This window comes from Clostridium sp. AF20-7 (assembly GCF_003479275.1).
In the GTDB taxonomy this organism is placed as follows: domain Bacteria; phylum Bacillota; class Clostridia; order Lachnospirales; family Lachnospiraceae; genus Otoolea; species Otoolea fessa.
Map to the genome: position 1 here is coordinate 1 of NZ_QUGF01000016.1, position 43,569 is coordinate 43,569.

Genomic DNA, 43,569 nt, shown 5'->3' on the forward strand with positions numbered 1-43,569 from the left:
GAACGTTTGTTGAATGGGATTAACCCATCAACACGTTTTGTCCTATAACCCAAAAAGGCACTAACGTGCCAATGATGCGCACTCGCGCGAAGCAGAAATATGTCGCAAGCGACCGCGCTCGGCGCGAGGATGTGCCAAGGCACATTCTTTTTTATTTCATAGAAATTGCGTCCTATGAAACAAAAAATGCTTCGCGAGGATGTACCAAGGCACCATAGAAAAGGCGTATAAAAAGTGATAGCCAATGGGGCTCAAAAAGGGGCAGACGCGCAATGCTAACGCTACATAAGGAAGTAATTTAAAAAATGCATCAAAATAAAACTTTATGGGCGGTACATACGAACAGCAAGGCGAAATCCTTGCTGCCGTTACAACTTGGCATATAAAAACCTTTTAAAACCACTTGACAAAGAACAAACCACACACTATAATGTGTAGCGTACTACATATCAGAAAAGAGGGATGTTTGTGCCGCAAAAGGATATTGGCTATTTAATCAAGAATATTAACGATAAGTTAAAGGTAAAAGCGGACGCTGACTTAAAGCATAGTAATTTAACCTTGGCGCAAAGCCGCGTGTTGGCTTTTTTGGATAGCAGGGGCGGTCAGGCAACGCAAAAGGAAATTGAAGTTTACTTAGAGGTTTCCCACCCTACTGTTGTGGGTATTATTTCACGCATGGAGCGAAACGGACATCTTCGGTGCTGGGTAGATGAAACTGACAAGAGAAACAAAATTGTCGCTCTGACGGAACAGGCAAAAGCCTTGGGAGAGGAGATGGAACAACGAATTTTAGCGAATGAAAAAATGCTTCTTGCTTCGCTCTCGGAAGCTGACATCAAAAAATTAAAGCAAATGCTTTTGATAATATATAATAATTTAGAATAGGCAAGCCGATGAATGTCGGCTTTTCCTTAAAGTTAATATGTAGCGCGCTACATTAAGGAGGTTCATTTATGATTAAAACATTATCTCGGAGCTTGCGTGAATACAAAAAAGGCTCTGTACTTACAATTCTGCTTTCTATCTTGGAAGCAGCCTTTGAAATTACCATTCCCCTTTGTATGGCAAAGGTCATTGACGAAGGAATTGACCTTGGAAATATGAACGCCGTTTGGAAATACGGTATGATTTTGCTTGCTTTTGCCCTGTTTCAGCTTATAACAGGTGTTTTGTCGGCACACATTGCCGCTCGCACTTCTGTAGGATTTTGTGCCAACCTGCGACAGGATATGTACGACAATGTGCAGACCTTTGCTTTTTCCAACATCGATAAATTTTCTACCGCTTCCATCGTAACCCGCCTGACAACGGATGTGACGAACATTCAAAACGCTTATCAAATGCTTATTCGTATGGCAATCAGAGGTCCCGTTATGCTCCTGTTTTCCATGATTGTTTCATTCAAAATCAACAGCACCATTGCGTGGATTTTCCTTGCGGTCATTCCCATTATGGCATTTTTGTTATATTTGATTATCCGTAAGGTAAACCCAATTTTCAATCATGTTTTTCAAACCTATGATGAACTTAACAATGTGGTGCAGGAAAATGTCCGTGGCATTCGCGTAGTGAAGTCTTTTAACCGTGAGGATTATGAAATCAGTAAGTTCCGATCCATTTCCGAAAAGATATACCATTATTTCACCAAAGGCGAAAAACTGATTGCTTTTAACTCGCCTATCATGCAGTTTTTTATGTATGCCTGTATGATTTTGATTTCGTGGATTGGTGCAAAAGCGATTGTAGCAAGTGGAAATCATACAGCACTTGGAATGACAACAGGTGATTTAACGGCCCTGCTTTCTTACGCCACACAGATTTTAACGAGTCTTATGATGCTTTCTATGGTATTTGTTATGATAACCATGTCCCTTGCGTCTGCCCATCGTATTGCAGAGATTTTGAATGAAAAAACGGATATTCAAAATTCTGACAATCCTGTAACGGCTGTAAAGAATGGCTCAATATCTTTTGAAAATGTGGATTTTGTGTATGCTTCAAAAGCGGATAAAAAGGTACTCGACCATATCAATTTGACGATTTCGACTGGTGAAACTGTTGGAATTATCGGTGCAACAGGCTCGGCAAAATCCAGTCTTGTGCAGTTAATCCCCCGTCTTTATGATGTGACAGGCGGAACGCTGACATTGGGTGGCATTGATGTCAAAGATTACGACCTTGATACGCTGCGAAGCTCCGTCGCTATGGTTCTTCAGAAAAACGAATTATTTTCTGGTACAATTAAAGAAAATTTGCGTTGGGGCAATGAAAATGCTACTGACGAAGAAATAAAACACGCCTGCCATCTTGCCTGTGCCGATGAATTTATCGAAGCTATGCCAAAACAATACGACACATATATTGAGCAGGGCGGCAATAATGTTTCGGGCGGTCAAAAGCAAAGACTTTGCATAGCTCGTGCGTTACTAAAAAAACCAAAGGTTTTGATTTTGGACGATTCCACCAGTGCTGTGGATACCAAAACAGACGCTGCGATACAAAGAGCTTTTGCCGAGTACATTCCCGATACCACAAAAATCATCATTGCACAGCGTGTAAGCTCGGTACAGAATGCAGATAAAATTGTCGTTTTAAATGACGGAAAAATCGATGCCGTCGGCACTCATAAGGAACTTTTGGAAAATTGCAATATTTATCGGGAAGTATATCAGTCGCAGGTGAAAGGAGATGGAGCAAATGAATAAAAAGCAAAAAGCACTTAAGAATGTAAGGGCACAGTCAGAAACGCCTGCACTGCAGTTTGATAAGACAGCACTTAAAAGGTTGTTCTCCTATATGAAAGAATATAAAAGACAGTTGGTTTTTGTTGTCATCTGTATTTTATTAAGTGCTGTGGCTTCCGTAGCTTCATCGGTATTTTTGCAGACCTTGATTGATGATTATATCGTGCCTCTGCTCGGAACAGATCATCCTGTTTTCGGCGGTTTGATAAAGGCACTTATAACAATCGGTATCATATATATGATAGGTGTAATTTCCAGTCTGCTTTACAGCCGGGCAATGGTTAAGGTTGCTCAGGGAACGCTGAAAAAAATCCGAGATGATATGTTTGAAAAAATGCAGCGACTTCCTATTCGTATCTTTGATACCCGCACCCATGGTGATATTATGAGTCTTTATACCAATGATACTGATACTCTCCGTCAAATGATTGCACAATCTATGGCACAACTCATTTCCTCTGTGTTCACCATTGTGGCGGTGCTTGTCTGCATGCTATACACCAGCATTTGGTTGACTATTGTTGCTGTTTTGGTTATGATTTTCATTCTGCAAATTATAAAAGGAATTGCAGGAAAAACAGGCATATTCTTTATACTTCAACAAAAGACCCTTGCCGATGTAAACGGATATGTGGAAGAAATGGTAAATGGTCAAAAAGTTATCAAGGTATTCTGTCACGAGGAAACAGCAAAAGAGGAACTTAGACAGAAAAACAAGGCTTGGGCAGAAAATGCTGCTAACGCAAATGGTTACGCAAACTCTATGATGCCGATGATTAACGCCCTCGGCTATGTGCAGTATGTTATCCTTGCAGTCCTTGGCGGATATATGGCTATTCAAGATATAACCAATCTCGGACTTACAGGAACAGGAACGCTGACACTTGGTATGATTGCCTCTTTCCTTACGCTCTCACGAAGCCTTATAAATCCTGTATCGCAGATTTCAAATCAGTTTAATTCAATTGTTACAGCACTTGCAGGAGTTTCTCGTATCTTTGCTTTTATGGACGAAGAGCCTGAAACGGATGACGGCTATGTAACACTTGTCAATGCAAAGGAAGAAAACGGTATATTAACTGAAACGGCGGAACGCACAGGGCTTTGGGCTTGGAAGCACCCACACAGCGACGGAACAGTTATCTATACAAAGCTTGAGGGCAGAGTGGTTTTAGACAATGTAGATTTTGGTTATGTTCCAGACAAGCAAGTGCTGTATGATGTTTCGCTTTATGCCGAGCCGGGACAGAAAATCGCTTTTGTTGGTGCTACAGGTGCAGGTAAAACAACGATTACCAATCTGATTAACCGGTTTTACGATATTGCAGACGGCAAAATCCGCTATGACGGTATCAATATCAATAAGATTAAAAAGGCGGATTTGCGTCGTTCGCTCGGTGTTGTGTTGCAGGAAGTTAATCTCTTTACGGGTACGGTTATGGAGAACTTGCGTTACGGCAATCCCGATGCAACCGATGAGGATTGTATTGCCGCCGCAAAGCTTGCTAACGCCGACGGATTTATCCGTATGCTCCCTGGGGGCTACAACACTGTCTTAAAGGGCGACGGAAGTGGACTTTCACAGGGACAAAGGCAGCTTATTTCCATAGCCCGTGCCGCTGTGTCTGACCCGCCTGTAATGATTTTGGATGAAGCGACCTCCTCTATTGATACTCGTACCGAAGCTTTGGTACAGGACGGAATGGATAAGCTGATGAAAGGCAGAACGGTATTTGTGATTGCACACCGCCTTTCCACCGTGAAAAACTCCGATGTAATCATGGTACTTGACCACGGACACATCATTGAACGAGGAAATCACGAAAAACTGATTGAGGAAAAAGGCACTTACTATCAGCTTTACACGGGTGCTTTTGAATTGGAGTAATTGTAGTATGAAAGCGGAAAAATAATGGATACTCTGTCCTGTATGCAACAGAAAGACGCACAACAAAATTTGAGAAGATACAGAGCTTAAAACTTTCCTCTCTACTGCCCGAAATGCAGGCAGGAATATTTTATTGATGTAAAGGATTTACAGACAACCGTATCAAGAAGCCGGTCATATAATTTACAGAGCCGATGAACTTGTGAGTAATCGCAGTTTGCCGGCTCTGTTTTTTGCCTAAGCTGAATAGTATTCCCACCTTCCGAAAAAATATTCAAAAAGCATTGGCAAACATATGTTCTATGATGCGTTTTTCGCGTGACTGTGTACTGAACAGTTACTATAAATCAAAAAATTAGAATTTTTGAAATTCTTCTACATTTATTACAAATACGGTTGCTCCGCCAACTTTCATGTTCATCGGAACGGTCATATTGACGGTCGGGCAGCAGTTTCCGGCCATGGTCGGCGGCGTGTATACAAGCTGCTCGCGGGCACCGGACATTTTTTTGATGATGGAGATGGCGTCCTCGACGCGTTCATCTTCGACACCGAGCATCAGGGTTGTACTTTTCTTTTTCAGAAAGCCGCCCATCGTGGAAAGCTTGGTGACAAAGAAGGAGTGCTGGTTTAATTCATATACTAAATCATCGGCGTCCTCACTGCCAATGATTGCGATAATCATTTTCATAAGCGGTACCTCCTGAAAAATTTTCTATTATTGTACCATTAATTTATGAAAATGGAAATAAAAAAATGAGAAATTTATGTTAAAATATAAATGATTATGATTGCTTGCAGGTGAGAATTTTTTGGACTGAAAATTCCATCTGCCGCAGGAATGGCGGCAGATTTGCGGGATGAGAGAAAGGCAGAAGTATGATTCGAAATATAGTATTTGATATGGGAATGGTTTTACTGGAGTATGATCCGGTCAAGGTGTGCTGGGAGTACACAGATAATCCGGAGGATGTGGAGTGGATGCGCCGCGAATTGTTTGATTCGAAGGAGTGGTCGCTTTTAGACGAGGGAACGCTGACGGATGCACAGGCGCTGGAGCGGGTGCAGAAACGCCTGCCAAATGAACATCTGCGCTGGCTGGCGAAGGAAAGTCTGGAACACTGGCATGAGTACAACATCTGGGCAAAGCCGGGGATGGGAGAGCTGGTGAAGGAACTGAAAGAAAAGGGCTGCGGCATCTACCTCTGCTCGAATTGTTCCGTGCGCCTGCGTGTGTTCGAGTATGAGATTCCGGGCATTGAATATTTTGATGGCACGCTTGTCTCAGCGGAGGAGAAGCTGGCGAAGCCGAATCCGGCGATCTATGAGAGATTGTTTGAAAAATTTCATCTCAAAGCGGAAGAATGCTTTTTCATCGATGACCGTCAGGATAACATCGATAGCGCGAAGGGCTGCGGCATGGATGGTTACTGTTTTGCGGACGGGAATGTGGAGAGGCTGCGGGCGTACATGGAGGAGATGGAAATATTATAGAAAAGCAGTGCAAGGTGGCCGATAAAAAGATTATTTTCCTAAAAAACACCGGGAGAGTCATAAGCTGATGAAAAGAAAGTGAAAAGGTTTTGGAATCAGGCACTTATGGTCTAAAAAAAATACAAAATCAGCAAGAAATTTGATTGATAATAATATCACAATATGAGATAATGAAGAAGAATGGGGAAAGATGCATTTTTAGTAAATTCCCCTGGAAGATGCATGTGAACAGGCAGTTTTTTGACCGGGAATCTCCGGTGAAAGGCTGCGTCTGTTTTATAACGGATAGTGAGGAGGTCATTATATGAGAGTATCGATTTGTATCGGAAGTGCCTGTCATCTGAAAGGATCCCGTGAGGTAATCCAGAAGCTGCAGAAGCTGGTTTCAGAGAATCATCTGGACAGTGAGGTAGATTTAAATGGAGATTTCTGCAGCGGCAACTGCCGTAAAGGTGTCTGTGTGACGATAGACGGAGAACTGTATTCCGTAAAACCGGAGACAACCGAAGAATTTTTCCAGAAGGAGATTCTGGGACGCCTGAACGCGTAATCGTTTACATATAACGGCAAAAAGAGAGGGAGAGTCTATGCCGATTATTGATTTTAAGGCGACGATGTGTAAGCATTGTTATAAATGTGTGCGGGGCTGCGAAGTGAAATCAATCATGATCCGGGATGGTCATGCATATATCATGCCAAATCGCTGTATTCTCTGTGGGCAGTGCCTTTTGAACTGCCCGCAGTCGGCAAAACGTGTTCCGAGCGAACTTTCCAAGGTCAAAAAGCTGATTGAGAGCGGCGCACCGGTCATTGCATCGCTGTCGTCTTCCTATATGGGGGTTCTGCCGTATAAAAAGCGGGGGCAGGTCAAGTCAGCATTAAAAAAGCTGGGATTTACGAATGTTTGTGATGCGGCGGAGGGCGCCGCGCTGGCGACGGAAGAGTATGTCCGTTTATTAGAGCAGGGCGAGATGAAAAATATCATCACAACTGCCTGTCCGAGTATCGTGAACCTGATTGAGATTCATTATCCGGAACTCATCAAATATCTGGCACCGGTGCTGATTCCGTCGGGGATCCATACGCGCATGCTGCACGCGGAGTTCGGCGAGACGGCGAAGGTAGTTGTGATCGGACCGTGTATCGCGGAAAAAGAGAAAAACAGGGTTGTGAAGCCGGATGCAGTCCTCACATTTGAGGATTTAAAACAGTGGCTGTCAGAGGAACAGATCGAGATCGAAGCATGTGAGGAAGAACCGTTCGAGGATCGTGAACCGGGCGCGAACCTGCGTTATCCGGTCAGCGGCGGACTGCTCACGGCGGTGACGGCGACCCAGAAGAAACCGGACAAGTACCGCAAGTTCTACGTCAGCGGCGTGAAGGACTGTCTGGATGTCTGTGAGGCGATGAAAACCGGCGAGGTGGCTGGCTGTTTCATCGAGATGAACGCCTGTCATGGAGGCTGTGTCAATGGACCGTCCACGGCGACCTCGGTGTCGAGTTTTAAAGTTAAGCTGGATCTGGAAGCGATGCTTCCGAAGGAACCGGCAGATTTGTCCCTGATGCATGAGGCGGCGCGTCAGGTAGAGATTCACCGGACGTTTGCGGACCGTTCCCAGAAGGAGCGGATTCCGACCGAGGAAGAGATCCGGGAGATCTTGAAAAAGACGGGCAAGACGACACCAGAGCAGGAATTAAACTGTGGTGCGTGCGGTTATCCGACCTGCCGGGAGAAAGCGATCGCCGTTTTCCAGAAAAAGGCGGAGGTCGATATGTGTATTCCGTACCTGCATGACCGGGCGCAGTCGCTGTCTCATCTGGTGATGGATACGTCCCCGAACCTGATCATGATCATCGACGATGATATGCGGATCCGGGAGTGTTCGGTGGCGGCAGAAATGTATTTCGGCGTCAAACCGGAGGCGATCAAGGGAAAACCGCTGGAGGACTTTATCAACGCCGAGGATGTACGCGAGGTATTCCGGACGCACACAAGCGTCCACAGCCGGAAGGTGATCTATCCGGATCGGAATCTTGTGACGCTTCAAAACATTGCGTATATCGATGACGGCAATTTTGTCATTGCCACGATCATTGATGTGACGCGCGAGGAAAAACAGGCAAAACAGGAATATGCCAAGAAAAAGGCGACCATTGATCTGGCACAGAATGTCATTTACAAACAGATGATGGTTGCACAGAATATTGCCGGACTCCTGGGTGAGACGACGGCGGAGACGAAGACAACCCTGATGAAGCTTTGTTCCCTGATTGACGATGAGAGCGAAAGTGAGGTCCGATAAATGGGAGTAACCGTAGATGTCACGTTTAAAAGTCTGAATAAGTATTCAGAGATCCTGTGCGGCGATACGGTAGAGTGCCTGAAAACGGAAGATTCGGACGTTATCATTCTGGCGGATGGCATGGGAAGCGGCGTCAAGGCGAATATTCTTTCGACGCTGACGGCAAAGATTCTGGGTACGATGTTTTTAAATGGAGCCACGCTGGAGGAATGTGTGGAGACGATTGTGCAGACGCTTCCGATCTGTCAGACGAGACAGGTGGCGTATGCGACGTTCTCGATTCTCCAGATTTTCAACAACGGCGAGGTATATTTAGTTGAATATGATAACCCGCGATGCATTTTTTTGCGCTGTGGTCATGTGGTGGAGCTGCAGAAATACAAGCGTCTCGTCAAGGACAAGGAGATCAGCGAGTGCCGGTTCCAGGTTCAGAAGGGTGATGCGCTGGTACTTGTCAGCGACGGCGTGACGCACGCGGGAGTCGGAAAGAGCGGCAAATATAAATTTGGCTGGCCGTGGGAGTCGGTGGCAGAGTTTGTTTCGGAACAATGCCTGACCTCTCTTTCGTCGGCACGTATGGCGGCGGCACTCTGTGCGGAATGCAGCCAGATTTACGAGGGAAAACCGGGCGATGATACGACGGTTGTGGTAGCTCGGATCATTGACCGGAAACCGGTCAACCTGATGACGGGACCGCCCCTCGACCGCAACGACGATGAGACGATCACGGCGGATTTTATGAAAGATGAGTCGGCAAAGCACATTGTATCGGGCGGAACCAGCGCGACGATCCTGTCGCGGGAGCTGGGACGACCGCTGCGGGTATCAATGGATTACAGCGACCCGGATATTCCGCCGATCGCTTTTATGGAAGGCATCGATCTGGTGACGGAGGGAGTCCTGACGCTGCGGAAAGCGATCGAACTTCTGAAACGCTATCTGATCGAATGCGATTTAAGTTCTGAGTTTTTCAGCGAGTTGGACAAGAAAAATGGTGCGTCCATGATCGCGAAGATTTTGATAGAAGACTGCACGGAATTACATATGTTTGTGGGAACGGCGGCGAACAGCGCCTACCAGAATCCAGGGCTGGCGTTTGATCTGGGAATCCGCCAGAACCTGGTCAAACAGCTAAAAGAAGCAGTCGAAGGTATGGGAAAGAAAGTTACGGTAACGTATTATTAATAAGGAGGATAAAACATGGTAACGAATGACGCGACAATTCTGCGCATCAAACATGAGATACTTTATGAGGTAGCAAAGCTTGCCTGGAATGATCAGTTAGAGGACGGAAGAGACGATATTCCGTACAAAATCAGCCCTGGTCCGCAGGCACAGTACCGCTGCTGTGTATACAAGGAGAGAGAGATTGTCCGCCAGAGAATCCGTCTGGCAGAAGGTAAATGTCCGTCTGACCGCAATACAAACAACGTCGTACAGGTTATCAATGCAGCCTGTGAGGAGTGCCCGATTGCGTCCTACACAGTCACCGATAACTGCCGTAAATGTATGGGTAAAGCCTGCCAGAACTCCTGTCCGTTTGGAGCGATCAGCATGGGAAATACCAAGGCGCACATCGACCCGGATAAATGCCGCGAGTGCGGAAAGTGTTCCCAGGCATGCCCATACAATGCGATTGCCCATCTGGAGCGCCCGTGTAAGAAGGTCTGCCCAGTGGATGCGATTACCTACGATGAGTATGGTGTATGTGTGATCGATGAGAAAAAATGTATCCAGTGTGGCGCCTGCATCCATTCCTGCCCGTTCGGTGCGATCGGTTCCAAGACCTTCATGGTCGATGTGATCCGCCTGATCAACGCAGGCAAAAAGGTCGTAGCGATGCTGGCACCGGCGACCGAAGGCCAGTTTGGACCGGACATCACGTTTGCAAGTTGGAAAACAGCTTTAAAGAAGATTGGATTTGCAGATATGATCGAGGTTGGTCTGGGCGGCGATATGACCGCGGCAGCCGAGGCAGAAGAGTGGGCGGAAGCTTACAAAGAGGGCAAGAAGATGACGACCTCCTGCTGTCCGGCATTTGTCAACATGATCAAACAGCATTTCCCACAGCTGCTTGACAATATGTCCACGACGGTTTCCCCGATGTGTGCGGTCTCCCGTATGCTGAAGGCGCAGGATCCGGAGGTTGTCACTGTCTTTATCGGACCGTGTATCGCGAAGAAGAGCGAGACGCTGGATCTGAATATCCAGGGCAATGCGGACTATGCGATGACTTACGGAGAGATCCGTGCGATGATGCGGGCGAAAGACGTAAATCTGGAGCCGGAAGAGAACAGTATGCAGGAAGCCAGTGTATTTGGAAAACGCTTCGGCAACGGCGGCGGCGTAACAGCGGCGGTATTAGAATGTCTGAAGGAGTCTGGTGAGAATACCGATATCAAGGTAGCGCGCTGCAACGGTGCGGCTGAGTGTAAGAAAGCCCTTCTTCTTCTGAAAGTGGGACGTCTGCCGGAGGACTTCATCGAGGGTATGGCGTGCGTCGGCGGCTGTGTCGGCGGACCGAGCAAGCACAAAGCCGAGCTGGAGGCGAAGAAGTCGAGAGACAAACTCATCGCCGAGGCAGATGCAAGAGAAGTACATGAGAACCTGAAGGCGTATGATATGTCGTCGTTCTCGATGCATCGGCATTGATGTGGGATACCCTTGGGAGAATGTGGCTGAGATAAAATAAATAGGAATTTATATATGAGTTAGTGGGAAAGTGCCTGCTCTGGAAAATGAAATTTGGAATATGAATTTTATTTTCTGGGGCGGGCGTTTTTCGTTGTGAAAATTCCAAAAGAGTTCTTGCATTTAGAGAATAGATGTGTTAGACTCAATATATCTTATCGAAATGAACTGCGGTCGCAGGTGGTTTCGTTCTAATTTATCTTTTTATTCTGGTAATTTGTGAGGTGCGTTTCGCACAGAATTCGATGATTTAGGAAAATTTGGGAGAATCGGATAACTGTATCGTTATAAAAAATGTGCAATATATTATATGATATATGCAATGTAAAATGAAAGCTTTTTATAGACGGAAAGAACCGCTGTCTGACTCAGAGTGAGAGTGTGTTTTGAATCAAATTAGAACTTATATAGTTACTGTTCACAGGTAGGCACTTTTGGAACCGAAAGTGCCGTAAGAAAACGTGGTGGCAGCAGGAATTTGCCGTATTTAAATGCGAAGCCACGGCAAATTCCGTTACTGGGCACGTATGCGTGAACAGTAACCTTATATAACTTGCGAAAGAGGATAAGAAAAGAGATGTGAAAAAGGTTTGAGGGGGGAGGTTTGAGTTGTTAAAAATAAACATGGGGGCTCATAAAGGGTGTCGCTGCCGGAATGGGACCATTTTGGGAATATCACTGATATTGATATTTTCATCCGGTAGAATGGCGTGGGCAGCTGAAAATGCAGTGAAACAGGCAGAAACAGCTGTCGTAGTCGGCTACAGCGTCTCATTTATAGATGCTGAGAATGCAAATCATCTTATATTTCATACGCAGACGGGAAAAGTTTTGGAAGGAACTTCCCTGAACGTATCTTTCCCAGAGCAAATCATAGGGAGCGACGGGCATATCTGGAAATCAGCGGTACAGTCACCGCAAATATTTGAATTGTATGGAACAGGAACTGAAAAAATTTATATCAAATATGAAAGAGGCGGCAAGGTTCCAGAAATGGGGGCAGAGGAGGATGGCGTCATGCTGGCGCTTCGGAAACGTCTGGAACGATGGAAACAGAGGGCATGGGAGGCGGAGTGTGCCATATTCGGACGTGAAGATGCGGCGGTATCGGGCAGCCACGCCGGTCTGACTGTTCAAAATCAGTCGGAAAATGATGCCAGGATCCGGAATCTGGTATCTGCGATCGGGGATGCAGCGTGTCATGAATTTTATCTGATTGGTCAGGATTTTACACCATCGGCAAAAACAATCGGGGTGGAATACGACGCAGTTTATTCTGAGGTGGAAGAGGATTCCTTTTCGGTGGATGGAAAGGAATATATCATCACGCGCATCCGGGTGCGGAGAAACTGGGATGACCGTACTTGTACGCATCAGTGGAGCCAATGGGAGTGGGAGGAAAATGATTGCTTAAAGAATGGGCGGGCAGTGTATGTCTGCGGACGATGTCAGAAAGAAAAGATAGAGCGCCTTCCGGCGCTGGGGCACCTGGATGAAAACGGGGATCAAATCTGTGACCGCTGTGGAAGTGTGGATTGGAGCGAAAGTGAAATGCCCGAAAAAGTGATCTGGAAGGAGGGCGATGTCCAGCTGCGCAAGGTGGGCGGAGAGATTTTGTCATTTACCTGTATCGACGATGATTACCATGACTGGCAGGATGGGCATCGGAAAGCAGCGCTGTTTCTCTGTGACCGCGTGATCCGGGCGGATGTGGACACGGCGCCGGGAAAAAAGATGAAGATTTTCTCGTTTGGCAAAGACAATAATTATAAGACTTCGCAGGTGCGCGCATGGCTGCAGAAAAACAGTCAGAATAGCAGCTTCTGCCTGGAACCGATCCATACGGGAATCCAGACCGCGTACATGGGAAGCACGGCGGCTGGTGCATTTTCGCAGACTTCCGGGCGGGAACTGGCGCGTCATGATATTGGTTTTCAGCTTATGAACGACCAGCTTTTCTGCCTGTCACTGGAAGAGGCACTTGCGTACCGGGAATATCTATGGCGGTTTGATTCCGGGGATGATAATCCACAAAGTCAGGTCAGCGCCTATTCACAGGGATATTATCTGCGGACGCCTTTTTATTTGCAGGATGAAAACGGGAAATTCATTTATAATCAGCAGATTTATGGCGTTGATCTGGTAAATGGCTGTCTGCGTCCGGTGAGGACGGACAGTGAGACATATGGAGTACGTCCGGCATTTGCACTGTCACAGATGTAAAAAAGAATACTTGTTGAGCTTGGAAAGTGGGAGTGAAGCTGTTTGGCAGTTTGATTAGGAGAAGAGATTGGACAAGGGGAAATCAATCTAATGTTTGGGGAAAGAGGGGAACGTGTATGGGGAAAAAGAAGATGAAAAAAGTGATTCCATTTGCGGTGATGACGACGATGCTTTTGTCGGCGACGCTGCCGGCGTTTGCGGCGAGCGGGTTTGTGTTTGAGGATTGGGATTTGGGGATTGTTTCGGAAAGGAAGGAAAAGTTGGATGATACAGACGATGCCATAAAAAGGCGGAAAGAATGGCAGAAACTGGCTGCATCGTCCAGTGAGATTATGAATGCGGATGTGAGGGCAACTTCCTCTGAATTACGTTCTTCCAAAGTCATAGAGGCAACTCCTTCACAATTAATCATGTCGCGCGTTAGCGTCAGCGCCAGCCTCGGAAATCTCTGGGAAAACTGGGATGTGGCGGATTTGAGCTTTCTGGATGGAACACATGGACTTGGAACGAAACAAAAACCGTATCAGATACGCACGAAACATCAGCTGATGGGACTTAGCTTCCTGGCGGCGTTTGGCATGCAGCCGGATTACGGCGAGGTGGAAGAAGAGATAGTGGGGGATTACCGGGGCGCATGGTTTGAGCTGACGGCGAACATCGATCTGGGAGGAATGGACTGGAATCCGATCGGTTATTACCGGGATGATTCAGAATTTTCAGGGGAGGTGACGCACCCGTTTACGGCAAATCTGGATGGAAACGGTTATAAGATTTCAAATTTCCGGTTTGCAGGAGGCAGTTCGCCGAATGTTGGATTTTTTGGTGCGCTGGATGGGGCGGAGATCCGAAATCTGATGCTGGAACCAGGAAAGCCGGTCAAAGGAGTGCGTCAGGTGGGAATTTTGGCAGGAAATGCGAAGAATTCCAAGATTTTTAATTGTCAGGTAAAAGGCGATGTGGAAGGAACCGGAGCGGTCGGTGGAATGATCGGGCACATGGAAGGCAGCACGATGGAAAACGGAATGGCACAGGTAACCGTCCGAACGACGGGACGTGCAGCTGGAGCGCAGGCGTTTGCGGGCGGAATCGCCGGGGAAGCGGCGGATGATTCTCGTATCATTGACTGCCAGGTCCGCACCGGGGATAACAGTACCTCGCGGATTCAGGGAACGGATGCGACTGTCGGCGGAATCGTGGGGCTTCAGAATGGGGCGGCTCTCTACAATACCTATGTAAATGGCACGATCGGCGGTTCTGGCAGCCAGAATGTCGGAGGACTCGTTGGAGAACGAATCAGCGGAGACTTGAAAGTGGGGCGGTTTGAGGGAACGATCGGTCAGTCGGGAACCGGGGCTGCCGGACACAGAGGAACCTTCATCGGATACCGCGCACCAGCTAATTATTTTAAATATGGGGATGACATCGCGTACCTGTTTGCGGATACGGAGGCGAAAATCGCAAACAATGTCTGTGGAAGCGGCATTTCAGATGATAACCAGTATACATATGCGGCGCACATCGGATATTCCCACGCGAAGGACAATTTCTTCACGCTGGTATCCGGCGGTGTCACGCGGGATGTGGACGAGCGATATTTTTATGAAGAACTGGAACAGGGGATTCTCTCGATTGTGGATGAAGAGCTGGGCGGGGAGATGGATGCGGAGTCGGTGGGGTATGATCTTGACCATTTTGCACCAAATGATGCGGGACGCCCGGTCCGTGGTTATCTGATTACAATTCCGCAGGTCGATACCGTCTCCAATGGAACGAATTATTACGATGTGGCAGTGCTGGAAGCACGGGGAAATGGCGCGTATTACCGGACACTCGATAAAGAACACCGCGGTGCGGTGGCACCGGGAAAGACGGTGACGGTCAGCACCTCGGCAAAGCAGGCGGAAAAAGCATGCTTTCAGATGGAGGGAGTTCCGACGTACACGCGTGGGAAGAGCCGGAAAGATACTACTTATGTAAATGGCGGCGAGTATTGTTTTACGATGCCGGAGGAAAATACGCAGGTGTCGGCGGTTTATAAAAAGGTGGCAGTTTCGGTCGGTCTGACGCCGGGCGTGACGAAATTCCAGGTGGTGCAGGAGCGGACCGGAAACCGGAAACATCCGACGAAAGTCACACGCGTGATGGATGGAAATGGAAAATTAATTGCGACGTACATCCATGGAAATCTGCAGGCGGGAACACAGGTGCAGCCGGTGACGGTGCGGGCGATTGTGGATCGGAATAATGATGTGGCGGATGCATCGGTGCGCTGGAGTATCGATGATTCAGATTTGATTACGTTACTTCCAAATGACGATGAGGAAAGTGGTTATACGAAAAAGAGCGCGTCAGTCCAGGTAAATTTAAATAGTTCGTTTATCACTGATATAGTCCGGAAACTGGAAAAAGAGCAGGCAGACCGCGGATACCAGTATGCGATCGGAAGCGACATATACGGAGCAGGGTATCAGAACGGCGGCGTAGCGGTGCTGACGGCAGAGACGAAACCGGCGGCGAGCTTTGATGGGAAGCCGTGCCGGGGAAATGCGCGGATTGAGGTTACGTTCCAGATCAAGGATCAGACCTATGTAGCCAATGAAGGTGCGGCACTAAATCAGGATCAGTTGAAATTTGAGGTGGTGCGGACATTAAACGGAAATCGGAAACATCCAGATGAAACGATCCAGGTTACGGCACCGCAGGTTTTGAGTGCGTCTTTCACACCCGATTATTTTGACCGGAAAGATATATCGTGGACCGTAGGTGACGCAGCACTGATTTCGGTGGACGGCGAGGACAAGTCGGCCGGTGTGCAGGCGAAAAAGGATGCAAAATGGATCCGGGATCTGATCGCGGCAGATCAGGGCAGACATGTGAATACACCATATGAAATACAGACAGCTTCCGGCAGCCGCACGACGAAGGTGACAGTGATCGGCGATGATATGCTTGGAAACCGGCAGACGGCATCGTGCAGAGTACAGGTGGATTTCCGGACAGTGGACGAATCGAAGATTTGTGTGGAAGGCATCAGCCTTATACCGAAAACGCTGCAATACGAGATCAAACGCACCCGGACGGGGGCGGGTTATCGTCCGGTGGAGGCATGGACGGGAACCGGTGCGAAAAAGCTGGCAGCGTCGGTATTTCCGGCGCAGGCGTTTAACCAGAAAGTGACATATCAGGCAAGTGATGATTCGCTGTATGTATCATCGGATGGAACCGTGACGGTCAATACGACGGCTTCCTGGATACAGGAGCTTGACCGTCAATACTTAAAATCAGGCAGCCATACGGCATATGTGACCGTGAAAACCGAGGATGGTGGCTTCACGGACCGGGCGGCAGTTACAATTCAGTATGAGGCGGTCGATCAGACATACAGCGGAGGTTCCCATTCGGGCGGAGGTTCTCATTCGGGCGGCGGCTTGGGTGGAGGCTCTTCTTCTGGAAAGGGGGCAGCGGCAGGAAGCAGTGCAGCGAATGCAACCGGACCGGCATCGGGGTTCAGTGATTTGACAGGAGCGGGTATTGGAAATCTGACAGAAGGACAGGCAGGCCCCGGGCAGAATGCGGATGCGGCAGCCATACCGGAATATGTAGTAGCTGGAAACTGGCGGAAGAATGCAGATGGAAGCTGGCAGTTTGAAGCGGGCGGTAGAAGCTATGCTTCTGAATGGGCGGCTGTCCACAATCCATATGCCGATCCGGCAAAGGGGCAGAGTACGTTTGACTGGTTCCGATTTGATGCAGATGGCAGGATGGTGAACGGCTGGTATACGGATGTGGATGGAAACACATATTATCTCTGGAAGGAAATAGATGGAACACAGGGGCGTATGCTGACTGGCTGGAACTGGCTGCCGGGAAGCGATGGAGTGTTTCATTGTTACTATTTTCAGGAAAAATCTGATGGAATGAGGGGACGTTTGTATCGAAACACGCACACGCCCGATGGAAATTTAGTCAATGCGGATGGTGCCTGGGTGCTGGACGGAATAGTACAGACGAGAAGCTGAGAGAGGAGGAGAGAAGAAAACAGAGGTAAACAGGAAAAAGGAGGGATTTTTTCCATAAAAATGAAGTGGAATGAGACAAAAAGAATGAAAAATGGGGGTATAAAAAATGAAACAGGATAAGAAAACAACCAATAAATCGGGATGTACAGCCGTACTGGCAGCAGCCATGATCGCAGCCGGAGGTTTCAGCGCTTATGCGGGCAATCAGGGGACGCATGGCGGTGAATGGAAGGACACAGAAAGCCTGAGATGGGAGTGGCAGAATGGAGAGATGAGTTTTTATGGAAATGGAAGTATTTTTTCAGAGCAGCACCCAGAGATCACCGATCCGGAATATTACCTGAAAGAGGCAGTCCGTTATCCGGGGGAAGCAAATCCAGGGTGGAATACGAAAGGGGAACCGAAAGCAAATTATAGCTGGGCTTCGCTCGAGGAACTGCAGAAATTTGTCAATAGCTTTGACTGGCTTCATTCGGATGAAAAAACGCGTCTTCTGTATGTGCATAACCGGATTGCAAACGGAGAGGGAGGCTTTAACCAGAATCATTACGGCTCGCCGGAAGAGGCAAAGGATTTCCCGGTTTTGGAAGGAGGCGTTGGCGTCTGCCGGGATTTCGCGGAAGAATTTCAGTTCCTATGCCGGATCGTAGGGCTGGAGTGTGTGACCTACACGCCGGAATATCTCCATGATGCGTGCCTGGTGCGGATCGGCACACAGTGGTATGCGACGGATCCGACCTCCAGTCTGCCGCTATTTTCAAATGCGAAAACGTACCCGGTTGACTTTGAGACGGAGTTTTACCGCTATGAAAATAAGGAGCGGGAGCAGAGAAGAAAGGACTATGAAGCGGATCCAGACAGTCTTGCCAATGTGCTGGCGCTGACCTTGAGTATGCGGGGAGAGGGGACGATTTCCGAGGCTGCCTGGGAGAAAATACAGGCACCGATGGGGCAGATAGAAGAAAAGTGGGGACGACAGGAAATACCAAGACAGGAGTATGAAACGGGGATTATCTCGCTACTGAAATCAGTTTGGGGAACTGAAAAATAAAGAAAACGAGGGACTGCCGGTGTTAAGGGGCGCGGGCAGTAAAAACGAGGAGGAAGTTTATGGGGGAGTATCGGTACAGAGAGAATGTGAAACGGGGGATGGCGTTTGTACTGGCAATTATATTGGGAGGAATGGCTTTTTTGCCAGGATTCCCGGTTTTTCCGGCGAAAGCGGCACCTGCGAGTGGTCAGCAGACAACACTGACGACAGCCCATGGCGATACGCTGCTGGGACACAAGCTTTATTGTATCGATAAGGGCGGTTATGCGATCTGGGGAATTGCAGAAAAAGGGGATCTCTATGAAGCACACCGTCCCTCCCAGGCATCCGTTCCGCTGAGCAGTCAGGAACAGAAATATGTATTTTGGGCGATGCTCTCGCTCAAAGCCGCGCTGGGGGATGAAAAGGCAAATACATTTATCCGGGCGATCAATGTGGCAGCAAAAGCACAGGGAAAACCGGAAATTATCAAGATGGTGTCCGAGGAAGATCTGAAAACAATCCTCTATGTTCCAGCTGTGCGGGCAAAATATCCGTGGCTGGAGGCAGCTGCGTCAAATAGTGAGGCGTACATGCAAATGGGAGGAATGCTGTCTGGCGGAGGCAGCGGAAAGGAAAATACCGGTGTCGGCGGCGGAAAGATTCCAAATGTGATAGCTTCCAGCACCTCGCTGGGAACGGCAAAACAGGTAGATGCGGCGACTCTGACGCTGTCGTTTGCGCCGGATGGCTCGGATTGGGATTTTATCCGTTCTGTACCGCTTGAATTTTCAAACAATGACGGTGTTTCATTCAGTCCGGTTCCGACCGATGGATGGACATATATAAAAACCGACTCGCAGATTGTATTTAAAAATCCAAATCCAAAACCGTCGAAAGCCCTGATTCGTTTCCGGGTGGAAGGAACCCCATACGCTTCGGGCGGCGGGGGATATGCTTCGGCGGAGGAGGCGATTGACCAGTCGCTTCAAATCTGGGAGTGTGTGACCTGTTCGGGGACACACGGAGGCGGAACGCCTGCCAAAAGTGATCCGTGGATTCATCAGCGGATGGCATGGATGGAGCTCGGAATGGTTCCGGTCAATTATTTTGCTGCATTGGCGGGCGATCCAACCCCGGTACCGGAGCAGGGAGGCATTCAGTTTGAGGTATTTAGGCATGAAGAGGATTTTACTTCCACCTATAATCTACAGATGTATAAATACGATCATGAGACAGGGAAAGCGCTGGAAGGGGCGCGGTTTGGCTTCTTTGAGCGCTTTGACGATAAGAACAGGGTAAATACTGAGCGGGACGGAGCTGCCGAATTGTATGAGGGCGGAGAACCATATGCCAGTCATTATCAGGATGAGCCGGTTCTCTGGGATGGTTTCAGACAAGTGGGTTCGGCGGTAACAGATGGCGATGGCTACGCCTCCCAGACGGTGGAACACGGTTATCACTATGATAAGACGTTCTGTGACGGTCATCCGGCACCGGTCTTTGTACCTGTTCCAGAGGAAGAGGAGGATGAAGAGGGAGAAGTCATCAATGAGGATGAGATTGAGGCGGCGCAGGCAGAAAATATCCGCCTGGCAAATAGCTGGCTTTTGTGCGAAGAGGAATGTGAAAGAAAGGCGGGCGGAGACTTTGAGGGCGTCCATTTCCACTGGATAATGGAGGAGGTCGATGCAGGGGAGATAGAAGGTATCGCGTCAGACGGCGGCTCCGAGGGAGAAACACCCGATGCGGGACCGATGACAGGGGCAGACGGGGAAACTTCGTATGCAAAGTCTGGCTGCCAGGAGGACTGTGGGCAGACGTATGAGAAGTTCATTTCCATGAAGTACAGTTATACCTGGAAAGAATTTAAAGCGCGGGATGGATATATTCTGCATGATGAACATGCAGATGACCTGCCAATTGAGATTATCACAACCGATGCATCTGAGCATGGGGCAAATGCAGCCTTTGGAGGCGGATATTCGCGTGATGTGGTGCTGGGAACGAAGAGTGTGAGAAGGAGTCAGGGCATCGGAGAGGCTTCCGGAAATCAGAATGGAGAAAGTGAGTCGAAGGCAGGAATTTCTGAAAAAAATGGCTGGGATCGTCGAAGTGCGTCTGGCTGGACGATCCGGGAAAATTTAGCGGCTTTTCTGGGGGAGAGTCCTGCATTTCCAGGGCCGTTAAAAATGCGTGTTTTGCCGCAGAGGGTGGTTCTGTTTACGGCATTGGATGCAGCGCTTTTGGGGAAAGGGACACCGTCGGAGGCGGAGATAGGAGAAAAACCGCAAGATACAGGAAGCAAAGCGGGGAGAAATAGGAGTAAGACAAGTGAAAACAAACAGGACATAAATGAAAAAGGCAGAAAATTGACACAGGAGAAGAAGGAAGCAACTGCCTCGGAGATGAAAGTCTCTATTTCGGAGCGTCTGGTAAATCGTGTCCAGAAAGGGTTTGTGTTTATTGATGAAGCGGATGATGATTTAGAAGAAGCAGAAAAAGCGGAACGTGAAAGTATTCGGCGATATATGGCAACCGGCTCAGATTTATTGACAACCGAGGCAGGTTTTTATACAAGCTGGCATTCACCTTCTTCGTTGTATCAAAATCCGCAGTTGTCACAAAGAACGGAAACACTGGCGGGTGCGGCAGCAGAGTCTCTATTTTTCCCTGCCTATGAATCGGCGCTTGTCTCCGCGAGTGTGGGTTCAGCGATAGAGCCGGGAAGTGCTGGCAATTTCAGCCATTGCAATGGGGCAGACGGCGGGAAAGATGCCTGGAGGATCTACGATCATCGGACAGAGGGCGAGGTACATATCAATAAAAAGGATCTGGATCTGAAAAGGGGCGAAAATGAGTCTTACAATGCCCTTGGAGACGCACAGGGGGATGCGACGCTGGAAGGCGCAGTGTATGGCTTGTTTGCAGCAGAAGATCTGCTGCATCCGGATGGGAAAACAGGGGTAGTTTATCGGGCAAATCATCTGGTGGCGGTGGCGACGACAGACAAAAATGGCGATGCCTCGTTTCTGGCATGTACAGAGGCGCCGGGGCGAACCTATGATTATTCGAAGGGGACAATTGCGGATGCAGCGGATGGATGGCGAAAGAAAGCGCCGGGAAATCTGTATACACAAGATGCGGCGATCGATGATTATACGGCAGATAAAGCCTGGGAGCGGATTTATTATAACAATACGTCAAAGAATGGAAATGCCTGGATTGGACGCCCGCTTCTGATGGGGGAATATTATGTCAAGGAATTAAGCCGATCCGAGGGCTTTGAACTTTCGGTTGGAAATAAACTTCACGCAGTTACAAACCTGGGACAGGATCTGGAGGCAGCGGTCCTGGAACCGGGAGAAGGATATGCCCATATTTCCATGCAGATGTACGGGGAAGAGCAGGCAGGCGATGGCGGCGCTGATACGAATGAAATTTTCTTTTCGGCAGAGTCGAAGAACACGAAAGAGGGAGTTTATGAGATTGTGGTGTCAGGGCTGCCGGAGGGCGTGAGCTTTTATCGAAAAGACGAGGGAAAAGGAACGGTTTCGGTGGAAGCTGGGACAGGTGAGTATGAAAAAGTTTATACCGGGGAACTGGCAGTGGCAGAGAACGACTATCAGTATCCAAAGTACAATGCGGATGGCACGCCGATGAATAAAAAAGTTCCGATTGAGTATGCGGCGGGGTGGATGCGCCAGGTCCGAGTGCAGGAACTTGTGCCGGAGACAGTGGAATCAGTTCTTTTGCAGGCTGAAACGGGAATGACCGAGGAAGAAAATGCGGACAAGCTGGCAAAGATATTTGATGTGGATGACTTTTGTTATCTGAAAGGGAAAGCCGAGCGGGTACTCCGCAGACATGCGAAAATAACACCGAGGACACCGGGAGCAGGAGGAAATGCATATTCCAGTATCTATACCGGCGTATTTGACCGGGGCCTCCGGGAAGGAGAGCGGGACGTGTACGGCGTCAGCGGTGTGACGCCGGGAGAAAAGGCAGAAAAAACAGTGTATGGTTCTCCGGTTCAGACGATTGCGGTGCCGAAAACAAAAGATGGAATTTCAATGACAGTGGGAGATGTGATCACTTCCATTCTGGATTTTTATCATACCCATCCATATATCAGCTATGGCGGTCTGGACGCGGTGCAAGAGTCTTCGGATTCGTTTGAATTTACGGTATATGCAGGAATTTTAGGAATACCGGAGAATTTCATGGTACTGGGAAGTGATCCGGAGAAAGACAGCCTGATTTTTCACCGGGCAGAGTGGCTGCCGGAGAATATGGAAATGTGTCCGCGTTATGTGTATATACCATATTCAAATAATCGAGGTCGGGACGCATTTGGAACGTATACTGATTATAGGGAAACTACCGCTGGAAATCAGGTGATGGCGTCGGCACTTTTGCAGACAGATGCTGTGATTGAGGGAGATGGTACGATTGTTCCGAAGGAAAATGAGGTAAATGTCTATTACAAAACCGGGGAAATTCCGTATGATGCGGATGGGCAGCCGATCCAGGTAGTTGTTTACCGGGAAAAGACAGAAACACAGCAGCGGGAGGTAACGGAGACAAAATGGGTTCATCAGGCAGCAGCCCGGAATGCAGATGGGAGATACATACTGCGGGTCAACGCGAATTTTACCGACAGTTTTGGCGTGAAAAAAACAAATGCAGGCGTGCTGGAAGAGCTGGGATTTAAGGCGGTATTGAAAGAGAAGAAGGTTACACTGAACGAGGAAGAAGCCGCAATGCTTGGAAATGGTTTCTTTGCCGGCCACCAGATGAACAGTTCCAGCTATTACACGTGGATAAAACAGGCGCGGGCAAAGGCATATGTCGATTCTGGAGGTTCTGGCTTGACAGGGGATGATTCCTATGTGGTCCCGGTGGCACTGGCGTACCCGGGGCAGGAGACCACCTATCAGGATGCCGGGACAAGGAAAGAACCGCTGGGTGTACTGGAGCGAGTGATCCGCCAGAAGATAAAAATCGTCAAAAATATAGCGACGACACCGGAGGGCACCTATGCACATAACACTTATGCGGAAAGTGGGCACACCGATCCGTTTACGGAAAAAGAGGGAGGAAACGAAAATGTCGCTTCAGCACTGCCAAATTTCCGCTTTAAGCTCTATTTGAAATCCAATCTGGAACGTCTGTACCGAAATACGGATGGCGAAATCGTGTGGATGAACCGGGATGGGGAAGTCGTCTCGTTGCCGGAGGTAAAAAAGAATTTTCCACTGCTTAGAGAATCCTTTGCTCCGGTTCAGAAAATTTTCACGCAGGTAACTCATAAAAAAGATTCCCAGACGGCTGGTTCCGTCAATAACAATGTCTGGGACAGCGCAGTGACGGCAAAGGAACGTCTGTACGAATATGGAAAAGACGGGCAGATCGCGGATTCGAAAGAGGTCAATCAGGGATATACAAGACTTCTTGAGACGGTCATGCGGACCAAGGAAGATGGAGCGGGAGCGGTACGGGAAGTTTCCGGCTATCAGTATGAGAAATTTTTCGATGCGATGGCGGTGGCGAACCGGGATAAATGGCAGCGGGCAGATGCAGCAGATACATCCTTTAAGCCGTTTGCATGGATCCGTACGGGTATTTTTGGAAGCAGCGGCGGAGAAACAAAAGATCCGGTGCATCATAACAATGCGGCGATACAGAATCAGAGCCGTACGTCAGAAGCAGCCGTAGAAAATGCAAAACGGTCGGATGCTGTCCGTCAGTTTGCGATTGACTGGTATTTGAAGAATGAGGTAAAGAAGCAGAACATCCAAGCATCGGGAGAACAGGAAAGCTATCCGGATTATATCTATGATGAAGCATTATATCAGGCAATTTTAAAAGCAGAGGAATATTTGAAGCCGTTTTTCTCCTATGATTTGGACGATTTATACGCGATTGAGTGGGACAGCGCGGAAAATGGAGGTTCCGATCGGGACAAAACAACGTTGTCAGCGGAAAACTTAAAAAAATCTGAGGAAAGTTATTATTACGGCGTTTCGAAATACCTTCCTTACGGAACCTATGTGGCAGTCGAGCAGCAGCCGTATTCGGGAGCACTGGAAGATTTCAAAAATCAGCATTACCAGATCGACCAGCCGAAAGAAATAGAAGTCCCGTCGGTTTATGAGGCAGGTGGAAACCTCGTATCTCCGGAAAAAAAGTCAGCGGATTACCGATATGACGCTTCGGCATCGCCGGAAATGCTGGCGGCGAATTATCAGATCCGGATGAATGAAGAGTGGGGAGATACGAATCAGGCAGATCTGAGGAAATATGTGATCCGCGCGCATGGACAGGATGGAAATTATGAGATTTATAAGTATGGTCTGGATGCGGATAAACGGAAGGGAACGATCTCATATCCAGGCGGAAGCTATGACTACAGCGGATTTTCGCCTACTCAGCGGGAAATGGCGCCGTACAAGGACATTTATCGGTCTGAAAATGCAAACAGCTGTTATCTGAGCAACGAGAAGGTAGAAAGCTATTACCACTATGGTTCGCTCTCAGAGCAGGCAGGGTGGGCAGATTCAGTGGAATATCCGTATGGAGAGAAGACGGATGATAACAATCCGGCGGGATTTTATCTGAAAGATCATGTCAGGACGATCACCGGGGCGCTGACCGGGTTTGACGGGCGGTATTTTCAGGGATTGGTGCCTTACAGTGTGACAGAACCGGCGGCAGAGTCCGCTTATGATGCGTTGGGATTTACCGGATTCGCGGATGGAAAATACCGGAATGCGTTTTATGCTGCAAAGTTTCGGATTGAAAAACTAGATTCGGAGACAGGAGAAAATATTCTGCATGATGACGCTGTGTTCGCTATTTATGCCGCCAGCCGGGATACGTCGAAGTACAGCGAGGGGGAAGTGCAGTTTTATGAAAAAGATACACAGGTGACAGCCAGCCGGGAATTTTTGGAGGCAATGGGGGCAAAGAAAATCGCGCCGGTTGATTTGAAAACGCTAATTCCGTCAAAATACCCATGGAAAGTACCTTATACAGGAAAATATACAGGTATAATCCCGGCAGGAACTCCGATTTGTAGTGAAACTGAGCAGGTGGTGATGCAGGATGACTTTGGGACGCGGACGGGCACATTCCGGGTTTATTCGACGCAGCAGGATTTTGGTGGTTCGGGGGAAATTCTGCCGTCCAACCAGAATACGGGATATCTGATCACGCCGCAGCCACTGGGAGCAGGAGCCTATGTGTTGTGTGAATTATCTGCACCGGAAGGATACGTGAGAACAAAACCGATAGCGGTGGAAGTATATTCGGATGAAGTGACGTATTATCGGGATGGAGAACGCGGTCAGCGGGTGGCGGCTACCGTGTATGGAGAAATGATAACCCGGATAAGCGGCAACGGGGAAATGGTCCAGAACCCGGATGGAACGGAGCCAAATGGCAATAAGCCGCAGGATTGGGGCGATGTGGCGCGGATTTATGTAGGAAATACGCCGATCCGGCTGGAAATTGCGAAGGTAAAACAGGATGAAACGGAGATTTTGTTTGAGTTGAATGATCGGCGAGAGGGAACATTGACCGAGCTTTCGAACCGTTATGGTCTTGAAAATCTGGAATTGGCGTACAATGCGTCGGGAACGTTCCTTGGGTACGGGTGGTCAAAAGGCTGGCTGGACAGTCTGAGGGCAAAACAGGAAGCCGGGGAATGGATTGACCTGATTTATGAGGATCAGGTTTTTACTGGAAAGGCGCTCTGGCATCGTGTTCCAGATACAGCGCGCGCATTCAACCGATATCTTCCAGGTGCATCGATGCGCCTGTATGATGCGATCGAGGTAAAGAAGAACGGGGACAGTGAGGACCGGGCGTATGCCGGTGTCAATGTGGTGCGCGATTCGTTTGGAAATGTGACCCGGATGTATGTGCAGAAAGGCTATGCGGGAAACCGGCTTCTGTATGTGAGGGATAAAGATCAAGAGGAGGAAAATAACAATTATAAACGATATACGCAGGATGACCGGTTCAACGACCAGGGGAAAGGCAGATGGATTCTCAAGCGGGTTGAACGCGAAGATACAGACATTTTATATTACGATCTGGGGGCTCTGGCGGTATTTACGACACTCCGGGGTGTGCGATATGCCTATAACGAAAAAGGCGAACCAGTGCGTCCGAAAGACAGCGAACCGATCTATGCGATGAAAGACGGTGTTCCATTTCTGGAAATTGTAAGCCCCAGCTATGAAGAAATGGTGTACAGCCGGAAAGAAAGGCGGTTCGAATACATTCCTTCCGGGACAAAATTCTATCATCTGGCATCAGACGGAGGCCGGGACAGCGAGGTAGAACCGTACACGGGAATGGCATATGTGACGGAGGAGAAAACCGGCAAAACATTGGTGTGGGCGATCCGGGTATCTAAGGATCACTATGGAAATGTGATTGCCAGGGATAAGATAAAGACCGGCCGTGTGGCAACGATGTATGCTGATACGGAACAGGAGTACACGATTGGAACATATGACGGAGGTCTGCTGCAGCCCCATGTCAATCCGGTTTTGAATGAAAATGGGCTGCCGGTTTATTACCAGCGTTCCGCTCAGACCTATATTAAAGGATATCCCGTTTATGATCGGGATGGCGATTATGTGCGTTACCGATACAGCGATCTTCTCAGAGCTTACAATGCCAATGCATGGGATCTGCAGTTGAAGGCAGCACTCTATGATATTGGAAATGATCCGGAAAAACGGGAAGATGATCGACCGCTGTACCACCGTCAGGGTGAGGCGTATCTGATGGAAAACAGCTGGATAACCGGGGATGAAACGCCAAACGATCCGTTCCATACACGGATCAGAGATGGGCAGGTGGATGTTTTAAAACGCGTCCCGGCGGGAACGTATATTTTAGAGGAGACACGCGCCCCATCCGGCTATGCGAAACGGATGCCGACAGGTCTTACGGTAGAGGAAACCTGTGAGGTACAGGAGCTGCGCCTTACTAACCGCCCGATCACGGTGCAGATCGAAAAGATCGACGCGCCAAAGCAATATCAGCAGCCAGTCCGGGACTATGATCACATTTTGAACGAATCGGATTCTAAGACCTGGGAGGAAGGAAAAGGAGGTTATACGTTTTCAAGTGTGGAAGGAGCCGTGTTAGCGCTCTATCCAGCAAAAAGAGTTGCGAGTGATGATTTGGAAACACATCCGTCCGGGTATTATCTGGAAAAGAAAGGGGAACTTCCGGCGAACTGGACGGTACTAGATGAGAGAAACCAGAAAAAGACAGTGACTGCCAAATGGACCGTCGGAAAGACGCCGATGGCATGGGAGGGGATTCCGGCAGGCGATTATATTCTCGAGGAGATAGAGACGCCTCCGGGATATCTGACAAATCAAATGGAGGTGGAAATCCAGGAAACTTCTAAGCTGCAGCTCATCACGATGCGGGAAGATCATATAAAAACCGCCTTTTTCAAATATGAGGAGAAGGATGGAAAAAAAGAATGTCTGCCGAATGCATATGCGGCGGAGCTGACCCTGTATGAGGCAGTGACAGATGAAAATGGAATTGTCATGGAGGCGGATGGAACACCGCGCTATGACCGGGAAAAACAGGTGACGAGCTGGAAAACCGAAGATGCGAAAGCCTACAGCCAAGGAAGAGACAGCTTTGCAGCCCGCTATCAGAAGCTGTATGCAGAATATCATACAAGGTTCAACACGGTTACATGGTGTGGATATACCGCTGAAAAACAGGAAGAAACAGCGACAGAACAGGGCGAATCAGTGCGTCAGCTCTGGAATCTGGGAAATGGTTCACAGGTGCTTGTTCAGGCGACGAAAAATCTGCAGCTAGATGGAAAAGCAGGCTACAGCTATGATTTCCGATGGAATTACCAGGCGGAGGGAACTCTGGTCAGCTATGATACCTCCGATGGGATTCACCGAATTGATTATTTACCACTGAATCCGACGAAAAATGATTTGGCTTCGAACAGAAAGAAAGGCTATTACGTTCTGGTGGAGACGAAAACACCAAGCGGCTATCAGAAAGCAGCACCGAAGCCGGTAATTGTCGAAGAAACTGCTGAAATTCAGCTTTACGGGCTGGAAAATAGGGCAAAGTCTGTCTATATTTCCAAGCTGGGAAGATCAGGGGAGATATCCGAAGAGGCAATTTATCTGGCAGGCGCAGAACTTGCTGTTTTCCGGGCGGCACAGGATGGAAGCCTGGTGCAGGAAAAAGAATATTTAGTGGAACGCTGGATTTCTGGATCGGATGGAAAGTTTACAGAGGAAGAAGCAGAAAAACAGGAGATTCCGGCAGGCTGGAAGGCAGGGGACTGGAAGCCGCATCGGATTTCTCCGATTGCCTATGGAGCTTATTATTTGGTGGAATTTTCGGCACCGGCAGGTTATCGGCCCATGGAACCTAGGAAATTTATTGTGGCTGCTGCTTCGGAGGAGACAATCGAAGCGGTTAATACGCTGAAACAGGGGCGAGTTCGGGTTGAAAAGGTGGATGAGAGAAAGCCAGAGGAAAAACTGGCAGGTGCGGTGTTTGAAGTGAAAAACAGAGAGACGGGAGAAAGGGTTCAGATGGAGACAGACGAGAGCGGTCAGGCGGAAAGTCCGTTTCTGCCAATCGGAACGATAGGGGAGAATGGAGGCTGGATTCCGTACCATTACGAAGTCCGTGAGACGATGCCGCCGGATGGATATCAACTTATTCCGCGCGTGTACGAGGTGCTGATAGAAGATCAGAAGGAATGCGAGGTGCTAACGTATGATCTGACGGTGCCGAATGAAACAACGAAAATCAAAATTTCCAAGCTGGATTTCGATACGGGTCTCTTTGTGTCAGGAGCAAAGCTGGCAGTGTATGAAGCCGGATTTTTGGATGGTGTGTACACTGAAGCGGGTGAGGCATTGGAAACCTGGATCTGCGATGGGAAAACACACGTGATAGAAGGAAAGCTGATTGCCGGGCACACGTATCTTCTGAAAGAACTGGAAGCGCCGGATGGATACACTGTGCAGAAACCGATGATTTTCACGGTGTCAGATACAGGCAGGGGGATTAATGCAGCCAGAGATGGTGCAAATGCGCTGGAGACAGAGACAGCAGACGGTTTATTTGACAGCATAACGTCTCTGCGGGTGCAGGGAAGAAAAGCACTTCGTCTGGTGAGAACACTGTGGGATTTGGACAGTGGGGAAGAATTTGTACTTTCTTCACTGATGGAAGCTTCTGTGCCTTATCTGGAGCGAGAAAAATGTGAAAAAGAGGGGGTGGCGGAAGGACATCGTTTCGAACTGCGGGAGATCATTGAGTTCAGTGACGGCAGCCGCCGGACGATAGGAAAAAATACATTCCGCCTGAATTGGGATGAGAACGGACATTATCCGCTGACGCTTCGAACATTAAAAGGAACGAGGTATCGTCTGGAAGAATATGATCAAAAAGAGACAGATGGCAGGGAAGTGGAAAGCTGGATCCCGGAAAACAGAGATGGCCTGGGATATATCCATGAAATACGAAATCCGGAATACAGCGACCCTTGTGGCATCCGCGCCGTTTCCCCGATTGGAAAAGATGGAGCAGCGGTGCTGCCGGGAAGTGTAATTGTATATGAAATTACATATCGGAACCAGTCAGATAAAAAAGAAAATATGAAGATTGGACTGGAGATTCCAGCTGGGTGTGAACTAATGACAGCGGCTTCGATGGGCGGAGCGGAACAAATAGGTGAATCCTGGTATTGGAATATAGAGAATGTGGCAGCCGGATCAGGAGGCATTTTGCGGGTGGCTGTTCTGGTTGGAGAGCATATAAATGAAAACGGACAGGAAAATCATTCTGGTATGACGGTAACGGCAACGATATGGGGAAAAACGGGCAAAAGCTATGAATCCTTCCATCCAATTCTATCTCCGGGCGCAATTGCTATCGCCGGGCGGGTGACAGGAACTGCCGCGGCGTTGTTAAGGCAGGTAGATATAACATATACGTTATACTTAAAGAATGCGGAGGGAAAAGAGCTTCCAGGCTTGATTTCGTACACAGGTTCTAAATCGGGAACGCTGCGAAGTGGAGGAAGCCTGACGCTTTCTTGTGGCGAATCGGTTGTTTTGACAGGAATGCCGTGGGGAGCCAACTATGAGGTTCGGGCACAAGTTCCGGCACAGACTCCGGATGGACTGCCGATCGAGTGGAAGAGTACAGGAAGCACGGGACGGACCTCCCGGCATGGAAATACAGTGCTCTGGGAATTTCATCAGAATGATCGGTCGGTGCGTGAAGTGCTCAAACGTGGGAATAGATACCGCCTGGTTGAACTGCTGGAACTGGACGGTGGAAAAACGGAAGAGGTGGAGTCGAATCAGATGATTTTTTCTCTGGGGGACGATGCACAGATAGATGGAATTGGAATGATAGATTCCCCGACAAAGCTGGTCTTTTCAAAGACAGATCTGGGCGGAACGGAGCTTCCGGGTGCTCAGATAGAGATTCTGGATCAGTCTGGAAATGTAATCGAATCATGGATTTCTGCGGCTCATCCTCATGAGATTATTGGAACGTTGACACCGGGAAAGAGTTATATAATGCGCGAGACGGGAGCGCCGGATGGATTTGCGTATGCGGAAGAGATTCCGTTTACTGTTTCCGAGGATGGAACGGTCGAGCGGATTTCCATGCAGGATAAGCCGACGCACGTGGAAATCACAAAATACAGTGTGACGGGAGAAAAGGAACTGCCGGGGGCGCGGATGGAACTCTGGGAGGAGAAGGAAGGCGGAACCTTGGTTGATTCGTGGGTATCTGATCGGGGCGCCCATGTGATAAAAGGAAAGTTAAACGCTGGAAAAAACTATGTGCTGGTAGAAAAAATAGCGCCGGATGGGTACTGGAAAGCAGAAAAAGTGACATTTACGGTATCACTGGACGGTCGAGTCGATCAGGTGAAGATGTATGACAGACCGACAAAAGTGCAGGTTGAGAAGCGGAAATGGAGGGAGCAGAAAGGAGATAGCGAATTTGTAAAAGGTGCCCGCCTGAGGATTTCTGATGAGACTGGAAAGGTAATATTGGAATGGATTTCTGAAGAAAAGGAGAAATGCATACAGGGCATTTTAAAGGAGGGCTGCCGCTATATTCTGGAAGAGCTGGAAGCGCCGGAGGGCTACGAAAAAGCCGAACCAGTTTCATTTACGGTTTCAGAGGGCGAAACGGTGACGGTTGTGCGGATGTATGACTGCTTGAAGCCGGAGAATCCGGGGCGACCGGGACACGGTCAGCCGGAACATCCAAAGAAAGTGATAGAAGATCTGAAAGAGGGCTATTTAACAGTTCATGTGCCAGAGTCGATCTGTGGAGATGGGAAAATTGTTCTCGACGGCAGACAGATGAAGCCGCTTCCGAAGATGGGATATGGAGAATCAGCCACCTGGGAAGTAGAAGGTGCTTATCAGGTTGAGGACGAAAAAGAGCGTCTGAATGAAGTGATTTCACTGATTTGGAAGTGGAAACTGGTGATTGGACTGATATGTATGAGCGCTGGGGCTGGACTGGCGCTCGTAGAGCGGCTAAGAAAGGAGGAAAATATAAAAAAGAATATGGAGAGGAATGATAAGGGCAAGGAGGAGTAAAAAAATAAGAGAAAAATGAACAGAAGAAAGATGTACTCTCGGAGTCTTTTCTGCACTTGCTTTTGCGGCTAACAAAAAACATTTCACAAAATCAAGCACAGAAAGATTTCGAGAGTACATAAAGTGGGAGAGGAGGAATTTTATGAATCAGATGGCGAAAGGGCTGCTCTTCGGAGCAGCCGTACTGAGCCAGGCGGCTGCGGGATGTTTTCCCGCTGCCGCGGCATCCATCGATCGGGTCAGGATTCGGCTGGCAGCAGAAGAGCTGGATGAAATGGGAATGCCTGTTTTGGAGGCGGAAAGCCGGGACAGGGCATATAGCGTCACTGGTGTGGAACGAATCTCCGGTGATCCGGCAAGCGGACCGGCGATGGATGGGGCAGAGGTGGGAAAAAAAGAAAATGAACAATATAAAGGGAGCATACAAGCCGACTCTGAAAATATAGGTACCAAAGAAGTTTCTTTAGAAGAACGAAAGATAGAAGAAATCCATGCAGAAGAACCTGCTCCGGAAATTCTATACGAAATAGAACTGGAATCCGACGCAGATGATTCTTTTTCCGTCCTTCGCCAGGAGGACATCCAGTTTTCAGGGCTTGGCGCGGTATGCAGCAAGGCAGTTCGGAAGGATAATGGCACTACGTTGCTTTTGACGATCGAATTACAGGATGCCGGAGAGATAATAGGGACGGTGGATGCAGCAGTCTGGGCGGAAAGAGGAATTGGCAGGTGGAAGAAAGCGCCGGGGGCTTCGGCATATTTGGTGATGCTTTACCGGGATGCGAAGCGTGTCGGACATCCGCATCGGACGAGTGCTGAACAGTACGATTTTGTACCGTTGATGCAGACTGCGGGCGTATATCATTTTAAAGTGATTCCTCTGACAAAGCAGGGAAAGCGTGGTCAGGCAGCAGAATCGGCATGGAGGAAAGTGACGGAGGCAGAGGCAGCTCAAAAACGGGAAGAATGGGGAGGGAAAAAGCCGGGATGGCAGCCAGAAGGGGAAATTCCATCGTATATTTTAAAAGATGGTGCATACCCGCAGATGGATTCTCTTTTGATTGGGGAAAAGTATGAGCAGTTTAATGAAAAGGGGGAAAACGTGTCGCGAACCGTAATATTTTGAGGATTTTCGTATAATTTATAAAAATCAGTTGAAAAAGCAGAAGAAATGTGATAGCATACCTCACATAAGTTCGTTCCTGTTTACTGAACCGTCCTGACGAGTGATCGAAGGTCAGTCAGGCAGGGACACTCTGGAGAGTCTCCAAGAAGGAGCGCCGAAGGTGTAAGACGGATGCACGTCCATGGTATTCGTTGATCTCTCAGGCAAAAGGACAGGGCATACAACCAATCACAATGGAACCAGGGGATGAGTTCTATTGTATGCATATGTTCTACTCTTTGGAGAGCTGATTTGTATCAGCTCTTATTTTATTACTCGATCCCGGATTTACAAAAGAGCCGGAATCGTAACGAAAACATAGAGGAGGATAAAAAATGGACACGATTTTGACACTGGTAAACAAAGGCAATGATTTTCTGTGGAGTTTTCTTCTGCTGATTCTGCTGTGTGGAACGGGCATCTATTACACGATTCGTCTCAAATTCATCCAGGTAAGAAAATTTGGCGAGGGCTGCAAGCATGTGTTTGGACATTTCAGCCTGAACGGAGAAAAACATGAAAAAGGGGAAATGAGCCCGTTTCAGTCGATCATGACGGCGATCGCAGCACAGGTTGGTACTGGTAACCTGGCAGGTGCGGCGACAGCGCTGTTTGGCGGCGGTCCGGGTGCAATCTTCTGGATGTGGCTGAGCGCGTTCTTCGGAATGGCGACCATCTACTCCGAGGCGGTTCTGGCACAGACCTACAAAACAGAGGTAAATGGTGAGGTGACAGGCGGACCTGTCTACTACATCAAGGCGGCATTTAAAGGTAATTTTGGAAAGGTATTATCCACTCTGTTTGCTATCTTTATTGTTTTAGCACTTGGGTTTATGGGCAATATGGTACAGTCCAACTCGATCGGTGCTGCGTTTACAGAGGTATTTCAGGTATATGGAATCAATATTCCGCCGATCACGATCGGTCTTGTGCTGGCAGTACTGGCAGGATTCATTTTCATTGGTGGAACCAAACGTCTGGCAGCTGTGGTAGAGAAGGTTGTGCCAGTTATGGCAGGCGTTTACATTGTAGGAAGCCTGATTCTGATTGGTCTTCATATCAATCATGTGCCGACAGCATTTATGATGATCATCAAGGGCGCGTTTGATCCGAAAGCGGTAATGGGTGCTGGTGCTGGTATCACCGTCCGCGAAGCAATCCGTTTTGGTGTAGCGAGAGGACTTTTCTCCAATGAGGCAGGTATGGGTTCCACACCGCATGCTCACGCACGTGCGAAAGCAGAAAGCCCGCATCATCAGGGGCTTTGTGCGATGATCAGTGTCTTTATTGATACATTTGTTATTTTAAATCTGACCGTATTTGCAGTCCTGACAACGGATGCGATGAGCTCCGGCAAGGATGGTACAGCGCTGACACAGGCGGCATTCATGCAGAGCTTTGGAAACTTTGGTTCTATTTTTATTGCGATCTGCCTGCTGTTCTTCGCATTTTCGACGATTCTGGGATGGCATTTCTTTGGTCTGACGAATGCGAAATATCTGTTCGGCGAGGGCGCGGCAAAGGTTTATTCCTTCATCGTAGTGATTTGTATTGTCATTGGTTCTATGTTAAAGGTAAATTTAGTATGGGCTCTGGCAGATTTCTTCAACGCGCTGATGGTTATTCCGAACGTTTTGGCATTACTTGCATTGAGTCATGTGGTTGTGGCGGCTGACCGGAAAGCGGAAGCGATCACGAAAAATGTGACACAGGCATATCGGGCTGCAGAAGAAAAGTAAGAGCAAATAAAGAGAAGATAAAAGGTAACTGTAAGCGTAAAAAGCGAGCATTAAACAATCATTCAAAAAAGACCTGCTTATGTAGTGAAATACATAAGCAGGTCTTTTTTATGAAAATGAAAACAAATAAAAAACCAAAAGTCCCTAAACAGCTGCCATTACCTTCCGCTCTCTGTAAAAATAAGGAGTTTCTCTCTTTGCTGTCTGCTTTTTAAGCGTTTCATCGGTCAATTCGCGGACAGACTGCAAAATCCTCAGATGCGTCTCCAGAGGGAGTGCATCAACGGTCAGTTCCGCTTTTTTCGTGCATCCATCCACACCGCCTGCTGCCACAACCCGGCGGAGCAATTCTGTCTCGGTGCGGTCAGAGGGGAGAAGATTCCGTCCTAATTCCAGGGAGAGCAGGGAGGCAATGCCCCAGCCCCACCAGTTGGAAACGCCGCTTGCCAGCGTCAGGTCTGCTGCTTCTGCGGTGCAGATAAGTTCGCCGTGTGGAACACCTGCGAGAATTTCACGGCGGAAAGTCCCCATTCCCATCTCGTTGCCGCCATCTCCGATGGAAATGACCGTGGCACCAGCTTCTCTGGCAGCAGACAGGAAAAGAGCCGAATCCGTGATCATGTCGTCGAGCTGTTCACCGCGCATGCTGTGATAATGTCCGTTTTCAGCTTTACCTGGGCGCTCCAGGCTGATCAGATGGGTCGGTTTTGCATCATGGATAAAGGTGCGGATAAAGTTATCCGTATTCTGTTCCGGCAGACGGATCAAGGTTGCCTGCGGAGCGCGGAAGCGGAGAGCCGCTTCCAGATGCGGATAAGAAGACCAGTCGGTTACGACTGACACGCCGCAGCCAGCTGCCGTCAGCGCTGCTGCGAGGTTGGCAGTTCCGGAAGGTCCATCCGTCTCGCCGGTAATAGAACCGTCTGGCATTCGAACCGGGAAACCGGTCAGAAGAACGGCTCTTTTCGCATGGGCGAGAGAAGCAGATACAGCCGCAAGTGGGGAAGCAGGCAGAGATGCTAAAAGTCCGCGACCGCCAAAATCCTGTTTCATAATTGAATCTAAAGTTTCATAAAAAGTCATGGTATCAATCCTCCAGGTATACTGCATTGTGCAGAAATTGACAGGGGATTTTCTATCTGGATGATCCGAGCGCTTATTTACTGGATAATTTCCAAATCAAAAAAGATTGGCAGCAGTCCGGTATGGTAGCTGTATCGGAATCATGTGCAATAAAAAAAGACCCACGTATCCTGTAAGATTCATGGCTCTTATTTACGAAGGGAGCATCCGGGCAGGAGTCCCGATAAATAAAAGAATCTATTTTATTATAATTGTATTGTAAATGAAAAATATCAGACTGTCAATTCCAAATTCATTTTACGGCTGACAGAAAGCAAAATTTGGAATATAATAAAAAAATAAGCATATAAACAAGCTCAGAAATAAAAGCAGACAAGAAAATGGATAGAGAGAATGAAACGAGAATCAAATGAGATAAAAAAAGAAAATGACCGCGCCGCATCGTTCATGCGCTTCTGCGAGGTAGTCCGCCATCTCCGTGCCGAGGACGGCTGTCCGTGGGATCGGGCGCAGACGCATACATCGCTGAAACCGTACTGCATTGAAGAAGCGGCAGAGGTGATTGGCGGTATCAATATCTGGGAGGCGACCGGCGATGCGGAGAACCTGAAAGAAGAACTGGGGGATTTAATGCTGCAGATTCTTCTTCACGCGCAGATCGCGGAGGAAGAAGGACTGTTTACGGTACGGGAGGTCATGGATGGCGCCAGCGAAAAAATGATCCGCCGCCATCCGCACGTGTTTGGTAAGTCGATGCTGTCCGAACAGGGAGAACCGGTCACGGATTGGGATGCAATCAAGAAGCAGGAAAAAGCCGGAAAAGAGTGGACGGAAGCGTATCTTCCGGGAGCACTGGAAGAGGCGGGGAAACTGCTCGAGCGGGCAAAAGAGCGGAAAGGCATCAAAAAATAACATTTGAGATGCTTCAATACTGAAATAAATAGAAAAATCTATATATAAAAAGGCATTCGGTCAAAATGGAATGCCTTCGTTCATTTATAAATGCTAATTCGTACTTTTCGGCAAAGACTGACTTTCTTTTACCAGATCTTCTAAAGTAATATTATAGAAGAAATTGTGTACAACCTGATCAAAGCGTTTCCACATCGGCAGGGTCACGCAGCTTGTCTGACGTTCGCACGGCGGCGCATCCGGTGCAAGGCAGGCAACGGAAGAGAGAGAGCCTTCGGTCAGTTCCAGAATCTCTCCGGCGGTATATTCATTAATCGGACGGGTCAGACGGTAACCGCCGCCTTTGCCGCGCTGTCCTTCCAGTAATTTATTTTTGACCAGAACCTTCAAGATGATTTCCAGATACTTTTCAGAAATCTGCTGACGGGTGGCAATTTCATTCAGTGGTATATATCCAGCAGAATTTTGTTCCGCCAGATCGATCATAACGCGCAGAGCGTATCTTCCTTTTGTCGATATCATTCGGTAACCTCCTTACTATTAACCAATTATAACGCAAGGTAATAGGACTTTCAAGGAGAAAAGCGTGGAAAACATAGAAAAAAGTTTTTTTCTAATACCTATTGACAAAGTTGGTTTATAAGAGTATCATTAAGCCATCGAGTTCAGAAAGAACATGAAAATAAAAAGGAGGCAGATACAATGGCAAGACAGAATATTATATGGAACGGAAATCTGATGTGTTGTTGTCGAATGTGTAATTCCCGGGCATTTTATATGGTCAGGTAAATTTGCATATCTGCCATTTAAGAGAATGACAACGATTTAAGATGCAAGCCATTTGCCCGGGAGCTTAAAGAAAATTAAGCGGTCCGGCTTTTTGTTTACCCAAAAAGCTAAATATACATTTGCATAAGCAAATATAATATTGCGGAAAAAGCAATTATTTTATATAAAACTTGAAAATAAATGGAAAAACGCTTGCTCAAATAAAAAATGAATATAAAATAAAAACAAATTTACATACTAGGAAATAAACTTTCAGAAATAGAAAGAGAGGTATTTTGAGATGGGAAACTATAGATTTGAGACTCTTCAGTTACACGTAGGTCAGGAGCAGCCGGATCCGGCAACCGATTCCAGAGCCGTTCCGATTTATCAGACCACTTCTTATGTATTTAAAAATTCAGCACATGCGGCAGCACGTTTTGGTCTGGCAGATGCCGGTAACATTTACGGACGTCTGACCAACTCCACACAGGATGTTTTTGAGAAGAGGATCGCAGCACTGGAGGGCGGCGTTGCAGCACTGGCAACCGCATCCGGCGCAGCTGCTATTACATATACAATCGAGGCACTGGCAGCGGACGGCGGTCACATTGTAGCACAGAAGACCATCTACGGCGGCAGCTACAACCTTTTAGAGCATACACTTTCCCATTTCGGTGTATCTACAACTTTCGTAGACGCTCATAATCTTGAAGCGGTAGAAAGTGCAATTCAGGAAAATACCCGTGCTATCTATCTGGAGACTCTCGGAAATCCGAATAGTGATATCCCGGACATCGACGCGATTGCTGAGATTGCACACAAACACGGACTTCCGTTAGTCATTGACAATACATTTGGTACACCGTACCTGATTCGCCCGATCGAGCATGGCGCAGACATTGTCGTACATTCCGCTACCAAGTTCATCGGCGGACACGGAACCACTCTGGGCGGCATCATCGTAGATTCCGGTAAATTTGACTGGAAAGCAAGCGGCAAATATCCGGCAATCGCAGATCCGAATCCGAGCTACCACGGCGTATCTTTCGTAGAGGCAGCAGGTCCGGCAGCATTCGTTACCTACATCCGTGCGATCCTTCTGCGTGATATGGGCGCTACGATTTCCCCGTTCAACGCATTCCTGCTTCTTCAGGGAACTGAGACATTGTCTCTGCGTATCGACCGTCATGTAGAAAATACCAAGAAGGTTGTTGAGTACCTGTCCAAACATCCGTTAGTAGAGCACGTAAATCATCCGTCTCTGCCGAATCATCCGGATCATGCACTGTATGAGAAATATTTCCCGAACGGCGGCGCTTCTATATTCACCTTTGAGATCAAGGGCGGACAGGCAGAAGCTCATAAGTTCATCGACAATCTGCAGCTCTTCTCCCTGTTAGCAAACGTAGCAGATGTAAAGAGCCTGGTTATCCATCCAGCAACAACAACCCACTCCCAGCTGACTGACAAGGAGCTGGCAGATCAGGGCATTAAGCAGAACACCATCCGTCTTTCCATCGGTACTGAGCATATCGACGATATCATCGAGGATCTGGAGCGTGGATTTGCAGCTCTGAAATAAGTAAGAGTGTGTCGGTCTGAGAATCCGAGACATATACATAATAAATAATGAATTGATAAAATGCGGTGTCATCTGAAAACTCTTCTTTAAAACAGGGAAGAACGGCAGATGACGCTGCATTTTTGCTATTCCATTTTGGAAGAAAATGGCGTAGAAAAATTCATGCCAAACTGCATTTTACAGGGTAAAATGCTGAATTGTTGGGATTTAAGGGGGAAACGGGGAGGCGAGTCTTGACAATAAGGGCGGATAAGTGGTAATTTATCAGATAGAAGGATACAGAGCTGTACATTTGTGATATAGGGGGGCTCTGGATTCCACCATAAAATTTAAGAATGAGGTGCGAAAAATGCAGGAGATGAAACCGATTAAAGAAGGAAAAGTCCGTGAAATCTATGACAATGGAGACAGTCTGATTATGGTTGCAACGGATCGTATCAGTTGCTTTGATGTTATCTTACATAATGAAGTGACAAACAAAGGCAAGGTACTGACACAGATGTCTAAGTTCTGGTTTGACCTTACGAAAGATATTATCCCGAATCACATGATTTCCGTAGATGTAAAAGACATGCCGGAATTCTTCCAGCAGGAGAAATTCGAAGGAAAGAGCATGATGTGCCGTAAGCTTGAGATGCTTCCGATTGAGTGCATCGTCCGCGGTTATATCACAGGAAGCGGCTGGGCAAGCTACCAGAAGACCGGAAAGGTTTGTGGAATTGAACTGCCGGAAGGCTTAAAAGAGTCTGACAAACTGCCGGAGCCGATCTACACACCGTCCACTAAGGCAGAGATTGGCGATCATGATGAAAACATCTCCTATGAGCAGAGCGTAGATCATCTGGAAAAATACTTCCCGGGCAAGGGAAAGGAGTATGCAGATAAGCTGCGTGAATACACGATAGCACTTTACAAAAAATGTGCGGAGTACGCACTGGAAAAAGGTATCATTATCGCAGATACCAAGTTTGAGTTCGGTCTGGATGAGAATGGCAACATCGTTCTTGGTGATGAGATGCTGACTCCGGACAGCTCCCGTTTCTGGCCGGCACAGGGCTACGAGGCAGGACATTCCCAGCCGTCCTTCGACAAGCAGTTTGCACGCGATTGGCTGACCGCTCATCCGGGCAATGACTGGACACTCCCGCAGGAGATTGTAGACAAGACCATTGAAAAATATCTTCAGAGCTATGAGATGCTGACCGGCGAAAAGCTGGCATAAGCGAATCGCTCGATGCAGCCAGTCAGGCAGCGGAAGAAAATGCATTGAATAAAAGTAAAAAAGCTGCTGTGAAAAGAATGAAATTCTTGTTTCGCGGCAGCTTTTATATATGGAAATAAAAAACAAATATATCGCTAGTTCGTAATCTGCAGCAGAGGGGCTGTTTACAGATGTGTGCTTTTGAAAGGGAAAATAAAAGATGCGCGATTTCATGGATTTATTTAGCTTAAAGGGGAAAAAAGCGATCGTTACGGGCGGAACCAGAGGACTCGGCTATGGCATGGCAGAGGGACTGTGCAGAGCTGGGGCGGAGGTTGCTATTTTGGGAACAAGTGAGAAGGTGCGGGAGAGCGCTGATGCGCTTGCACGGACAACCGGTGTGGTGGTTCACGGAATAGTGGGAGATCTGGTAAGAGAAGAGGAGGTTCCGAATATCTATAAGCGTCTGGTGGAAAGTCTTGATGGTCAGGCGGATATACTGGTAAACTGTGCGGGAGTTCAGCACCGGTGCGTGGCAGAAGATTTTCCGATGGAAGAGTGGAATCGGATTCTGCGAGTAAATTTAGGTGCTATGTTCCAGATGTCTCAGCTGGCGGCGCGGGATATGCTGCAGCGTGGATACGGCAGGATTATTAATGTGGCATCGATGACCTCCTTCTTCGGAAGTGTGATGATACCGGCATACGCGGCAAGTAAGGGCGGTGTGGCGCAGCTCACGAAAGCCTGCTCCAATGAATGGTCATCGTGTGGTGTGACCGTCAATGCGATCGCACCTGGTTATATGGAGACAAAGCTCACATCGGACATGAAAGCCAAAAATCCGGATCAGTATGAAGAGGTAACGGCGCGGATCCCGATGCACCGCTGGGGGAAGGCGGAGGATCTGGCAGGAATTACCGTGTTTTTAGCGAGTGACGCGGCAGAATATATAACGGGAGCGGTAATCCCGGTGGATGGCGGCTACCTGGCGAAGTAAACGAGAGAAAAGGAAAGAAATATGAATCTATTTGATATAGTAGGTCCGGTGATGGTCGGACCGTCCAGTTCCCACACAGCGGGCGCGGTTCGGATTGGATTTGTGGCGCAGAAGCTTCTTGGGGAACCGGTTAAGCGGGCAAGGATTGGTCTGTACGGCTCATTTCTGGCAACGGGAACCGGACACGGAACCCAGAAAGCGCTGATTGCGGGACTTTTAGGAATGGTGCCGGACGACATGCGGATTCCGGACAGCTTTCACCTGGCAGAGGAGAAAGGGATTGAGTTTTCCTTTGAGGAAGCTAATTTAAAAGAGGCGCATCCAAATTCGGCGGAACTGGAGCTTGAGGGCATTTCTGGGCGCAGTCTGACGGTAGTAGGTGAATCACTGGGCGGTTCCCGGATCAATATTGCGAAGGTCGATGGGATTGAAGCCAATTTTTCCGGCAGTTATCCAACCTTGGTTGTCCACAACGACGATCAGCCGGGACATGTGGCGGATGTGACGGCGATGCTGGCGCACAAATCGATCAATATTGCGACGATGCAGCTCTACCGTGCGGCGCGCGGCGGCATGGCAGTGATGGTTATTGAGTGCGATCAAGAGATTCCGGAAGAAGGGCTTGTGTGGCTGCGCCGTCAGGAGGGTATCCGAAAGGTAACATATTTAAGTCTTCGATAGGAAAGGTTCATATAAGAAAAGGAATGGAACGGGAAAATGGAAATGTTATATCATTCAGTGAGTGATCTGGTCCGCTTAGCGAACGAACATCAAATTCCGCTCTGGAAGGTGGTTCTTCTGGCAGATGTGCAGGAACGCCAGGTGACGGTGGAAGAATCGTTTGAAACAATGCGGCAGATGTATCAGGCGATGCGCCAGGCAGATCAGGAATACGACGGCTCGATCGTCTCGGCAAGTGGAATGGCGGGCGGCGACGGAGAAAAACTGCACGCATACAATGCCTCCGGTCGCAGCCTGGCGGGCGGATACATGGGGCTTGTGATGGAAAAAGCGGTGAAAATGGGAGAGTCCAACGCCTGTATGAAACGAATCGTGGCGGCTCCGACGGCGGGCGCATGCGGGGTGATTCCGGCGGTATTTTTGTCGTATGAGGAATATTGTAAGGAAACGGAGAACCGGATGGTCGAGGCGCTCTTTGTCAGTGCAGGAATCGGTGCGGTTATTGCAGAAAATGCGAGCATCGCCGGTGCATCGGGTGGATGCCAGGCGGAGATTGGTTCAGCAAGTGCGATGGCAGCAGGGGGGCTGGCATATCTGCAGGGCGGCGATGCGGAGTGTATCGCGAATGCAGCGGCATTTGCCCTCAAAAATATGTTGGGACTAACCTGTGATCCGGTCTGTGGTCTGGTTGAAGTTCCGTGTATCAAGCGGAATTCCGCCGGCGCCGTCAATGCGGCGGTCAGTGCGCAGATGGCAATGGCGGGAATCAAGAGTGCAATCCCGGCAGACGAGGTCATCGATTCCATGCGTCGGATCGGCAATGCGCTTCCGGCTGCTTTACGCGAGACGAGTGAAGGCGGTCTGGCAGTGACCGAGAGTGCCAGAAAGATAGCGGGACGGATGGGAAAGAAGGAACACATTGCTAAGAAAACCCGGGAAAGCAATAAAAATCAATAGAACCAGACAGCACGCGATTGCAGAACCTGTCAGAACTGTTCCGGCTGCTGATGAGAAGATAAAATTGTAGAAGAAAGAACAGCAATATAGAAATAGCTCTGTTTAAATGATGCCAGAATATTCTTGAAAATCACAAAAAAACATATAAAATAGCAAATTTAGAAAAATGCTTGACTTTCCGGGAATGCTCTGGTATCATAACATACGTCCTCGAGACAAGGACAAAAACAAAACACGAAACGAAAGAAATGATTTGAAAATTCTTGATGAACTCAGAAAAAATTTCGGAAAAACGTGGATTTGTAAAAAATAAAAAAGTGTTGACAAAAGCAAAAACTTTTGATAAACTATAAAAGTTGCTGCTGAGGCAATAACAAAGAACCTTGAAAACTGAACAGTATGTAAAACCCTGAAAATTCTAAGAA

23 protein-coding genes, 1 pseudogene and 1 riboswitch are annotated in these 43,569 nt (G+C 48.2%); of the genes and pseudogenes, 21 read left to right on the forward strand and 3 right to left on the reverse strand.

Features of this window, described 5'->3' with window-relative positions:
* The first annotated feature begins 462 nt into the window (after nucleotides 1-462).
* From DWX68_RS14010 to DWX68_RS14025, 4 genes and pseudogenes are all read left to right on the forward strand, one after another.
* The gene (locus DWX68_RS14010; RefSeq protein WP_243027893.1) at nucleotides 463-888 is read left to right on the forward strand and encodes a MarR family transcriptional regulator; all 426 of its coding nucleotides are present in this window, start codon (nucleotides 463-465) and stop codon (nucleotides 886-888) included.
* Between the two features lie 68 nt (nucleotides 889-956).
* On the forward strand, nucleotides 957-2,708 hold the full coding sequence (locus tag DWX68_RS14015; RefSeq protein WP_118629965.1) for an ABC transporter ATP-binding protein: 1,752 nt from the start codon (nucleotides 957-959) through the stop codon (nucleotides 2,706-2,708).
* Between the two features lie 91 nt (nucleotides 2,709-2,799).
* On the forward strand, nucleotides 2,800-4,635 hold the full coding sequence (locus DWX68_RS14020; protein ID WP_347475200.1) for an ABC transporter ATP-binding protein: 1,836 nt from the start codon (nucleotides 2,800-2,802) through the stop codon (nucleotides 4,633-4,635).
* Between the two features lie 28 nt (nucleotides 4,636-4,663).
* A pseudogene (locus tag DWX68_RS14025) lies at nucleotides 4,664-4,833 on the forward strand (cysteine-rich KTR domain-containing protein).
* Nucleotides 4,834-4,990: 157 nt separating this feature from the next.
* Here DWX68_RS14025 and DWX68_RS14030 read toward each other — a convergent pair.
* On the reverse strand, nucleotides 4,991-5,326 hold the full coding sequence (locus DWX68_RS14030; RefSeq protein WP_022358984.1) for a cyclic-di-AMP receptor: 336 nt from the start codon (nucleotides 5,324-5,326) through the stop codon (nucleotides 4,991-4,993).
* Nucleotides 5,327-5,514: 188 nt separating this feature from the next.
* On the opposite strand from DWX68_RS14030, the gene DWX68_RS14035 reads away from it, so the two are divergent.
* The 11 genes from DWX68_RS14035 (at nucleotide 5,515) to DWX68_RS14085 (ending at nucleotide 34,960) form a co-directional block, all read left to right on the forward strand.
* Nucleotides 5,515-6,129: an HAD family phosphatase gene (locus DWX68_RS14035; RefSeq protein ID WP_118468125.1), complete on the forward strand. Its 615-nt coding sequence runs from the start codon at nucleotides 5,515-5,517 to the stop codon at nucleotides 6,127-6,129.
* A 304-nt stretch (nucleotides 6,130-6,433) separates the two neighbouring features.
* The gene (locus DWX68_RS14040) at nucleotides 6,434-6,679 is read left to right on the forward strand and encodes an NAD(P)H-dependent oxidoreductase subunit E (protein ID WP_107000475.1); all 246 of its coding nucleotides are present in this window, start codon (nucleotides 6,434-6,436) and stop codon (nucleotides 6,677-6,679) included.
* Nucleotides 6,680-6,716: 37 nt separating this feature from the next.
* Nucleotides 6,717-8,432 carry a [Fe-Fe] hydrogenase large subunit C-terminal domain-containing protein gene (locus tag DWX68_RS14045; RefSeq protein WP_107000474.1) on the forward strand — a complete coding sequence of 572 codons (1,716 nt, stop codon included), beginning with the start codon at nucleotides 6,717-6,719 and terminating at the stop codon, nucleotides 8,430-8,432.
* Complete coding sequence (locus tag DWX68_RS14050; protein ID WP_107000473.1) at nucleotides 8,433-9,617, forward strand: SpoIIE family protein phosphatase; 1,185 nt, start codon at nucleotides 8,433-8,435, stop codon at nucleotides 9,615-9,617. It begins immediately after the preceding gene.
* 15 nt (nucleotides 9,618-9,632) lie between these two features.
* Nucleotides 9,633-11,084 carry a 4Fe-4S dicluster domain-containing protein gene (locus tag DWX68_RS14055; protein WP_107000472.1) on the forward strand — a complete coding sequence of 484 codons (1,452 nt, stop codon included), beginning with the start codon at nucleotides 9,633-9,635 and terminating at the stop codon, nucleotides 11,082-11,084.
* 768 nt (nucleotides 11,085-11,852) lie between these two features.
* Complete coding sequence (locus tag DWX68_RS14060; protein WP_147354959.1) at nucleotides 11,853-13,346, forward strand: DUF6273 domain-containing protein; 1,494 nt, start codon at nucleotides 11,853-11,855, stop codon at nucleotides 13,344-13,346.
* 116 nt (nucleotides 13,347-13,462) lie between these two features.
* Complete coding sequence (locus DWX68_RS14065; RefSeq protein ID WP_118629971.1) at nucleotides 13,463-17,365, forward strand: peptidase A26; 3,903 nt, start codon at nucleotides 13,463-13,465, stop codon at nucleotides 17,363-17,365.
* Nucleotides 17,366-17,471: 106 nt separating this feature from the next.
* A complete protein-coding gene (locus DWX68_RS14070; RefSeq protein ID WP_118629973.1) occupies nucleotides 17,472-18,416 on the forward strand; it encodes a hypothetical protein in 945 nt (314 codons plus the stop codon).
* 59 nt (nucleotides 18,417-18,475) lie between these two features.
* Complete coding sequence (locus tag DWX68_RS14075) at nucleotides 18,476-32,056, forward strand: prealbumin-like fold domain-containing protein (protein ID WP_118629976.1); 13,581 nt, start codon at nucleotides 18,476-18,478, stop codon at nucleotides 32,054-32,056.
* Between the two features lie 142 nt (nucleotides 32,057-32,198).
* Nucleotides 32,199-33,182, forward strand: coding sequence for a hypothetical protein (locus tag DWX68_RS14080; RefSeq protein WP_118629978.1), 984 nt, complete (start codon nucleotides 32,199-32,201; stop codon nucleotides 33,180-33,182).
* A 120-nt stretch (nucleotides 33,183-33,302) separates the two neighbouring features.
* A riboswitch (glycine riboswitch) is annotated at nucleotides 33,303-33,407 on the forward strand.
* A 149-nt stretch (nucleotides 33,408-33,556) separates the two neighbouring features.
* A complete protein-coding gene (locus tag DWX68_RS14085; RefSeq protein ID WP_022359445.1) occupies nucleotides 33,557-34,960 on the forward strand; it encodes a sodium:alanine symporter family protein in 1,404 nt (467 codons plus the stop codon).
* A gap of 144 nt (nucleotides 34,961-35,104) precedes the next feature.
* Here the strand turns inward: DWX68_RS14085 and DWX68_RS14090 are convergent, their stop codons facing one another.
* Nucleotides 35,105-36,043, reverse strand: coding sequence for a DUF4392 domain-containing protein (locus tag DWX68_RS14090; protein ID WP_107000466.1), 939 nt, complete (start codon nucleotides 36,041-36,043; stop codon nucleotides 35,105-35,107).
* 393 nt (nucleotides 36,044-36,436) lie between these two features.
* Between DWX68_RS14090 and DWX68_RS14095 the strand changes: the two genes are divergently transcribed.
* Nucleotides 36,437-36,955: a MazG nucleotide pyrophosphohydrolase domain-containing protein gene (locus DWX68_RS14095; protein WP_207663965.1), complete on the forward strand. Its 519-nt coding sequence runs from the start codon at nucleotides 36,437-36,439 to the stop codon at nucleotides 36,953-36,955.
* 93 nt (nucleotides 36,956-37,048) lie between these two features.
* Here the strand turns inward: DWX68_RS14095 and DWX68_RS14100 are convergent, their stop codons facing one another.
* The gene (locus DWX68_RS14100) at nucleotides 37,049-37,477 is read right to left on the reverse strand and encodes an Rrf2 family transcriptional regulator (RefSeq protein ID WP_022359441.1); all 429 of its coding nucleotides are present in this window, start codon (nucleotides 37,475-37,477) and stop codon (nucleotides 37,049-37,051) included.
* Between the two features lie 547 nt (nucleotides 37,478-38,024).
* Between DWX68_RS14100 and DWX68_RS14105 the strand changes: the two genes are divergently transcribed.
* From DWX68_RS14105 to sdaAA, 5 genes are all read left to right on the forward strand, one after another.
* Nucleotides 38,025-39,308 carry an O-acetylhomoserine aminocarboxypropyltransferase/cysteine synthase family protein gene (locus DWX68_RS14105; RefSeq protein ID WP_118629980.1) on the forward strand — a complete coding sequence of 428 codons (1,284 nt, stop codon included), beginning with the start codon at nucleotides 38,025-38,027 and terminating at the stop codon, nucleotides 39,306-39,308.
* 349 nt (nucleotides 39,309-39,657) lie between these two features.
* Nucleotides 39,658-40,530, forward strand: a complete 873-nt coding sequence (locus DWX68_RS14110) for a phosphoribosylaminoimidazolesuccinocarboxamide synthase (protein ID WP_022359439.1) — start codon at nucleotides 39,658-39,660, stop codon at nucleotides 40,528-40,530.
* A 211-nt stretch (nucleotides 40,531-40,741) separates the two neighbouring features.
* Nucleotides 40,742-41,506: an SDR family oxidoreductase gene (locus DWX68_RS14115; protein WP_333549887.1), complete on the forward strand. Its 765-nt coding sequence runs from the start codon at nucleotides 40,742-40,744 to the stop codon at nucleotides 41,504-41,506.
* 21 nt (nucleotides 41,507-41,527) lie between these two features.
* Nucleotides 41,528-42,187 (forward strand): L-serine ammonia-lyase, iron-sulfur-dependent subunit beta, encoded by a 660-nt coding sequence (gene sdaAB / locus DWX68_RS14120; RefSeq protein WP_107000463.1) that lies wholly within the window; start codon nucleotides 41,528-41,530, stop codon nucleotides 42,185-42,187.
* A gap of 42 nt (nucleotides 42,188-42,229) precedes the next feature.
* Nucleotides 42,230-43,144, forward strand: a complete 915-nt coding sequence (gene sdaAA / locus DWX68_RS14125; protein ID WP_118629982.1) for an L-serine ammonia-lyase, iron-sulfur-dependent, subunit alpha — start codon at nucleotides 42,230-42,232, stop codon at nucleotides 43,142-43,144.
* The last annotated feature ends 425 nt before the right edge of the window (nucleotides 43,145-43,569 follow it).

Coding starts and splice junctions, on each gene's coding strand:
- DWX68_RS14010 (WP_243027893.1), top strand. CDS start 463: ATGTTTGTGCCGCAAAAGGATATTGGCTATTTAATCAAGAATATTAAC.
- DWX68_RS14015 (WP_118629965.1), top strand. CDS start 957: ATGATTAAAACATTATCTCGGAGCTTGCGTGAATACAAAAAAGGCTCT.
- DWX68_RS14020 (WP_347475200.1), top strand. CDS start 2,800: ATGAAAGAATATAAAAGACAGTTGGTTTTTGTTGTCATCTGTATTTTA.
- DWX68_RS14030 (WP_022358984.1), bottom strand. CDS start 5,326: ATGAAAATGATTATCGCAATCATTGGCAGTGAGGACGCCGATGATTTA.
- DWX68_RS14035 (WP_118468125.1), top strand. CDS start 5,515: ATGATTCGAAATATAGTATTTGATATGGGAATGGTTTTACTGGAGTAT.
- DWX68_RS14040 (WP_107000475.1), top strand. CDS start 6,434: ATGAGAGTATCGATTTGTATCGGAAGTGCCTGTCATCTGAAAGGATCC.
- DWX68_RS14045 (WP_107000474.1), top strand. CDS start 6,717: ATGCCGATTATTGATTTTAAGGCGACGATGTGTAAGCATTGTTATAAA.
- DWX68_RS14050 (WP_107000473.1), top strand. CDS start 8,433: ATGGGAGTAACCGTAGATGTCACGTTTAAAAGTCTGAATAAGTATTCA.
- DWX68_RS14055 (WP_107000472.1), top strand. CDS start 9,633: ATGGTAACGAATGACGCGACAATTCTGCGCATCAAACATGAGATACTT.
- DWX68_RS14065 (WP_118629971.1), top strand. CDS start 13,463: ATGGGGAAAAAGAAGATGAAAAAAGTGATTCCATTTGCGGTGATGACG.
- DWX68_RS14070 (WP_118629973.1), top strand. CDS start 17,472: ATGAAACAGGATAAGAAAACAACCAATAAATCGGGATGTACAGCCGTA.
- DWX68_RS14075 (WP_118629976.1), top strand. CDS start 18,476: ATGGGGGAGTATCGGTACAGAGAGAATGTGAAACGGGGGATGGCGTTT.
- DWX68_RS14080 (WP_118629978.1), top strand. CDS start 32,199: ATGAATCAGATGGCGAAAGGGCTGCTCTTCGGAGCAGCCGTACTGAGC.
- DWX68_RS14085 (WP_022359445.1), top strand. CDS start 33,557: ATGGACACGATTTTGACACTGGTAAACAAAGGCAATGATTTTCTGTGG.
- DWX68_RS14090 (WP_107000466.1), bottom strand. CDS start 36,043: ATGACTTTTTATGAAACTTTAGATTCAATTATGAAACAGGATTTTGGC.
- DWX68_RS14095 (WP_207663965.1), top strand. CDS start 36,437: ATGAAACGAGAATCAAATGAGATAAAAAAAGAAAATGACCGCGCCGCA.
- DWX68_RS14100 (WP_022359441.1), bottom strand. CDS start 37,477: ATGATATCGACAAAAGGAAGATACGCTCTGCGCGTTATGATCGATCTG.
- DWX68_RS14105 (WP_118629980.1), top strand. CDS start 38,025: ATGGGAAACTATAGATTTGAGACTCTTCAGTTACACGTAGGTCAGGAG.
- DWX68_RS14110 (WP_022359439.1), top strand. CDS start 39,658: ATGCAGGAGATGAAACCGATTAAAGAAGGAAAAGTCCGTGAAATCTAT.
- DWX68_RS14115 (WP_333549887.1), top strand. CDS start 40,742: ATGGATTTATTTAGCTTAAAGGGGAAAAAAGCGATCGTTACGGGCGGA.
- sdaAB (WP_107000463.1), top strand. CDS start 41,528: ATGAATCTATTTGATATAGTAGGTCCGGTGATGGTCGGACCGTCCAGT.
- sdaAA (WP_118629982.1), top strand. CDS start 42,230: ATGTTATATCATTCAGTGAGTGATCTGGTCCGCTTAGCGAACGAACAT.